49 protein-coding genes (2 of these 49 cut by a window edge) are annotated in these 56,717 nt (G+C 61.8%); 33 read left to right on the top strand and 16 right to left on the bottom strand.

The window, feature by feature from the left end:
• A protein-coding gene (locus MUN80_RS10005; RefSeq protein ID WP_244723065.1) for a TrmH family RNA methyltransferase crosses the window boundary here: on the bottom strand, nucleotides 1–403 show its 5' end (the start). The gene continues 404 nt to the left of window position 1, outside the view; 403 of the gene's 807 nt are visible here — the first part of the coding sequence; the start codon lies at nucleotides 401–403; its stop codon lies off the left edge, out of view.
• Nucleotides 404–515: 112 nt separating this feature from the next.
• Between MUN80_RS10005 and MUN80_RS10000 the strand changes: the two genes are divergently transcribed.
• From MUN80_RS10000 to MUN80_RS09975, 6 genes are all read left to right on the top strand, one after another.
• Complete coding sequence (locus MUN80_RS10000) at nucleotides 516–2,030, top strand: sensor histidine kinase (protein WP_244723062.1); 1,515 nt, start codon at nucleotides 516–518, stop codon at nucleotides 2,028–2,030.
• Nucleotides 2,031–2,109: 79 nt separating this feature from the next.
• The gene (locus tag MUN80_RS09995) at nucleotides 2,110–2,520 is read left to right on the top strand and encodes a response regulator (protein ID WP_244723059.1); all 411 of its coding nucleotides are present in this window, start codon (nucleotides 2,110–2,112) and stop codon (nucleotides 2,518–2,520) included.
• Nucleotides 2,521–2,767: 247 nt separating this feature from the next.
• A complete protein-coding gene (locus MUN80_RS09990) occupies nucleotides 2,768–3,679 on the top strand; it encodes a hypothetical protein (RefSeq protein WP_244723056.1) in 912 nt (303 codons plus the stop codon).
• A gap of 49 nt (nucleotides 3,680–3,728) precedes the next feature.
• Nucleotides 3,729–4,475 (top strand): endonuclease III domain-containing protein, encoded by a 747-nt coding sequence (locus MUN80_RS09985; protein ID WP_244723054.1) that lies wholly within the window; start codon nucleotides 3,729–3,731, stop codon nucleotides 4,473–4,475.
• Between the two features lie 27 nt (nucleotides 4,476–4,502).
• Nucleotides 4,503–4,775, top strand: coding sequence for a DUF167 domain-containing protein (locus tag MUN80_RS09980; RefSeq protein WP_244723051.1), 273 nt, complete (start codon nucleotides 4,503–4,505; stop codon nucleotides 4,773–4,775).
• A 98-nt stretch (nucleotides 4,776–4,873) separates the two neighbouring features.
• Complete coding sequence (locus MUN80_RS09975) at nucleotides 4,874–5,668, top strand: ZIP family metal transporter (protein WP_244723048.1); 795 nt, start codon at nucleotides 4,874–4,876, stop codon at nucleotides 5,666–5,668.
• 100 nt (nucleotides 5,669–5,768) lie between these two features.
• Here MUN80_RS09975 and MUN80_RS09970 read toward each other — a convergent pair whose 3' ends face one another.
• Nucleotides 5,769–7,160, bottom strand: coding sequence for an ammonium transporter (locus MUN80_RS09970; protein ID WP_244723045.1), 1,392 nt, complete (start codon nucleotides 7,158–7,160; stop codon nucleotides 5,769–5,771).
• A 289-nt stretch (nucleotides 7,161–7,449) separates the two neighbouring features.
• Nucleotides 7,450–9,288, bottom strand: coding sequence for a polysaccharide deacetylase family protein (locus tag MUN80_RS09965; RefSeq protein WP_244723031.1), 1,839 nt, complete (start codon nucleotides 9,286–9,288; stop codon nucleotides 7,450–7,452).
• A 116-nt stretch (nucleotides 9,289–9,404) separates the two neighbouring features.
• On the opposite strand from MUN80_RS09965, the gene MUN80_RS09960 reads away from it, so the two are divergent.
• The 3 genes from MUN80_RS09960 (at nucleotide 9,405) to MUN80_RS09950 (ending at nucleotide 13,322) form a co-directional block, all read left to right on the top strand.
• The gene (locus tag MUN80_RS09960) at nucleotides 9,405–10,781 is read left to right on the top strand and encodes an ATP-binding protein (protein WP_244723029.1); all 1,377 of its coding nucleotides are present in this window, start codon (nucleotides 9,405–9,407) and stop codon (nucleotides 10,779–10,781) included.
• An 11-nt stretch (nucleotides 10,782–10,792) separates the two neighbouring features.
• Complete coding sequence (locus tag MUN80_RS09955; RefSeq protein ID WP_244723024.1) at nucleotides 10,793–12,058, top strand: tetratricopeptide repeat protein; 1,266 nt, start codon at nucleotides 10,793–10,795, stop codon at nucleotides 12,056–12,058.
• 61 nt (nucleotides 12,059–12,119) lie between these two features.
• Entirely contained in the window at nucleotides 12,120–13,322 is a 1,203-nt protein-coding gene (locus tag MUN80_RS09950; protein WP_244723023.1) for a tetratricopeptide repeat protein, read from the top strand.
• A gap of 8 nt (nucleotides 13,323–13,330) precedes the next feature.
• On the opposite strand, the gene MUN80_RS09945 is transcribed toward MUN80_RS09950, so the two are convergent.
• From MUN80_RS09945 to MUN80_RS09930, 4 genes are all read right to left on the bottom strand, one after another.
• Nucleotides 13,331–14,302, bottom strand: a complete 972-nt coding sequence (locus MUN80_RS09945; RefSeq protein WP_244723021.1) for a M28 family peptidase — start codon at nucleotides 14,300–14,302, stop codon at nucleotides 13,331–13,333.
• Nucleotides 14,303–14,322: 20 nt separating this feature from the next.
• Nucleotides 14,323–15,405, bottom strand: coding sequence for a PH domain-containing protein (locus tag MUN80_RS09940; RefSeq protein ID WP_244723019.1), 1,083 nt, complete (start codon nucleotides 15,403–15,405; stop codon nucleotides 14,323–14,325).
• Nucleotides 15,406–15,464: 59 nt separating this feature from the next.
• The gene (locus MUN80_RS09935; protein WP_244723017.1) at nucleotides 15,465–16,658 is read right to left on the bottom strand and encodes a threonine synthase; all 1,194 of its coding nucleotides are present in this window, start codon (nucleotides 16,656–16,658) and stop codon (nucleotides 15,465–15,467) included.
• 81 nt (nucleotides 16,659–16,739) lie between these two features.
• Nucleotides 16,740–17,645: a LysR family transcriptional regulator gene (locus tag MUN80_RS09930; RefSeq protein ID WP_244723015.1), complete on the bottom strand. Its 906-nt coding sequence runs from the start codon at nucleotides 17,643–17,645 to the stop codon at nucleotides 16,740–16,742.
• A gap of 260 nt (nucleotides 17,646–17,905) precedes the next feature.
• Here MUN80_RS09930 and MUN80_RS09925 point away from each other — a divergent pair, with 260 nt between their 5' ends.
• The gene (locus MUN80_RS09925; protein ID WP_244723013.1) at nucleotides 17,906–22,999 is read left to right on the top strand and encodes a DUF2339 domain-containing protein; all 5,094 of its coding nucleotides are present in this window, start codon (nucleotides 17,906–17,908) and stop codon (nucleotides 22,997–22,999) included.
• Between the two features lie 85 nt (nucleotides 23,000–23,084).
• Here the strand turns inward: MUN80_RS09925 and MUN80_RS09920 are convergent, their stop codons facing one another.
• From MUN80_RS09920 to MUN80_RS09910, 3 genes are all read right to left on the bottom strand, one after another.
• The gene (locus MUN80_RS09920) at nucleotides 23,085–23,621 is read right to left on the bottom strand and encodes an RBBP9/YdeN family alpha/beta hydrolase (RefSeq protein WP_244723011.1); all 537 of its coding nucleotides are present in this window, start codon (nucleotides 23,619–23,621) and stop codon (nucleotides 23,085–23,087) included.
• Nucleotides 23,622–23,631: 10 nt separating this feature from the next.
• The gene (blaOXA, locus tag MUN80_RS09915) at nucleotides 23,632–24,474 is read right to left on the bottom strand and encodes a class D beta-lactamase (RefSeq protein WP_244723009.1); all 843 of its coding nucleotides are present in this window, start codon (nucleotides 24,472–24,474) and stop codon (nucleotides 23,632–23,634) included.
• Nucleotides 24,475–24,568: 94 nt separating this feature from the next.
• The gene (locus MUN80_RS09910; protein WP_244723006.1) at nucleotides 24,569–24,940 is read right to left on the bottom strand and encodes a hypothetical protein; all 372 of its coding nucleotides are present in this window, start codon (nucleotides 24,938–24,940) and stop codon (nucleotides 24,569–24,571) included.
• A gap of 321 nt (nucleotides 24,941–25,261) precedes the next feature.
• Between MUN80_RS09910 and MUN80_RS09905 the strand changes: the two genes are divergently transcribed.
• The 5 genes from MUN80_RS09905 (at nucleotide 25,262) to MUN80_RS09885 (ending at nucleotide 30,030) form a co-directional block, all read left to right on the top strand.
• On the top strand, nucleotides 25,262–25,402 hold the full coding sequence (locus tag MUN80_RS09905) for a hypothetical protein (protein ID WP_244723004.1): 141 nt from the start codon (nucleotides 25,262–25,264) through the stop codon (nucleotides 25,400–25,402).
• Between the two features lie 517 nt (nucleotides 25,403–25,919).
• Complete coding sequence (locus tag MUN80_RS09900) at nucleotides 25,920–28,538, top strand: S8/S53 family peptidase (RefSeq protein ID WP_244723001.1); 2,619 nt, start codon at nucleotides 25,920–25,922, stop codon at nucleotides 28,536–28,538.
• Between the two features lie 114 nt (nucleotides 28,539–28,652).
• On the top strand, nucleotides 28,653–29,099 hold the full coding sequence (locus MUN80_RS09895) for a hypothetical protein (protein WP_244722998.1): 447 nt from the start codon (nucleotides 28,653–28,655) through the stop codon (nucleotides 29,097–29,099).
• Between the two features lie 36 nt (nucleotides 29,100–29,135).
• A complete protein-coding gene (locus tag MUN80_RS09890; RefSeq protein ID WP_244722995.1) occupies nucleotides 29,136–29,513 on the top strand; it encodes a hypothetical protein in 378 nt (125 codons plus the stop codon).
• Nucleotides 29,514–29,670: 157 nt separating this feature from the next.
• Nucleotides 29,671–30,030: a hypothetical protein gene (locus tag MUN80_RS09885; protein ID WP_244722993.1), complete on the top strand. Its 360-nt coding sequence runs from the start codon at nucleotides 29,671–29,673 to the stop codon at nucleotides 30,028–30,030.
• Between the two features lie 72 nt (nucleotides 30,031–30,102).
• On the opposite strand, the gene MUN80_RS09880 is transcribed toward MUN80_RS09885, so the two are convergent.
• Nucleotides 30,103–30,372: a hypothetical protein gene (locus MUN80_RS09880; RefSeq protein WP_244722990.1), complete on the bottom strand. Its 270-nt coding sequence runs from the start codon at nucleotides 30,370–30,372 to the stop codon at nucleotides 30,103–30,105.
• A 232-nt stretch (nucleotides 30,373–30,604) separates the two neighbouring features.
• On the opposite strand from MUN80_RS09880, the gene MUN80_RS09875 reads away from it, so the two are divergent.
• The 7 genes from MUN80_RS09875 (at nucleotide 30,605) to MUN80_RS09845 (ending at nucleotide 38,673) form a co-directional block, all read left to right on the top strand.
• Nucleotides 30,605–31,945 (top strand): Gfo/Idh/MocA family protein, encoded by a 1,341-nt coding sequence (locus MUN80_RS09875; RefSeq protein WP_244722987.1) that lies wholly within the window; start codon nucleotides 30,605–30,607, stop codon nucleotides 31,943–31,945.
• Nucleotides 31,946–32,419: 474 nt separating this feature from the next.
• Entirely contained in the window at nucleotides 32,420–34,450 is a 2,031-nt protein-coding gene (locus MUN80_RS09870) for a T9SS type A sorting domain-containing protein (RefSeq protein ID WP_244722985.1), read from the top strand.
• A 279-nt stretch (nucleotides 34,451–34,729) separates the two neighbouring features.
• The gene (locus tag MUN80_RS09865; protein WP_244722982.1) at nucleotides 34,730–35,293 is read left to right on the top strand and encodes a Crp/Fnr family transcriptional regulator; all 564 of its coding nucleotides are present in this window, start codon (nucleotides 34,730–34,732) and stop codon (nucleotides 35,291–35,293) included.
• Nucleotides 35,294–35,439: 146 nt separating this feature from the next.
• Nucleotides 35,440–35,829 carry a RidA family protein gene (locus MUN80_RS09860; protein WP_244722978.1) on the top strand — a complete coding sequence of 130 codons (390 nt, stop codon included), beginning with the start codon at nucleotides 35,440–35,442 and terminating at the stop codon, nucleotides 35,827–35,829.
• A gap of 1,142 nt (nucleotides 35,830–36,971) precedes the next feature.
• Entirely contained in the window at nucleotides 36,972–37,481 is a 510-nt protein-coding gene (locus MUN80_RS09855; RefSeq protein ID WP_244722975.1) for a hypothetical protein, read from the top strand.
• A gap of 80 nt (nucleotides 37,482–37,561) precedes the next feature.
• A complete protein-coding gene (locus MUN80_RS09850) occupies nucleotides 37,562–37,990 on the top strand; it encodes a hypothetical protein (protein WP_244722972.1) in 429 nt (142 codons plus the stop codon).
• A gap of 77 nt (nucleotides 37,991–38,067) precedes the next feature.
• Complete coding sequence (locus tag MUN80_RS09845) at nucleotides 38,068–38,673, top strand: hypothetical protein (protein WP_244722969.1); 606 nt, start codon at nucleotides 38,068–38,070, stop codon at nucleotides 38,671–38,673.
• Nucleotides 38,674–38,730: 57 nt separating this feature from the next.
• On the opposite strand, the gene MUN80_RS09840 is transcribed toward MUN80_RS09845, so the two are convergent.
• The gene (locus MUN80_RS09840; RefSeq protein WP_244722966.1) at nucleotides 38,731–39,285 is read right to left on the bottom strand and encodes a helix-turn-helix domain-containing protein; all 555 of its coding nucleotides are present in this window, start codon (nucleotides 39,283–39,285) and stop codon (nucleotides 38,731–38,733) included.
• A 479-nt stretch (nucleotides 39,286–39,764) separates the two neighbouring features.
• Here MUN80_RS09840 and MUN80_RS09835 point away from each other — a divergent pair, with 479 nt between their 5' ends.
• The 10 genes from MUN80_RS09835 (at nucleotide 39,765) to MUN80_RS09790 (ending at nucleotide 52,441) form a co-directional block, all read left to right on the top strand.
• The gene (locus MUN80_RS09835; RefSeq protein ID WP_244722963.1) at nucleotides 39,765–40,439 is read left to right on the top strand and encodes a response regulator transcription factor; all 675 of its coding nucleotides are present in this window, start codon (nucleotides 39,765–39,767) and stop codon (nucleotides 40,437–40,439) included.
• Nucleotides 40,440–40,455: 16 nt separating this feature from the next.
• Nucleotides 40,456–41,838: an ATP-binding protein gene (locus MUN80_RS09830; protein WP_244722960.1), complete on the top strand. Its 1,383-nt coding sequence runs from the start codon at nucleotides 40,456–40,458 to the stop codon at nucleotides 41,836–41,838.
• 158 nt (nucleotides 41,839–41,996) lie between these two features.
• A complete protein-coding gene (locus MUN80_RS09825; protein WP_244722951.1) occupies nucleotides 41,997–42,263 on the top strand; it encodes a hypothetical protein in 267 nt (88 codons plus the stop codon).
• A 48-nt stretch (nucleotides 42,264–42,311) separates the two neighbouring features.
• Entirely contained in the window at nucleotides 42,312–43,478 is a 1,167-nt protein-coding gene (locus tag MUN80_RS09820; protein WP_244722948.1) for an efflux RND transporter periplasmic adaptor subunit, read from the top strand.
• A 200-nt stretch (nucleotides 43,479–43,678) separates the two neighbouring features.
• Nucleotides 43,679–46,864, top strand: coding sequence for an efflux RND transporter permease subunit (locus tag MUN80_RS09815; protein WP_244722945.1), 3,186 nt, complete (start codon nucleotides 43,679–43,681; stop codon nucleotides 46,862–46,864).
• A 54-nt stretch (nucleotides 46,865–46,918) separates the two neighbouring features.
• On the top strand, nucleotides 46,919–48,358 hold the full coding sequence (locus tag MUN80_RS09810) for an efflux transporter outer membrane subunit (protein ID WP_244722942.1): 1,440 nt from the start codon (nucleotides 46,919–46,921) through the stop codon (nucleotides 48,356–48,358).
• Nucleotides 48,359–48,423: 65 nt separating this feature from the next.
• Complete coding sequence (locus tag MUN80_RS09805; RefSeq protein WP_244722940.1) at nucleotides 48,424–48,843, top strand: GreA/GreB family elongation factor; 420 nt, start codon at nucleotides 48,424–48,426, stop codon at nucleotides 48,841–48,843.
• A gap of 449 nt (nucleotides 48,844–49,292) precedes the next feature.
• Nucleotides 49,293–49,955, top strand: coding sequence for a hypothetical protein (locus MUN80_RS09800; RefSeq protein WP_244722938.1), 663 nt, complete (start codon nucleotides 49,293–49,295; stop codon nucleotides 49,953–49,955).
• Between the two features lie 143 nt (nucleotides 49,956–50,098).
• Nucleotides 50,099–51,121: an Atg14 domain-containing protein gene (locus MUN80_RS09795; RefSeq protein WP_244722936.1), complete on the top strand. Its 1,023-nt coding sequence runs from the start codon at nucleotides 50,099–50,101 to the stop codon at nucleotides 51,119–51,121.
• Nucleotides 51,122–51,400: 279 nt separating this feature from the next.
• Nucleotides 51,401–52,441, top strand: a complete 1,041-nt coding sequence (locus tag MUN80_RS09790; protein WP_244722934.1) for a hypothetical protein — start codon at nucleotides 51,401–51,403, stop codon at nucleotides 52,439–52,441.
• A 118-nt stretch (nucleotides 52,442–52,559) separates the two neighbouring features.
• Here the strand turns inward: MUN80_RS09790 and MUN80_RS09785 are convergent, their stop codons facing one another.
• From MUN80_RS09785 to MUN80_RS09775, 3 genes are all read right to left on the bottom strand, one after another.
• A complete protein-coding gene (locus tag MUN80_RS09785; RefSeq protein ID WP_244722932.1) occupies nucleotides 52,560–53,009 on the bottom strand; it encodes a hypothetical protein in 450 nt (149 codons plus the stop codon).
• Nucleotides 53,010–53,183: 174 nt separating this feature from the next.
• Entirely contained in the window at nucleotides 53,184–53,921 is a 738-nt protein-coding gene (locus tag MUN80_RS09780; RefSeq protein WP_244722929.1) for a LytR/AlgR family response regulator transcription factor, read from the bottom strand.
• Nucleotides 53,921–54,943, bottom strand: coding sequence for a sensor histidine kinase (locus MUN80_RS09775; RefSeq protein ID WP_244722926.1), 1,023 nt, complete (start codon nucleotides 54,941–54,943; stop codon nucleotides 53,921–53,923). Before MUN80_RS09775 ends, MUN80_RS09780 begins: the two co-directional genes overlap by 1 nt.
• Nucleotides 54,944–55,201: 258 nt before the next feature.
• Between MUN80_RS09775 and MUN80_RS09770 the strand changes: the two genes are divergently transcribed.
• Nucleotides 55,202–55,948, top strand: coding sequence for a DUF3108 domain-containing protein (locus tag MUN80_RS09770; RefSeq protein WP_244722923.1), 747 nt, complete (start codon nucleotides 55,202–55,204; stop codon nucleotides 55,946–55,948).
• Between the two features lie 97 nt (nucleotides 55,949–56,045).
• Here MUN80_RS09770 and MUN80_RS09765 read toward each other — a convergent pair whose 3' ends face one another.
• Nucleotides 56,046–56,717 carry the 3' portion of a RagB/SusD family nutrient uptake outer membrane protein gene (locus MUN80_RS09765; RefSeq protein WP_244722921.1) on the bottom strand. Its footprint extends 816 nt past the window's final position, so the window shows 672 of its 1,488 coding nt (coding positions 817–1,488); its start codon lies beyond the right edge, outside the window; the stop codon is at nucleotides 56,046–56,048.

Genomic DNA, 56,717 nt, shown 5'->3' with positions numbered 1-56,717 from the left:
CCAGGTTGCCGGGTTTCTCCACGGCTTCCAGAATCAGCAACAACGGGTTGGCGGGCAGTTCCAGGGTAGCCAGGCGGCGCTGCGGGGGGCGGGCCAGGGCCAGAATCCCGTCGGAGCCCTCGCGGTACGCCACCCGCTCGAATACAGCCTTCGACACCGGAAACCACTCGACCTGGGCCCCTAGCAGGGCCTGCAGTTCCTGTTGCCGGGCATCGCCGGCCAGCTCGGGGCACACAAAAAGGCTGCGAATCTCGATGCCAGCCTGGTGGGCAATGGTCAGCTCGCGGTGCCCTTCGATGATGGTAAGCTGCTGCTCGCGCCGCTCAGAAGCTTTTTGCTGCAGGCGCAGCAGGTTTTTGATGCGCGGATTTTGAGGACTGGTAATCGGGTCGAGAGCAGGCATAGGTAGTAGCAGACAAAGACAGACGCGAAGGTACGCAGTGGGCGGCGGTGTGAGTGGGGCAGGTGGTGGTTTTGCTAGGGCATGTGCGCCGAAGCCCGTAGGTTTGTAGCCTATGCAACTCAACCTGAACACCAAAATCCTGCTGGGCTTTGCCGTGGCGGCCGGCGTGCTGCTACTCACGGCAATAGCCTCTTTTCTGAGCATCCGGCAGCTGGCCGTGCACACCCAGCAGGTGGAGCACACCTACCGCGTGATTCAGGAAGCCGAGCAGCTCACCTCGCGCGTGCGCGACGCCGAGTCGCGGGTGCGGGGCTTTCTGCTGACGGCCGACACGTCGTACCTGCAAACCTACGAAACCTCCCAGAGCGAGGTAGAGCACAGTTTTGAGCGGCTTTCCCGCATGATGACCGACAACCCGCGCCAAGCGGTGCGCGTGGACTCGATGCGGCAGCTGGTAGACCAGAAGTTTAGCAACATGCGCTTGCTGCTCAACCAGGACCGGGCTATTACCAGCTCTTCCACTCAAACGATTCTGGACACCGGCCGGCAAACCATGCGGGCTATTTACGGCCTGTTTGAGGACATCAAAAACAGTGAACTGGAACTGCTGGCCGAACGCAGCCGCCAGCAGACCGTGTACGAAACCATTACCCCCATCACCATCATCGTATCGGCCACTATTGCCATTCTGATGACGCTGTGGCTGTTTCGGAAGATTTCGCAGGAAATTGCGGCCAACGAAAAGCTGCAGCAGGAGCTTGCCACGGTGCATCAGGCCACCACCCAGCGTATCCAGATTATCGAGAACCTGGCCAACCAAGTAGTGCAGGGCGACTACAAGGTCAAGATTAAGGACAAGGAAAAGGACAGTCTGGGTAACCTGGCCAACTCGCTTAACCGCATGACCCAGACCCTGGACGACACCTTTGGCTCGTTGCAGAACCGCAACCGGGAGCTCGACCAGTTTGCCTACGTAACCTCCCACGACCTGAAGGCGCCCCTGCGCGGGGTGATGACGGTGGTAAAGTGGATTGAAGACGAGCTCAAAGCCGAGCTTTCCGACCAGATGCGGCAGTACCTGGGCATGATGAAAGGCCGTCTGACGCGCCTGGAAGACCTGATTAACGGTCTGCTGGCCTATGCCCGCATCGGGCGTACCGAGCAGAAACTGGAAGAAGTAGCCGTGCGGGAGCTGGTGGAGGAAGTTCGGGAGCTGGTGGTGCCGCCCACGTTCCAAGTGGACGTCACAAGTGAGCTGCCGGTACTTATAACCGACCGGCTCAGCCTGCAGCAGGTGTTCACCAACCTGTTTAGCAACGCGGTAAAGTACCATCACCAGGGCCAGGGCACCATCACGGTGAGCTGCATCGAGGCTAAAAAGGAATATGAATTTACCGTAGCCGACGACGGACCGGGCATTGCCCCCGAGTACCACGAGAAAATCTTCCTGATTTTCCAGACCCTGCGGGACCGGAACACGGCCGAAAGCACCGGCATCGGGCTGAGCATTGTGAAGAAGATTCTGGACGAGCAGAAGGGCCGTATCCGGGTTAGCTCGGAGCCGGGCCAGGGCACGGCGTTTATTTTCACCTGGCCCAAGATTTCCGTTACCGAAAAAGTAATCTAGGTGCTAGCTTGCACCGTTTTTCGGCGAATTCCTCACTTAATCCGGCCAACGGGGCTACCCTCTTTTTATCGTTTTTTTTATGCGCTCGGTACTACTGGTTGAGGATGACTTTTTTGACACGATGACCGTGCAAAAGGCCTTCGAGAAATTCAGCATTCAGCACAAGCTGTACACGGCCTTTAATGGCCTGGAGGCCCTGGACTTGCTGCTGGGCCACAACGGAGCCGAACCGATTCAGCCCCTGCCGGAAGTAATTCTGCTGGATTTGAACATGCCCAAGATGAACGGACACGAGTTTTTGGTAGAGCTGCGCAGCCACCCGGAATTCAGCGAAATTCCCGTGTTTATTACCACCACCTCGGCCATGGATATTGACCGGGCCCGGGCCCAGAACCTGGGCGTAAGCGGCTACATCCTTAAGCCCCTGGACTTCGAAACCGGCAACGACATGGTGGACAGCATTAGTCTGCTGGAGCAGTTGCTAAAGTAGGCTTCTTGTGCCATAACCCTTTATCTTCAAGGCCAATACTGTTGCTTTCGGGCACCGCAGTATTGGCCTTGCTCGTGGTAGATACGCCCAAAAAGCGTAGGCTCTGCAACTAATTAGCCCGGCCGTGGCATCTTTGGGAATGGATGAGACTCTGGCCGTATTCTGGCAGCCCGGCGGCTGACCTGTTTTTCGCGCCCAGGCTCCTTACAATCTTCCCGGCGTTATACCGGAATAACCTCTGTTTCTCATGACGTTCCGTTTCTGCCTTTTCCTGCTGGCGCTGGGCGCGGCCACTCCCACTGCGGTGCTGGCCCAGAATGCACCGCGGGAGCTCAACACCCTGCCCACTTTCCCCGATTCGGCGCGCCGCCAGCCCCGGCAGCAACCGCAGCTTTCCCAGCAGCCCCAGCCCGGTGCCCAGCCTGCCCGGCCCGCAGCTCCAGCCGCTGCGCCGGCACCCTCTGCTATTCCTTCAGAGAACAGCCGGTTTGCCGTAGGCCTCAAAAACGGCACCGTGTACCGGGCCTACGACGTGGAAACCAAGCAGCCCATTTTCGGGCGCTCCTACCTGCTGCTCGACGACCAGCGGCGAATCGACCTGAGTGAAATCAGCTTCTACGAGGATGAAACCGGCCATTACGTGCGTACCACCCTGCCCAAATCGTCGCGCGAGACCACGCTGCGCCGCGACCGGGTGGGCCGCCTAAGCCTGTACTCCCAGACCAGCACCCAGTACGCGGGCAGCGGCTACAGTCCGTTCGGCTACGGCCGTTACGGGGGCTATGGCTACGGCGGTTATGGCTATGGCGGCCCGATGTACCGCACCGTGAAAACCGAGTATTTCAGCAAGGATAACGGTCCGATTCAGAGCCTGAACGTACGCAACCTTAGCATCGCCACCGCCGACAACCCCGGCAGTACCGCTCTGCTGATGCAGGCCCGCAAGTACCAGACGTATACCACACTGAGCTACGTGGCGGCCGCGGGCGTCGTAGCCGCCGGGCTGTTTTCGACCCTGTCTCCCAACCAGTCGGGCATTTCCCCGCTGATTTACGCTGGTATACCGCTAGCCATCGTGCCCATCGTGTTGGGCAGCAAGCAGCAGCAGAGCGTTAAGCAGGCCATTTCACTCTACAACCGCGGCACGGGCACGGAGTAAGGCAGCCTTCCGGGGCAACCCCATGCGCCCCCGGGCGTAAGGCTTGAGGGTGGAACCTACCTCAGCCGTTTGTACCGATTTTGCTTCCTGCCAGGCGCGGGCCCTGCGGGCGCACGAACGGCTGTGCGCCGAGTACGGCGCCCCGTTCCGGTTTTTCAGCACCAAGGACCCGCTCAGTGAGCTGATTAGCGCCCTGCTCTCGCACCGCACCCGCAACCAGGAGTCGCACCGGGCTTACCAGCAACTGCGGGCTGAGTTTCCGACCTGGGAAGAAGTGCGCGATGCGCCCACTGCCGCCGTAGAGCAGGCCATCAGCGCCTGCACCTGGCCCGAGCAGAAAGCCCCACGGATTCAGGCCGTGCTGCGCGAAATCAGCGAACGGTGCGGCGGCCCCTGCGACCTTACCTTTCTGGCCGAAAAGCCGATTCCCGAGGCCCGGGCGTGGTTGGAATCCATTTCCGGAGTGGGACCCAAAACCAGCGCCGCTACCCTGCTCTTCAGTTCTCTGCGCCTGCCGGCCATGCCCGTCGATAGTCACCACCACCGCGTGGCGCAGCGCCTGGGCCTGATTGGTCCCAAAGTAGGCGAAGGACCTGCCCACAAGGTACTGGCCGCCCTGCTCCCACCCGACTGGGACGCCCAGCAGGTGTACGACCACCACGAGGCCCTCATGTTTCACGGGCAGAAGTGCTGCTATTTTCACTCTCCGGCCTGCGCACGGTGCGTGGTCCTGGATCAGTGCCCGTTCGGGCAGGCGCGCCTAGGCAAACCCGCCCCGACGCCACCGGCGGCGTAGTATCTTCGGGCTCCGTTTTACCTTCGTATGCCCGTTACGCTCCACCTCAAAGCCAAACCCAACAGCCGCCAGAACCAGCTCCTCGTGGCAGCCGACGGCAGCCTGACCGTGCGGCTCAAGGCGCCAGCCCAGGACGGCAAGGCCAATGCCTGCCTACTGGCGTATCTGGCTGAAGTGTTTGGCGTGAATAAATCCAGCGTGGAACTGCTGAGCGGGCATACGGCCCCGTTCAAGAAAGTGCGATTGGCTACTGTGGAAGAAGCAAAGCTGCCGGCCGTTCTGGCGCAGTACAAGGAATAAGCAGGCGAGAATCAGACCGTAGCAGGCGGACTGGGCCAAGGGCTGCACCACTAAGCCCAACCGTGCGTATACGGGTCGAGCTTTCTTATCCGCCACACATGACTTTTCCGACCTGGGCCGTAGCCGGCTTCTGGGGCCTGGTTTCCGGCTCCGCCCTAGTTATTGGGGCCGCCATTGGCTACTACGCCAACATTGCCCCCCGCGTAATTGCCGCCGTTATGGCCTTTGGCAGCGGCGTGCTGATTTCGACCTTATCCCTGGAGTTAATGGAAGACGCCTACGCCAAAGGCGGCCTCGACTCTACGGCGTTGGGCTTTGTGGGCGGGGCCGCGGTTTACACGCTGGCCAACTGTCTACTGGCCCGGCAGGGTGCTAAGCACCGCAAACGCTCGGGGCATCATCAGAAAGTAGAGCGCGAAAAAGTGCAAACCGGCCAGAAAGAAGCCACCGAGCCCGGCGACGACAACGGCATGGCCTTGGCTATCGGCGCCCTGCTCGACGGGATTCCCGAAAGCATCGTCATTGGCCTGAGCTTGCTGGCCGGCGGAGCGGTAAGCGTGGTGGCGGTAGTGGCCATTTTTCTGTCGAACCTGCCGGAGGGACTTTCCAGCGCGGCGGGCATGAAGAAGGCGGGCCGCTCGGCGCGCTACATCTTTCTACTGTGGTTGGGTATTGCCCTGATTTCGGGTCTGGCGTCGTTGGCGGGCTACACGATTTTTAGCCACTTTTCCCAGGAAGTGGTAGCGGCCACCACGGCCGTGGCGGCCGGGGCCGTGCTGGCCATGATTGCCGATACAATGATACCCGAAGCCTTCGAAACAGCCCATAACTTCACCGGCCTGATAACGGTGCTGGGCTTTCTGACGGCCTTTTTCCTGAGCAAGATGGAGTAATAATAGCCGGCAACGGTCCAACCCAAAAGCAGCGGCCACCGGAGTTTCCGGTGGCCGCTGCTTTTTACACTCTTCAACGGCCTTGCTGCCGCGGCGGGAATCAGACCTGCTGCTCTACTGCTTCGCGCACCTGCTCCTTGCGGTAGGTTTGCTCGAATTCCTCGTCGATGTGGTAGGTAGATTCCTCGTGCTGGCTCAAATCGAGGCCTAACTCTTCCTGAGCAGGTTTCACACGCAGACCGAAAATGAGGTCCGTTACTTTCAGCAGCACCCAGGCGCCGATGAAGGTAAAGCCGATGACGATGACCAGGCCCAGCACGTGGTAGCCAAACGTGGTGGCCGAGCCGTGAACAAGGCCGACTTTATCGGCAAACACACCGGTGAGCAGCATGCCCACGATACCGCCCAGGCCGTGGCAGGGAAATACGTCGAGCGTGTCGTCAATTGAAGTACGGCTGTTTTGCCAGTGTACGGCCGCCTGGCTGATCAGGGCGGCCAGCACACCAATCAGCACACTTTGGCCGTAGGTCACGTAGCCGGCGGCGGGCGTAATGGCCACCAGCCCGACTACAGCCCCGATGCAAGCGCCCATGGCCGTGGGCTTGCCACCCCGCACTACTTCAATCAGCAGCCAAGCCACCAGGGCGGCGGCCGAGGCCATGTTAGTATTCACGAATGAGAGGGCAGCCAGCTCATTGGCCCCCAGGGCCGAGCCGGCATTGAAGCCAAACCAGCCAAACCATAGCAGGCCGGTACCCAGGATAACGTAGGGCACGTTGGGCGTCACGAAGGAGGTTTTGCGGCCGTGAATACTGCGCGGACCCAACACTATGGCAGCCGCCAGGGAAGCAATACCGGCCGAAATATGCACTACCGTTCCCCCGGCAAAGTCGAGCACGCCCCATTTGCGCAGAAAGCCCTCAGGGTGCCAGGTCCAGTGGGCCAGGGGGCAGTAAATGAAGATGCAGAACAGCACCATAAAGGCCAGGTACGCCTTGAAGCGTACCCGCTCGGCGAAGGAGCCGGTAATCAGAGCCGGGGTGATGATGGCAAACTTGAGCTGAAAGGCAAAAAACAGCACGAAGGGAATGTTGGGCGACAACACCGGGTGCGGGGCCGTACCCACGTTGCGCAGCATTACAAACGTGAGCGGGTTGCCGATCAGGCCGTGCCAGGAGTCGCCGTAGGCTAAGGAAAAGCCCACAAAGTACCACACCAGGGAAATGACGCCCAGGGCCACGAAGCTCTGCAGCATGGTGGAAATGACGTTTTTGGGTCGCACCATGCCCCCGTAGAAAAACGACAAACCCGGCGTCATGATCAGCACGAAAGCTGTGGCGGTCAGCATCCAGGCCATGTCGGCCGCGTTGAGGCTGCCGGCTACGGCGGCCGGGTGGGGCAGGTCGACGAAGGCGGCGACAGTGCTCAGGATGATGAGCCCGGCCAACGTAAGTAAACTATAGCTCGGGCGAAGGACTGCAGAACGACTCATATACTGGATTGAAGTTGGCTACCTTTCTATTCGAAGGTCAATTTACGCCAACAACCATAAAAACGTATACAAGTACCCCTAAATATTTAGGGCATTCACTCAAAATACCTATCATAATACCAAAACCTCTGCTTTTTGAAAGGCATTTCCGAAAATAACTATCATTTGTTAGTCAAACACCCTCCTCCATCGGGCACACTCCGCCAATGTCACTCAGCAGTGGCTGCAACGAACTTCTCGACAAGTGGGCAGTAACACTTGTGCAGATAGGCTACACTAGGTCAGCAGGCTACTTTTTGCGCTTGAACCGGTAATATTTCCGGTACCAGGGCGCAGTTTTCTTGAACAGGGAGCTGGCAGTTTCCTCGGGAAACATATTGATGCGAAAAATCTGGAACCGGTCGTCTTCCAGGTGCATCCCACCCGTGTCGGTAGCTACGCCGAAGGCAAACCCGGCCTCGCGCACCAGCTGCTTGACCTGCTCATTGAGCCCGCCATAGGGGTAGGCAAAGGACACGACCGGGGTTTCGAGTTCCTGCTCTAGCTGCTGCTTGCTCTGGGTTATTTCCCGCGCGGCTTGCTCAGCGGGTAGCGTGGTCAGGTTGGGATGCTGCAGCGTATGGGCCCCGATTTCCCAGCCCGCGGCCACGAAAGCCCGCTTTTGCTCCAGATTCATAATCTCACAGCGCGGCTCAGTGGGGTCGGTGTCCACGTCCCAGAAGTTGTAGCGCACCGCGTCGTCGCCGAGCAGGTAGAGCACGCCGCGGTAGTTGTAGCGCTGCATCAGGGGCAGCAGGTTGGTGAAGTTATCCGTGTAGCCGTCGTCGAAGGTGAGGATGATGGGCCGGGCCGGAAACTCCTGCAGGTCTGTTTCGCCGTTGGCAAAAGCCAGATAGTCGAGAAACGTGATGGGTGTAAAATTTTTGCGCCGAAAAAACTGCAGGTGCTGCTCGAAGTTGCGTTGGGTGACGAAGATGCGGTGCTTGGTTTGCAGCGGCTCGGTCGGGATTTTGTGGTACATCAAAATCGGAATGAAGCCAGGCACCCGCTTTTTCATCACGGCGGCGCGGTATACGTCCAGCACCTGCCCGGCAATAACCGGCAGGCTGTAGTCGCGCTGCACCCGGGCCTGCAGGGCCGCCCCCACCGGGTGGGGCGCGGCCAGAAACGTGCGGGCGTCCTGGAGCAACTGTCCGTAGTCGACTGTGGTATCCTGCAGATGGGCCGAAATGTCGCCGAAGTTGGAGGCCGCAGCCTGCTCGTAGGTAGCTTCCGTGACTAGGCCGGCGTAGGCAGCCTCGCCCAGGGCCAGCACGCTGCAGCCCGCGCCCAGGCCCTCGATGGCGACGCGCCCCGCTCCCACCACCAGTGCCGACTGCTGCAGCCATCCGGGCACATCCTTGGTAAAACCTACCACTTCGACCCGCTCGCCAAACTGCGCCTGCAGCTGCGCCAAAGCCGCTTTGCCGGCGGCGGGCAGGTGTTCCAGCTCCGCTCCTACCATAGCCACGCGCAGCACCGCAAACTCCCGGAGCAAAGCCGGGAATACGTGTTGTAGCAATTGGGCTGCCCGCTCACCCTTGCCCCCATTGAAGCGCCCGATAAAGGACAGGCGCAGCGGCCGGACCTGGGTAGCCAGCTCGGGTGCCTGGTCGGCAAAATTGACACCGTTGGGCAGCAGCACAATTTTCTCGGGCTGCATCTTTACTTCCTCCACTAAGTGCGTTTTCAGGTTGGCGCAAATGGCAATGACCCGGTCGCCGTAGATGTCGAAGAGGCTGGTGGAGGTGTGCAGGTGCTGGCGGCCGTGCACCGTGGAAACCAGCGGCACGCCGGTGCCCTTCACGGCAAAGTAAGCCACCCAGCTGGCCGCCCGGGAGTGAGCGTGTACCACCTCAATCCGGTGCTCGCGCAAGAGGCGACGCAGCAGCAGAATGTTGCGCAGGCGCTGCGGATGACGCCGGTTGGTAATGGGGGCCTGCACGCATAACGCCCCGGTGGGCAGCTGGTCCATGTCCGACACCATGATTACCTCGTGGCCCTGGGCCCGGTGCGCCTCGGCCAGGTGCACGGCGTAGCTGACGGAACCGGCAAAGAAATCGGCGGACAAGACGTGGAGAATGCGCATAGACTGAAGAAACGGAAATGGCGGCCAAAGGTACGAAAGCCGCGAAGCGGGCCGCCCACCACTGGTCTTGTGGAGGCAAAACCCGTAGCTTGCAGTTTCAATTTTAGGCGTGTGTTATGGCTGCTCTGCCCAATCCATCTGACTTACAACCCCTGCTCGACGCCCTGGCGTTTTCACCCGAAAATGTACCGCTGCGGCGTCATGTAGCCACATTATTGCGGCAAGCCGGCCGCCTCGCCGAGGCCGAGGAGCACTACCGTACCGGTTTGCGCCAGGCCCCCGACGATGTGGAGCTACAGCTGGGCCTGGCCGAAACGTACGCCGCACTGCAGAAAACCTCGGCCGCGCTGGTCGTGCTGGAAGAATTGCTGCGCGACCACCCAGACCAGGCCCGCGCCCACCTGCTGCACGCCCGGCTCCTAGCCCGGGCCGGCGGCCCACCCGACGAAGCCCGGGTTGCCTACCAACAGGCCTTACAATTCGACAGCAGCCTGCGCGACCCGGCTTTGGATGAGCAGCTGGGGTTGCGCCCGGCCGCCCAGCCCGCCGGGGGTGGCGCCCCGGCCGACTACTCGGCCAGCGTATCGGCCGACTATGGCCTTGATGAGCGGGCCTTATTTGCGGGTTTGGAAAAGCCCAAAATCACCTTCAACGACGTGGGTGGTATGGAGGCGGTGAAAGAGGAAATCCGTCTCAAAATCATTCACCCGCTGCAGTTCCCCGACTTGTACAAAGCCTACGGCAAGGCTGCCGGGGGCGGACTGCTGCTCTACGGCCCACCTGGCTGTGGCAAAACCCATTTGGCCCGGGCCACGGCCGGTGAGGTGAAAGCCTCGTTTATCCACGTCGGCATCAACGACATTCTGGATATGTGGATGGGGCAGAGCGAGAAAAAGCTCCACGACCTGTTTGAACTGGCCCGGGTGCAGGCTCCGTGCGTGCTGTTCTTCGACGAAGTAGATGCCCTAGCCGCCAACCGCCACGACCTACGCCAGAGCGCCGGCCGCACCCTTATCAACCAGTTTCTGGAGGAACTCGACGGGGCCCGGCACTCCAACGACGGAGTGTTGATTCTGGCCGCCACTAACGCGCCCTGGCACCTGGACCCAGCCTTCCGCCGCCCCGGCCGCTTCGACCGGATTGTGCTGGTAACCCCACCTGATGAGCCCGCCCGCGTGGCCATTCTGGAAGTGCTGCTGCGCGGCAAGCCCGTGGCGCCCGGCCTGAACCTGAATGCCCTGGCTGCCCAAACAGCCGGCCTTTCCGGCGCCGATTTGCAGGCGGTGGTGGATGTGGCCGTGGAAGCCTGCCTACGCGAGTCGATGAAGGCAGGAAAGCCACTGCCGGTGCAGCAAACCAACCTACTGGCTGCCGCCAAGCAGGTAAAGCCCAGCACGAAGGAGTGGTTTGCCACGGCCAAAAACTACGCTTTGTACTCGAACGAAGGTGGCAACTACGACGACATTCTGACTTACCTGGGCATCAAAAAGTAGTCGGATCAGCCATGTCTTTTCCCTCGGATAGCCGCTGGCAGGAAGCGGTGCAGCACCTGCTGGCAGTGCACCGGCCGCAGCAAGCCGAAACCCTGCTGCGCCAGCAGCTCGTGCGCCATCCGCGGGAAATATATGCTCATGTGCTTTTGGCCGCCGCGCTTTACCAGCAGGCCCGCTACCCGGAGGCCCGCACGGCCGCCCAGGACGCGCTGGCCCTGGACCCGGCTACCAGTGAGGCCCACTACCTGCTGTGCCTGATTTGCTCCCAGCTGAACCTGGTACCGGCCATGGTGGAGGCCATCGACGAGGCACTGCGCCTGCAGCCCTGGAACCCGAAGTACCTGGGAGCCCGGGCTCAGGTGTACCTGGGCTTCAATCAGCCAGCCGAAGCCCAGCGAGTGGCGGAACTGGGGCTGGCCTACGATCCTACGCACGCCGGCTGCCGGCTGCAAAGGGCCGAAGCCTTGCAGCAGCAAAGCAAGTGGGACGACTTGGCCGTTGCTCTGGGGCAGTTGCGCCAAGCCCATCCTACGCTACCTGCCGCCTATCGGATGCTGGGCCGGGAAGCCTTGCGCCGGGAGCAGTTTGCGCAGGCGCAACTGCATTACCAGGAAGTGCTGCGACTCGCGCCCAACGACCCGGAAGCTTTGGCGGGCGCCAGCCAGGCCATTCGGCGGCAGCTGGGCATTGGGCGCGTGGCCTTGCGCCTCGACCGGTATTTGACTTTTATTTCGGAGGGCACTAAGCGCAGGCAACTCAAAGCCTGGGGCCACTTCCTACTGATTCTGGTGCCGCTAAGTATGCTGTGCATTCCCTTGCTGCTGTTCCTGGGCTTTGAGGCGGTGTACTGGCGGCTGCACCCCGAGGTGCGGCGGCTGCGCAACCGGCCCGACCACGCCATGCCCTACGCCCAGCAGACCCTGTACCGCTATGGGGCTCCAGCGGCAGTAGCCTTGCTTATCCTGGCCTGGACGACGGGCCTGATCTGGTTGCTGCTCTGGCTGGGTCTGCCGGAAAGCAGCCTGGGCCCGGGCCTGACCGGGGGCCTGACGACGATAGTTATCAGCATCGGGGCCCTGCTGAAAGAGGCAGCCCACCGCCCCCTGCCCACGGCGTCGCCAATGGGCCGCCTGCTACTGGCGGGGCTAACGCTGGCCGGCAGCATCCTTGTCGCTCTGCACGAGGCTACCTGGCCATACGGTCCGCTTCTACTCCTACTTTTTACCACCGGGCTCCTGTACTGGCAATTTCGCCGACTGGTGCAGGCGCCCCGCTAACTTGGTTTCGGCACTGCGCCTTGGCGCCTTGTCTTTCTCTTTTGCTCCCCTTGATTGCCTTATGAATTCGTACTCGAATATTGGCCGCGTTCAGCTCTTACTCCAGCACCAGCGCCCCGCCGAGGCCGAGCAGGAAGCCCGCCGCCAGCTGCGCGACGACCCCGACAACAGTCCGCTGCTGTGCCTGCTGGCCCTGGCTCAAATGGCTCAGGAGCAGCTGCCCGCCGCTCAAGGCTCAGTGGAGCAGGCCATTCACCTTGACCCGGAAAACGCTTTTGCTTTTTACGTGCTCAGCGCCGTGCAGCTGCGGCAGCAAAATATTCCGGCCGCACTAACGGCCATTGAGGAAGCCTTGAGCCTCAACCCCGAGGATGCCGACTACCAGCACGTGCTGGGCCAGATTCGCTTTCAGCAGGGCCAGCTACACGCCGCGCTGCGGGCGGCCGAAGCCGGCCTGGCTGCCGACCCTACGCACGTAGATTGTCTGGGGCTGCGGGCCCGCTGCCTGGCCCGCCTCGGCCGCGGCGACGAAGCCTCGGCCAACTTCGACGAAGCCCTGCGCCACGACCCTACCGACGCCGGCACCCACGCCGACCTGGGCTGGGTAGCCCTGGAGCGGGGCCGGGCCAAGGAAGCTGCCAAGCATTTCCAGGAAGCCCTGCGCCTAAACCCCACTTCCGATTACGCCCGGGAAGGGCTGGTAGCGGCCCTGAAGTCGCGCTTCTGGCTTTACAACTGGTTTTACCGCTACACCGTTTGGACCCAGACCATGAGCCCAAACATGCGCCAGGGCATGTTTATCGGCCTGTTTGTGCTCTCCCGGCTAGTGCCCATGCTGCTGCCGCTGTACCTAGTGCTGGTGTATATGAGCTGGTTTGCCGAGCCGCTCTTTAACTCCCTGCTGCGTTTTAACCGCTACGGCCGCTACGCCCTCAGCGAGGAGGATACCCGCTACTCCAATCAGTTCTTAGGCGTGCTGCTGGGCGGCTTGGCGCTGCTGGGCGCGGGTCATTTGGCGGGCGTTGCGCCGTTGGTTACGGCCGGCATTATAGCCCTGGCTCTGCTCTTTCCGCTAGTGGGCACCCAGCGGCAGTGGCAGCCGAAGCGCCGGCAACAGTCGCGCTGGTTTGGCTGGGGCCTGGCCGCCCTGGGCGGGGTGGCCGTGCTGGCCCAGGTACTGGCGCTGCCCTTTGAGGGCGGCATTTTCCTGGCCTTTCTGGGCGGCACGCTGGTGTATATCTGGCTGATGGCTTTGCGCAGCTAACCCCCTTATTACAACCCCAGAACGGCCCCCAGCACACCATTGACGACTTCGGCCATGCGCCGGAAGTCGAGCGTGTCGATGGTATCGGTGGGTTGGTGGTAATTGGCGTTGCGCAGAAAAGAAGTGTCGTTAATCATCAGGGCCTGGTAGCCGTAGCGCCAGTAGTTGCGGTGGTCGGAAAGGCCGGCCAGGCCCACGGCGCTGGGCAGGTTGATGCGCTGCACGTCGATGTCGGCGTGGGCCTGCATGAGCTGCTGGACTTGGCTTACAATGGCCTCCTGCCCTTCTTTGCCCACTACCGTAATGAAGTTGCCGGTGTTGGGAAAAAGCTTGGCCAGCTGCTCGTTCGGGAAGCGCTGGGAGCCGGGTTCGTCGCTGAAGTAGCCAATCATTTCGTAGCAGATCATGGCCCGGACGGCTACGTTCTGGTGGTGCAGGGACTTGGCGTGCACGGCGCTGCCCATGTCGTCGGTCCCGAAAAACGGCGGCTCTTCGAGCGAATACGCTACAAAGTCGATGCGGCGGGTGAGCTGGGGCTTTTGGGCGTGGAGCAGGCGGGCCGTTTCGAGCAGGCCGGCCACGGCGCTGGCGTTGTCGTCGGCCCCGGGCTGGTCGCCGCACACGTCGTAGTGGGCCCCCACAATGATGCGCTCCGCTTCGGCCGGGCCAAAGGAGGCAATGATGTTGCGGTACTGCTGCCCATCGGCCCGAAAAGGCTGCTCCTGGACCCGGCAATCCAGCTTGTCGAACTCGGCCTTGATGTAGTCGGCCGCTTTGTTGAGCGAAGTCAGGTTGCGGTAGTTGCGAGCCGGGCGCAGCTCGGTCAGAAACTCGACATCGGCGTACAGACGGTCCTGATTGGCTTTCATAGCGTTAACTTGCGTGGGTAGCGGTACGGGCTGCTCGCGCTTCTTCCAGCCGGCAAACGCCAGCACCCCAACGACCAAGGCTACGGCAGCAAGGAGCAGAAGCTTCGACATGTTGCTAGTGTACCGTAAAATCAGCGGTTGGTTATGGTCCGGCTTAGAAGCAGCTGCTCGGCCGCCGCTACGGCGTGGCTGGCGTAACGCTCCGGGCCGTGCACTATTGCCTCTAGCTGCGCCGAGCTATACCCGCTAAAACGCTCCCGGAACTCGACGATGCGCCGCTGATGGTCCGCCGCGGCCGCGGCCAGCTCCTGCTCCGACAGGTGCCGGTGCTGAATGGAAGGAAAGCCGGCTACCGATTGGTAATGTACGCCCAACAGCCGGGCAATTTCTTCGGGCGGACCAGTTTCGTGGGTTATAACGCACACCTGCCGGTTTTTCAGCTGAAAAACGATGTGGGCGTACTCCCGGGTAGAGTACCGGTCGGCTACGCCCCGCACCACGCTACACTCGCGCACCTGCTCCCGGTCAAATTCCAATACGCCCCAGCGGTCCTGCACCCGTAGCCGATGCTCCACCGGGTTTATGGATACTTGCTGCCCCTCACTGACGCGGGCATACTGCCATTTCAGCCAGGCTTCCGGCCCCAATAGCAGCAGGGCCCACAAACCGCCCATCGACGGCGCCCACCAAGGCAGAGAGGTAAAAAGCAACACCAGTACGCCAACTACCCCGGCCCCAAGCAGCGGCCACCACACCCGCCAGGAAGCGCGGCTGACCGACACAAAGCGTACTAACTCCGGGGCGGCAGCTGTAGCCCGGTCCAGGTAAGGGTCGGGGTCGGCATTGTGCCAGCCAGGCCACTGACTTAGGCTGCCCGCGAAAAACATTTGAATCAGATCTTCCGGGGCGAGGGTATGGGCCCACCAGCTCTCGGAAAGCTCGTAAAAGTACGCCGCCTGCACTAGCTGATAATCGGCCAGTACGGCCCATTCGTTGGCTCTGGTAAGGGTCAGGGTTTCGGAGCCGCGCCGAAACCAGACGCCGGGCGGCACGCTGGTTGTGCCGGCCCGGTATCGTTCATTGAGCTGATCGAGCTGAGCTTGCCAGGGAAAATCGGTGTAAGCAGCCAGCGCCTCGGCTTCGGTAATCGGATCCTGCTCCCGGCGCTCATCGGGGTAAAAGTTAACGTGCTGCCAGCCCCAGGTTACGTCCATTAGTTCCGCCTTTGGTAGAGCAGCAAGCTACTGAAAGCCGGTGTTTTTACCCTACCGGCTTAGTACTGGCCTTCCACGTTGTCGAGGTATTTCTGGCCGGCACCAGTGTTGAGCAGCAGAATTTTCTCGTCGGCCCGCAGCCAGCCGGTGCTGAGCAGGTGGCGGGCAGCCATCCAGACGGCGGCACCTTCGGGGGCTACAAACAGGCCTTCAAGGCGGCCCAGTTCCCGCATGCCTTCCACCATCTGCTCGTCGGTGATGCTCACGACCGTGCCCTGCGACTCGCGCAGCACGTCCAGCATGAGAGGTTCACCCAAGGGGCGCGGCACGGCCAGTCCGTTGGCAATGGTGGGTTTGCCAACGTAGTGGTGGGCATTGGCCTGCCGGCCCGTATAGGTTTCAATCAGGGGGCAGCAGTTGGCAGCCTGCACGGCCACCATGCGCGGCAGCTGCACGTCGGGAGCCAGCCAGCCCAGGGCTTTCATTTCCTGGAAGGCCTTCCAGATGCCAATCAGGCCGGTGCCGCCGCCGGCGGGGTACAATATCACGTCGGGCAGGGTCCAGTTTAGCTGCTCGGCAATTTCGTAGCCCATGGTTTTTTTGCCCTCAATACGGTAGGGCTCCTTCAGCGTCGAAACGTCGAGCAGGGCCCCGCTGGCGTTGGTTTGGCGCACCCAGGCGGCGCAGTCGTTGATGAGGCCGTCAATCAGCTCCACTTCGGCCCCGTACCAGTAGCACTCTTCCCGGAAGGCCTTAGGCGTGTGCCGGGGCATGGCCACTACGGCCCGCATACCGGCCTTGGCACAGTAGGCGGCCATGGCCACGCCCGCGTTGCCAGCGGTGGGCACAATGCAGCCCTCAATACCCAGCTCCTTGGCCTTGGAAATAGCCATGCTCAGGCCCCGGGCCTTAAATGAGCCCGTTGGGTTTTTGCCTTCATCCTTGAGCACCAATGAGTGCAGGTCGTAGCGGCTGCCCAGGCGCTTCAGGTCCAGAATGGGGGTAAATCCTTCGCCCAGGCTGACGCGGTTTTCATCATGGAGCAAAGGCAGCACTTCGCGGTAGCGCCACATCGAGCCCTCAGTCTGGCAGATGCTGGCTTTGCTTAGGGGCTCGTGCAGGTCGTAAACAGCCAGCAGCGGCATCTGGCAGCACTCCGATACCCGCTGCAAGGTGAAGGCCGAGTGGGGCCGGCCACAGGCGGAGCATTCCAGGATCTGGATTCGAGAGGTAAGGGCGGTGCAGGTTTCCATGGGGCGGGGCTAAACAGTTGCGCTTTAGAACGGCAAGTAGCCCCGGCGGTATGCGAAAACAAAATAGGGATTCGGAATAGCCTATTCCCTTTTCGAATAGTGCCGCTTCATGAACTGCACGAAATCTTTGTAGGGCAAGTTGTTTTCGGTGCCCCGGCGTTGGATGAAGTTGAACTGCCGCCGCATGGCCAGTCCCTGAATCGGGACTTCGAGCAGCTCCCCCGACTCCAGCTCCTTGACTACCGCCTGCCGGGGCAGAAACGCCAGGCAGGTATCGACGCGCACGAAGTTTTTGAGGGCTTCCGTACCGCCCAGCCGCACTTTTACCGGCAAGTCGGGCAGTTTGAGGTGGTGTTCAGCCAGCGCTTCTTCCAGCACGGCCAGGGTGCCCGAGCCGACTTCGCGCACGGCCAGCGGCACGTTGTGCAAGTCCTGCACCGTGAGGTTTTGCCGGTTGAGCGGGTTTTTGGCCGAGCACACGGCAATGACATCGTCGGTCAGGAACGGGGTGTAAGTCACGTTGCTGACTTTGTTGATGCCCTCGATGATGCCCAGGTCAATTTCGTGGTCGAGTAGGGCTTTGAGGATGTTCTCGCTGTTGCGGTTTTTGAGCGTGAGCTGAATGTTGGGGTTCTTGTTGAGGTAGGCCGACAGCACCGGGGGCAGCACGTAGAGCGAAATGGTGGTACTGGCCCCAATCATCATCCGAAAGCGCGGGGAATAGTCGGCGCTCAGGGCTGTGAACTCCTGGTGGAGCTCGTGCTGGAGCTGCTTGGCAACCAGCAGCTTTTGGTAGAGCAACTGCCCGGCGGGCGTGAGCTTGACGGTGTTGCCGAGCCGCTCGAACAGTCCGATTTTGTACTCTTCTTCCAGGGCCTTTACGTGCTTGCTCACGGCCGACTGGCTCACGAACAGGTTTTGGCTGGCCTTGGTGAAGCTCAGCAGGCGGGCCACTTCCAGGAATATTTCGTGCTTGTAGGAGAGCATAACGGCGGCAAGCTACAACTCTTGGGCAGGTGCCGCAACGCGCCGGGGCTACTGCCGCTACCTCCTCCGCGCCCGGCCATCGAAAGCAGCTGCCACGCTTCAGCTCCGGACTTTGGCAGCGTACGCCGAAACGATTGGAATAAATCAGTAAGTTTCAGCTTCCAAGTCCGGGCCTACGCGGCCGGCAGCTCGGCCCGAGCCTTTCACCCAGCTTTGGCGGCGGCCAAGATTCTCCGATTTTCATCCAGCAATAGTAGCGTATGGAGGCTTTGCTAGTCATAGTTGTGACGGTAGTAGTGGCCCTGGTTTACCACGGCTTCAGGGACCGACTCAAACGACTGGAGCAGCGCCTGACCGAGCGCGAAACCGGCCACGCCCAGTTGCTAACCCAGGTAGAGCAGCTGCGCAGAGAGCTCCAGGAACTCCGCGACGCCCCACCCATACGGACTGCCCCACCGCGCCCCGCCGCGCCGGTAGCTGCTGCGCCGGCTACCGCAGCTTCAGCCACTACCACGGCTCCCGCCGTAGTACCTGCCCGGCCGGTAGCCATTCCGGCTACTCCAGCCACCCCGGTAGAGCCCAAAGTAATAGCTCCGCTGCCAGCCGCACCGGCAATTTCAGTCACGTCTACGCCGGTCGTTCCACCGGTTGTACCCACGCCGCCGGTACCCGTAGCTTCGCCGGTGGCAGCTCCCGAGCCGGTTGCGCCAGTTGTGCCGCCGGTTGCCACCCCGGCTGCTGAGCCCGCCATTTCCACTCCGACAGTACCACCGGCTCCGGTGCCAACTCCGCCAACTGCTGAGCCGGTTCTGCCACCCGTTGGTTCTCCAGCCGCACCGGTAGCGCCGCCCGTTGTTCCAACCCCTTCCCCGGCTCCTGCCCAGCCCAAGCCGGCGCCAAGTACGGAGCCCCGGCCTGCACCGCGCCCGGAACCCAAACCGGAATCCAAGCCCGAACCGGTTTTTACGCCCCCGGCCCCACCGCGGCCGGCGCCCCGGCCCGTTCCCACGGAGCCCGCCGAGCCTACGTGGTGGGAACGAACCGAACAGGTGTTGCTCGACAACTGGACCGGTATTCTGGGCGCCGTGGTGCTGGTTATCGGCGTCGGGTTTCTGGGAATTTACACGGCCGTGCAGGTCAAGCCGCCGGTGCGCTTCGCCATGATTTCGGGGTTTGCCGGGGCCCTGCTGGGCTTGAATTATTACCTGCGTACCAAGCCCTTTGCTCAGCGCCTGCACGTGTGGCTACAAAGCAGTGCAGCGGCTATTTTCCTGTTTGCCTGCGTGGGGGCTACCAGCGTACCGGGCCTGCAGTGGGCCGCGCCGCCGCTGAGCTACGGGCTGCTGCTGACGGGCGTAGCGGCCAACCTCTGGCTGGCCTGGACCAGCAGCCGGGAGTCGGTGGCGACGCTGCACGGGGTGCTGAGCCTGGTGGCCCTGGCCGTTATTCCGCCCGATTTAATTACGCTGGGCACGGCCACGGCGGTTACGGCCTTCTGCATTGCCATTACCTACCGGCAGCAGTGGAAATACCAGCTGCTGCTGAGCATTCTGAGCTTTTTTGTCTTTCATCAATACTGGCACTTCCACCTGGCCCAGCCCCTGACGGGTGTGGCCCGCGTAACGGCTATGAGCCTGGTGGTGCTGGTGGGCGTGGCGGCGGCCGTGGTACAGTACCGCCGCGTGTACGCCGATTCCCGCTTTGATGCCCTGCTTTTTGCCGCCCACGTGCTCAACTGGACCACGCTGGGCTTCAACCTCTACCAATACAGCACCGGCTCGCCCTGGAAAACTATTCCGCTGGCCCTGGGCGCGGTGCTGACCTTCTTCGTAGCCCGCCGGGCCCGGCAGCTGGGCATTCAGTGGCTGTTTCAGACCGACACCATCATTTCCCTGATTTTGGCCCTGGCTACGGCCTTTTCGCTGCAGGGCTGGCACGCTACAGGGCCGGTCGTGGGCCTATTTATGCTGCTCGAAGCCCTGCTGATTGCCTTTATTATGGCCCGGGAGCGGGAAGCCCTGGTGTTCCGGGTGGCCAGTGTGGGCGCTTTGCTGGCTGGCGCAGGCCTGCTGGTAATGATAACCGCCCAGCTCACCAGCTACTCGCCGGCCGAGCTGCAACGCAACGCCCTGATTGTGTTTTTGGCCGCCAGCCTGGGCGCGGGCTACTTCCGCCTGACCTTTTCCCAACCCCTACTTGAACCCGACGCTCAGGATTCTCCCACCAACCGGGCGTTGCACCAGGGTTTTGGCGGCCTCGTCGGGGCCTTATACCTGAGCGCGGCGGCACTGGTCCTACAGGCGTTGTTCGGCATACGAAATCCGTCTGTGGGCCTGCTGATTGGCGAGGCCCTGGCCGCCGCCGGGGTGGTATTTGCCCTGGCCCGGCAGCTGCGTGGGGAGCCGGCCTGGTTCCGCACCCTGCACTTTGCCGCCGGGCAGGTATTGCTGACCGTGGCCATTCTGGGGCTGCACAAGCTGGGACTGGTGTGGCCCGCCACGGCGGCCGTGCTTTACCTCGAAGTTCTGGCCCTGACCTGGCTATTAGGCCGGGCCACGGAAGTCCATGCATTCCGCATGTACCTTGGGGCGGCGCTGCTGGCGGGTCTGTGGCTACTGCTGGCCGGCACCGGGCCTGGGCAGCAGTTGCCAGCGGCCAGCTTGCACCGCAATGCGCTGCTGCTGCTCGGGGCGGGCCTGTTAAGCGCCGTCTTTTTCCGCCAGCTTTCCCGTCCGCTCTGGCTGAGTGCTCAGGCCAGTGCCTCGCCCGAGCGAAGCTTGCACCAGGGTTTGGGCGGCCTGACGGGGGTCCTGTATCTGGCCGGGGCGGGGGTGCTTTTGCAGGCATTGTTTGGCCCGCCGCAACCGCCGGCACTGGCCTTGATAAGTGGGGCGGCAGTGGCGGCCGGACTAGTCTTTGGCCTAAGCCGCTGGCTGCGCGGCAGCACCGAGTGGTTCCGGATTCTGCACCTGTTAGCGGGGCAGATGCTGCTGACTGTGGCTATTCTGGGTCTGCACAAGCTGGGATTGGTGTGGCCCGCCACGGCAGCCGTGCTCTACCTGGAAACCCTGGCCCTGACCTGGCTGCTGAGCCGGGCTACAGAAGTGGTAGCGTTTCGCATGTACCTCGGCGCGGCGCTGCTGGCTGGGTTCTGGCTACTGCTGGCCGCCGGCCTGCACTGGTCTGTGCTGCCCCCAGCCGCGCTGCACCGCAACACAGTGTTGCTACTCGCCGCGGGCTTGGCCAGCGCCGTGTTTTTCCAGCTTTTTGCCCGCCAGCTCTGGCTGAGCGCCCAGGTCAGCACGTCGCCCGACCGGAGCCTGTACCAGGGTCTGGGCGGCCTGACGGGGGTCCTGTATCTGGCTGGGGCAGGTCTGCTTTTGCAGGCATTGTTTGGCCCGCCTCAGCCCCCGGCGGCAGCGCTGGTGAGCGGGGCGGTAGTGGCGGCGGGCTTGGTTTTTGGGCTGAGTCGGTGGCTGCACGGCGGTGTTGAGTGGTTTCGGATCCTGCACCTGCTGGTAGGTCAGCTTCTGCTGAGCATAGCCGTGCTGGGCTTGCACAAACTAGGCCTAAGCTGGCCGCTGACCACGGTGCTGCTCTACGCCGAGTTTCTGCTGATGCTGGGGCTGCTGGCCGGGCGCCGCGAGTGGTGGGTATACCGCGTGCAGCTTTACGCTACGCTGCTGCTGGCTACGCTGCTGCCCGTAGTAGTGTACGGCACGGGTCAGCTGAGTCCAGAACAACGGGCGTTGCTACTGACCCTGGCCGCCCTGGCTACGGCAGCAGCCCAGGCTACACTGGTGCGCCTGGCGGCCCCGGAGTACGATTTGCTGCCGTTCTCCTACAATCCGGCTTACCGCCTGCGGGTGCTGGGCACGGTAGCGGGCTTGCTGCTGCTGGCCGCCGCCGGACTAATTTACCACCATACCTGGGCGGGCTGGGTAGCCGTGGGCATTGCTGGGGCGTTGCTGGCATTGCGGCGCTCGGTGCGGGTGCCCGGCTTGTGGGTAGGCCTGCTGCTGGCCGCGGCCGGGTATCATCTGCTGCAATGGCACCATGTTTTGGTGGCGGAGCCGGGGCTGAATTCCGGCGCCGCCCTGCTGTATTTGCTGCCCCTGGTGCTACTGGCCGCACCGGGCCTGGCCTTTTCCTGGTGGCAGGCGCAGGCTCGCCACGTTCGGTGGCCCTGGCTGTATTTGCTGGGCCTGCACGTGTTGGTTCTGGGCTGGGCTACGGCTCCGGTCCGGTTCGAGGCGCTTGCCGTGCTGGTATGGTGCGGGGCAATTGCGCTGGCGGCCGGAGCAGCTCAATGGCTACGTCGCCGCTTCTCCGACCCCGCCGCGCTAACCCGCCAGGGCAGCCCCGACCGGCACCTGCTGCACGTGGCCTACGGCTTGCTGGCGTGGGCTCTGCTTTGGCATTTTTACCATGAAGTGCCGGGCACCGCCGAGCTATGGCACGTACCTACCCGTCGCCTCACGGCAGCAGCCTTGGTGCTGGTACTGGCGGGCCTGGCCTGGCGCCGGCCGCCGGCTACCGCTCCCGTTTACCGCAGCTGGCAGCTACTGCACCCGTATCTGCCCGAGCTGACGCTGCTGTTCCTGGGCTTTACGCTCGGGTATGAAGTGCGGCTCACCTGGTTGGCGCTGTCGTGGCTGGCCCTGGCTTTTGCCCTCACCCTGGGTGGAGGCCGCCTACCCGAACAACTGCACCGGGTGCAGCTCTACGGCGTGCTGTTTTTCTGGCTATCGACTATCTGGGCGACGTACGTGGCTCTGCGCTACCTGGCACCCGGCCAGCTGCTGAGCGTCCGGTGGCTGACTACGGCCGGAGCGGTGGCTTTACAGTTTGCGTACGCCGCGGTAGCTCTACAATCTCACGCTACGGCCAAACCACTTTACTGGCCCGCGGGCCTAAGTGGCCTGGCCCGCCTGGGGCAGCTTAGTCCCCGGCAGTTGGTGGCGGCACTGCTCTACCCGGCCTTCGTGGCTCTTACCGTGCTCCTCGTGCAGTCCTTCGACCGCTCGGTGCTTACGGTGCTGCTGATGCTGGAAGTCGTGGCTCTGTTCGTGAGTAGCCTGCTGCTGCGCCGCCAGGATTTCCGCTACGCCTCCCTGGCCGGCGTGGCCGTCTGCCTGGTGCGCCTGGTGTTCTTCGATCTGAGTCAGCGCGGCACCGTCACCCGGGCGGTAGTCTTTATCCTGATGGGCCTGCTGCTGCTGGGCATGAATGCCCTGTATGCCCGCTTCAAGGACCGCTTCGCTCCCACCCCGGCCGCGGATGAGTCAGCCGAGGACTTTTCTCCTACCACTGACCCCGATGAGCCCCAACCGGCTGCCACCCCGACGGAGTAGACGGCTGTATCAGGAGGCCGGGCCGCTCCGGTAGTATCCTGAGCTAACATAGGCCGGCTGCTGAGGCGGCGCTTCGCTGCTAGGTTCAGCGGCCGGCCACCAGTTCCTGCAGCAGCGCGTGCCCTGCCGGCCACTGACCCAGTCCGGAGGTGGAGTTCAGGTGGCCCAGGGCCCCGGCATTAACCAGCCGGCTGCCCCAGGCCCGGGCAAATTCGGTAGCCCGCGCCAGCGTCACGTACTCGTCGTTGGTAGAAGCCACTACGATGCTGGGAAACGGCAGCTCCCGCAAGGGCATGGGAGCAAAATCGACGGCCTCGGCAGGAAAGTCAGCTTGCTCAGTGTCGGCAGGCGCGACGAGCAGGGCTCCGTGCACCTTGCTGGCCGCGTGTTGCCAGGCCCAGTACGCAATGGTGCTGCACGCCAAACTATGACCCACCAGCACTACCGGGCCAGGGGCGGCTTGCACGGCCTGGGCCAGCGTGGCCACCCAATCGGGGCGGCGGGGCGCATCCCATTCGCGCTGCTCTACGCGCTGGTAGCCATACAGGTGTTCCCACAGGCTCTGCCAGTGCTCCGGGCCGGAGCTGCCCAGGCCAGGCACGGTTAAAATGAGGGTTGACATAGGCTGCAAATTACGGTTTACCCGGACCAGCCAGCAGTCCGAACTCTTGCTGTAAGATTCGCTCCGTGACGGCGCGTCGGCCTTGGATGAAGGCACTCGTGGCCGGTTTTCCGTCGGCTGGCTCTACGTTCAGGGCAAAGAAATGAGCCTTGCCTTTCTGCTCTACCCAGCCCACAAACCAGCCGTTGTCCTGACCTTGCCGCATGGCCCAGCCGGTTTTGCCGCGCAACACCCAACCGGGGCCGCGGCTTAACACCAGCAGGTCTTTGGTTAACTCCTGAGTGCGCTTGCTCACGGGCAGCTTGCCTTGTTGGAGGCGCTGCAAAAAGTCGATTTGCTCGAATTGCGTGATGCGCGAAGGGCCGACCACCCAGAACGAGTCGACCGTGGCCGGCGTCACCTGCATCCGGCCGAAGCGCAGCTTGGGCAGCCACTGCTGGTAGCGCTCGGCCCCCACACGCCGGGCAATCTGCTGGTAGCACGGCAGGCACGACACCCGCAGGGCCCGTCCGAAGCTCATGTCCTGGTTCCACTGCGGAAAGCTGCGCTTCACTCCGTCCCACCGGAATACTTCAGCCGTGTCGCGCACAGCCCCGGTTTCGAGGCCGATAAGTGAGTTAGGAATCTTGAAGGTAGAAGCCGGCAAAAAGCCCTGCCGGCACCGGTCCAGGTCGTAGGCTGTGTACTGCCGGGTGTCGGCATTCAGCACCAGAAAGGAGCCCCGCAACCCGTAGGCGGCGAAGTAGGACTGAAAATCACGCGTTTGCACGGCCGGGTCGGGCGTGGCCGAGCCAGTGAGCAGAGCCAGCCCGAGCAACAGGCCGGTAAAACGCAACAAGCGGGGGTGTCGCACAGGGAACTGACTGCAGAGCCCGCCCGGCACCGGGCAGGCAGTGAATACTAAACCAGACCCAATACTAGCGTTTTTTGACGGACGACCTTGTTCCTTATTCGCCCTTTATGGCTTCCAGGCGGGACAAGCTCAGGTAGTAATATTCCTGGCTGGCCACCGGCGGCGAGTACTTGTTAAACTGAGTATAGGTCCCCGTGAAGCTGACCAGCAAGGAGTCTTGGCGAAACGCCTCGGGCAATACGCCGCAAACAAAGCCCACAATTTGCCCATCCGGGGTGCCCGGTACGCTGGTCTGAATGGTATACACCCGCTCCCGGACATCGTACAAAACCAGGCCACGGCCGTCCACATTTTCCTTGACGATAAGGGAGCTGCACCCCTCGGGCGCAATGACCCCGGCTTTGTCTTCGGAACAGGAGGTAGTCAACAGAGCCGTCAGAGCCAGCAGCGGTAGAATAGCTTTCATCGTTCTTTCTTTTTGAACTGAATATGTCGGTAGAAGAGCCGGCTGCAAGCTACAACGTTGCACGCGCCCCGGCCCGCTCTTTCCCAGACAAAAAGGCTGGCCGGCTGGTTTCGGCCCAGTCAAATTCTCCGACCCGACTGCCAGCACTACGACCCAGCGGCCCGTTTGGCCAGTCCTTTGCGGCCGGCTGGCCGCAAAGGACTGGCAGAATAAGCGTACCTTGGCCCGGCTCCCGCAAAGCTACGGCCGGGCTAAACCCGGCGAGCCGGTCGGGGGTATACGGCTTCTATCACCCAATTTTCTGCTTAATCATTTCTCATCATGGCGACTACCAATCAGACCGCTGCAACCAACCAGACGGGCGAGGCCCGCACCGAAACCGCCCAGGAGGCCCTCTACCGCCGCGTAAAGCAGGCTCAGGAGCGTCGTCGTCAGAAGCGCAAGCGCATCCACGCTCACTAAGCTTCCTTGCTCCGCTGAAAAGCCCTGATTGCCTTTGCGGCAGTCGGGGCTTTTCTTTTTATTTCAATTTTGCACTTTTAGCATGTAGCTACATAAATCATTCCTTCTTCACTTAACAAGTATATTACAATTATTGTATAAATACTGATAAATAAATCTTTAGCATTTGAAGAGCACCACAGAGCCATAGACAGCAATTCTATGGCCATTTTTTTGCCAAAAATTTAATTTATCTACGTAAAACCGATTGGAAAACACAGTCGTATGGGTGTTTTGTTGCCATAGTCCTACTTAGCAGAACCCTGGATTTCGCTACTCATCCGGTCAAATCACAGAAGTAGGATTACTGGCACAGTCCCATTTCTTCTTTTCCACTCTTTCCTTTCCACCATTCTTCGTTTATGAGAAAACAGCTATTCACCCTCGCCTTTGCCTGCCTGGCAAGCCGAGCCCTGTTTGCCCAGGCTGTCGTCGACCCCGAGCTCAGGAACGTACTGCGCACCTCCCCCTGGCCCAGGTGGTGGTAACCTTTCAGGGCGACGGTGCCCCAAAGCCTCTGCAGCTTAATCTGCTGCGCGAGCTGGGTATCAGCAAGGGCCTCACCTTTCAGGCCCTGCCCATTGCCGGCGTGCTGGCTACAGCGGCTCAGGTAGAAGCCCTGGCCCAGAACCCGCAGGTCAAATCCATTTACTACAACAAACGCCTGACTTACTACAACTTCGACGACACCAACCTGACCGGGGTGAAGCGCCTGCGCGCCGACAAGGACCTGACCGCCCGCAACAATGGCTTGCCGGTGTCGGGTAAGGGCATTGGGGTACTCATCAACGACAGCGGCGTGGATGGCACCCACGACGACATCAAACTGGGCACTCACTTGGTGCAAAACACGCTGGGCAGCACCAACCTGAACGCCTACGACGCCATGCTGCCCGTGACCTACGTGGAAGGCGTGCCTAACACCGATACCAACTCGGGCCACGGCACCCACTGCGCCGGCACCGTGGGCGGCAACGGCACCCGCTCGGGCGGCAAGTACGAAGGCGTGGCTCCGGGCGCTTCGCTGCTGGGCTACGGCTCGGGCGGGGCCCTGCTCGTGCTCGACGCCATCGGGGGCTTCGACTACGCCCTGACCCACCAGTACCAGTACAACATCCGGGTTATCAGCAACTCGTTCGGCACCAGCGGCGACTTCGACCCGGCCGCGCCCATCAACCTGGTAACCAAAAAGTGCTATGACCGGGGCATGGTGGTGGTATTTGCCGCCGGCAACGACGGCCCCGGTGCCGACACGCACAACCCCTACGCCATTGCACCCTGGACTATTTCGGTGGGTGCCGGCGACCGGTTTGGCCGCCTGGCCGACTTTTCCTCGCGCGGTGTGAAAGGCGAAGGCGGCACGTTCGTGGCCGACGGCGAAACCTGGACCTATGCCAATCAGCCGGTCATCGTGGCCCCCGGCGTCGACGTGGTTTCGACCCGGGCCGTAGCGCCGGTTTCGACGCTGGGCGCCCAGATGGACGCCGAGCTGCTGGCCCCGGCCCACGTGCCCTTTTATACCCACATGAGCGGCACCTCCATGGCCACGCCCCATGTGGCGGGTGTAGTGGCCCTGCTGCTGGAAGCCAAGCCTTCGTTGTCGCCGGCCCAGGTGCGGGAGCTGCTGGAGCAAACCGCCACCAACATGCCCGGCCGCGAAACCTGGGAAGTGGGTGCCGGCTACGTAAACGCCTACGCCGCCGTAGACAAAGCCTTTCGGGGCACCAACTTCGGGGCTACCGTCAACGCGAAGCGCACGTTCAACAGCAGCGTTAATTTCCTGACCAATACTCAGGACTTTAGCCTCGACTACAGCCCGCTGCCGACTTCAGCCAATCAGTTCACGTTCTCGGTAGCGCCGGGCACCAACAGCCTGGAAGCCAAGGTAAGCGCCGCAGGCCTGCTGGGCCAGACCGGCAACCCCGTCAACCTGATTCTGCTCGACCCCAATGGGGTGGAATACCGCTCGGGCATTCCGGCACTGTTTGCCCAAACCTACGACCGTAGCGTGGCCGTGGCCGCGCCCGCGCCCGGCACCTGGACGCTGAAAGCCGAGGGCCTGCAAGGCCTGGCCCTGCCCGAAACCCTGACCGGCAAGATTTCCCAGGTGGTAGCCAACGGTACCAGCGGCCTGAGCGACATCGTGGGCCACCCGGCCGAAGCTGCCATCAAGATGGCCGTAGCGGCTCGTCTCACTGATGGCGTGAGCGGTGGCTACCGCCCCAACGACTTGCTACGCCGCATTCAGCTGGCCGACTACCTGATGATGGGTCAGGCGGGCCGCCAGTACTTGCCGACTACCGGCACCCCGAACTTCACCGACGTGACGGGCAGCCAAGTGCTGCTGGCCGAAGCTGTGACGGCCAAGGGCGCCGCCCTGCGCGACCGGTTTCAGCAGTACAACGGCATGATGCGCCCCACCGCGCCGGGTCAATTCTCGGCCAATGGCACCGTGGACCGCACCACGCTGGCGTACGCTCTGGTGCAGGCCCTGGGCTTGCAGGAAGCCGCTCTGGCCCGCACGGGCAAACCCGTGACGGTAAAAGCGGATGGCAAAGACATTGCCGTAGATGACGCCGCTAAGATTCCGGCCGGAATGGAAGGCTACGTGAGCGTGGCCCTGGAGCTGAACCTGATTAACGCTTACTACTCCCTGAGTCAGGGCCCGTTTGACTTGCAGCCCAAGCTGCACGCCACCTTCAAGCCCACCCAGAATGTGACCCGCGCCGATTTTGCCGTGATTGTGACCCGAACGTTCCCGCAGTGGGAGGCCCTGACCCAGCCCGTGGCCGGCGCTTCGCAAACCAGCACGACGAGCGACGCAGTAGCTACGCGGGCAACCCAGGAAGCCCTTAGCGCTTACCCCAACCCTTTCTCGGGCAGCACCACGCTCAGCTATAGCCTGCCCCAGGCCGGCTTCGTGTCGGTCGACATCTACAACCTGATGGGCAAGAAAGTGAAGTCGGTGGTGGCTGAGCAGATGGGCGCCGGCTACCACGAGGTGAAAGTGGATGGCAGCAGCCTGTCGCGCGGCACCTACCTGTTCACGGTGAAAGCCGGCGGCCAGACTTCGTCCCAGCGCCTGGTTGTGCACTAAACCTCTCACCCATAGTCGTAGTTTTTCAGTATCCAAACAGCCCGTTTCCGTTGGAGCCGGGCTGTTTTACGTTGTACAACGTACATCGAGCCTGCTTTACCCGGTCATCTTTCCATGCCTCAACGGCCTCTATCATCAATCCTGCTGCTGCTCTTGGCCAGCTGCGACCCGGCCCCGCCGGTGCAGCTGCTAGTTACCAACGACAGTCAGGTTCCGCAGGTGGGCATTCGGGTGGAGTGCGACGGGCAGCTGGTGCTCGATACGGTGGTGAGCAAGTACCGCAGCCGCGCCGACCAGCTGCGGCGTGAACTGCGCCTGCGCCCGGGGCCGCACCGCGTGGTGGCCGAGGCCCGTGGGCAGCGTACCCGCCTCGACACGCTCATCAGCACAGCCGAAACCAACGTGCTGGGCCTCACCTTCCGCTTTGATTCGCTGGCGCCCCGGTCGCGCAAAACCTACTTCGCCGACGGAGCCGAGGGCGAAATCACCTTTCCCGCCTTTTACCAGCCCCGCTCCTTCCGGCTCTACCAGTTCCAGGCGGCCGAGCCGCTGCGCCCCTGATGCGGTCAGCAGCAATTTGCAGTGTTACTTTACCGCATGAGAAAAGCCCTTTACTTGCTGCTGCTGGGCGCCCTGAGTGCTGCAGGCTGCCAACCGACGTCTGAACCGGCCACCCCGCCGGCCGCCGCCGCAACGACAACCTCGGCTCCGACCGCCGCAGCGTCCCCGGATACAACCGCTACCATAACCACGCAAGCCCAGGCTCTTGAGGCCGTGGATTTCTACCTGCACGAGATGCCCGAAGGCGGACAGTACAACTTTGACTCAGCCAAGGCCCAACAGGTCGAGGGGCATTGGTTGGTACTGGTGCCCAGCATTCCTGGCGAGGGCCGCAAGCCCAACACAGCGGTCTTTGATGTCGGTAAGCAGAGCGACGACATTCGGGTTCGGTTTGTACCCAGGACTGGGGAATAGCGGCTTAATGGGCGCATTCACAGGAATTCAAGCAGCTCTGAACCGGAGCTATCTACCCGTTTCCGGTGCCTGGGGCGGCCCGATTACGGTATTGTTAAACGACCTCGGGCCGCGGCGACTACCGGCCCAATAGAAATTGCTGCCGTACTTTACGCCCATGAAACACGTCCTTCCTTTCCTGTTGCTCGGGGTGGCTGGCCTGCTGCTCGGCAGCTGCCAACAGAAGCCCGCCGCCGATTCGGCCACGCCGCCTACTGCCGATACGATTGCGCCACCGGCTCCCGCCACCGGCACGGCCGTATCGACGGAGGCCGAAGCCCGCACCGCTATTGGCCGCTACGTGCAGAGCCTGCCCAACGCCAAGCTTTTCGTGGTCGACTCGGCCACGGCTATTGAGGTAGATGACCACTGGCAGGTGCTGGTGCCCCGCACCGACTGGGCCGGGCGTATGCCCAACAAGGCCGCCTTCGAGGTAAACAAATCGACGGGCGCGGTGAAGACTCTGATGGTCAAGTAAACCCGCGACTTAGTCGCACAAAAAAGCCCGAGACATTATGGTTCGGGCTTTTTTATTCCGGTCAGATGCCGGCTACTGCTTGTTGAGCTGGTCGCGGTGCTCCTGCTCGGTGTCGGGCTGGTTGCGGCGGTCGGCGTGGTCGTCGGTGCCGTTGATGAAGTCCTCGTCGCCCTTGGCCAGGCTGTGCAGGTGGCGGATTCCGTCGCCCATCGTAACGCCGGCTTCCGTGTCGATGGTGGGCGACGTGGTGGCCGGGTCAATCGGGTTGGCGGCCGTAGCGCCGATAGCGCCGGGGGTGTTGTCTTGCTGTTTCTTATCGGTTTTCTTGGAGGTATCAGCCATGATTTCTAGTGGTAAGCTGCCCGGGGGCAGCGGTTCGGAACTGGGAAAGATCAGCCGAAGCTGGCCTTGTCTATACGCGCGGACGTAGCCACGGTTTTTGGTCGGCGGCTGAGCTGCGTATGCCCGGATGGCCCGGCGGCTTTCGGCAGGTAGTTTACAACCCGGTAGTTCCGGGGGCGTAGGCTAGAGGAACAAACGCTCCATCCGACCAGCCTACATCTCGCTATTCTTTATGAACAACCTCGAACCGCAACCCGCGGCAACCCCGGCCTGTGACCCGTCGCGCCGCCACTTCCTGACCCAAACCGGCCGGGGCCTGCTGGCCGTGGGCGTAGCCGGCACCCTGGGCGCTCTGCCTGAGGCCGCCGCAGCTGCCTCCGACCAGGCCGCCCAGCAAGTGCTCCAATCGGGCCCGACCGACGTGAAGCTGCCCGAAATCAACGCCAAGACCGAACCCAAGGGCACCAGCATTCCCAATCCCCAGCCCGTGGATCAGCGTGTGGGCTACGCCGTGGTGGGTCTGGGCCACCTCACGCTGGAAGAGCTGCTGCCCGCCTTGTCGCAGTGCAAGAAGTCGAAGCTGGTGGCCCTGGTCAGCGGCGACGCCGACAAGATGAGCAAAGTGGCCCGGCAGTACGGCATTTCACCCCAGAACTGCTACAGCTACCAGACCTACGACAACCTCAAGGACAATCCCGCCGTCGACGTCATCTACATCGTGCTGCCCAACTCCATGCACGCCGAGTACACCATTCGTGGGGCCCGGGCCGGCAAGCACATTCTCTGCGAAAAGCCCATGGCCAACTCGGCCAAAGAGTGTGAGCAGATGATTGAGGCCTGTCAGAAAGCCGGCAAAAAGCTCATGATTGCCTACCGCATTCAGTACGAGCCCATGAACCGCAAGGTGCAGGAGATGGTGCGCAGCAACACCTTCGGCAAAACCAAAATCATTGAGGCCACCAACACCCAGAACCAAGGCCCTCCGGACCAGTGGCGGCACAAGAAAGCCCTGGCCGGCGGCGGCTCCCTGCCCGATATCGGCCTGTACTGCCTGAACACGGTGCGCTTCCTGCTCGGCGAGGAGCCTACCGAGGTGGCGGCTCACATGTACAGCACCCCCAATGACCCACGCTTCAAGGAAATCGAGGAAAACATGCTCTTTACCCTGCGCTTCCCCAGTGGCGTGCTGGCCAACTGCGTCACGGGCTACGGAAGCTACACCTCCAAGCGCTACCGGGTACAGGCCGAAACCGGCTGGATTCAGATGGACCCGGCCTTCAGCTACCACGGCCTCAAGCTGGAGCAGGCCCACGCCCCCGACGGCAACGAGCAGAAAGCGCAGATCAACCTAGGTGAGAAAAACCAGTTTGCCCTGGAAATGGACCACTTCTCCGACTGCGTGCGCAACAACAAGCCGCCCTACACGCCCGGCGAGGAAGGCTTGCAGGACCAGCGCATTATGGAGGCCCTCTACCAGTCGGCCCGCAACGGCGGCAAGCCCGTCAAGCTCAAGCAGGACACAGCCAAGCTTGACGCCTTCCGTGGCACCCCACCCACCGAGCACCAGAGCTAGACCCGGCGTGCAGTGCGCACAAAAAAAGCCCCGACCAACGTTGGTCGGGGCTTTTTTGTGGCTAGCAACCGTTTATTGCTTCACCACTCTGTTTTCAAGGATGAGGAGAAACAGGTACCCATAAGACAACTAGAGTTGAATGGATATTGGGTTAGAAAGCGGGTACTGTTGGATGAATCTATCGGCCTGCGCAATAGTAAAGAATACTTATACATTATTAATATTTTACATATACAAATATTGGCTCTTACGCCCAGCTACGAGTCTTTTCCCGTTGTCCAACACCCACTCGCGCAGTACGTGGTTGGTACAGCAGCGGGCAGAACAGCCCGGATCCGGTCGCGCGCCGGTAACCAGGCAGGCAAGGTGTAACAACAAAACCTCAATAAATTATACTTTACCTATATATATGATCTTTATATTTACCGGCGCGGCCTAGTGCGTTCAACCAATCCGACCTCTTATCACACCTTTATGCAATTACAACGACACCTATTCTCCCTGGCTCTGGCCGGGGCGCTCAGCCTAGCCCTTAGCCCACGAGCCTGGGCTCAGGCTGGCAAAGACGGGGCCCTGACCGTAGGCACTGCCAACGTAGTGCTGAACCGCTACTCAGCGCTGACGGCTGATGCCCCGGCTGGAGCCACCACCCTAACTGTAGCCAGCACCAGCGGCCTGAGTACCGGCGACTTGGTATTACTTATCCAGATGCAGGGCGCCAGCGTCAATCCGGCCAATACCAGCAGCTACGGGGCCATAACGGCCTACAACAACGCCGGCAACTACGAGCTGGCCGTGGTGCAGGGCGTTATCAGTGCTACCTCGTTTGCCTTGGGCAACGCCCTGAGCCGTAGCTACACCGCTGCCGGCAAGGCCCAGATTGTCCGGATTCCGCGCTACACCGCTCTCACCGTCAACGCCGGGGCCTCCATCACGGGCGCAGCCTGGGATGGGGCGACGGGCGGCGTGGTAGCCCTGGAGGCTACGGGCACTACCACCATCAGCGGCAGCATCGTGGCTACGGGCCTGGGCTTCCGCGGGGGAGCCTTTGCCAACACTACGGCCACGAACAACGGCAACTATGCCGGCAACGGCAACACCGGAGGCGAGAAGGGGGAAAGCATTGCCGGCTATGGCACGACTTACCCCACTGGCAGCCGCGGCCGGGGTGCCGTGGCCAACGGCGGCGGAGGCGGCAACTCCGTGAATGCCGGCGGGGGCGGCGGGGCCAACGCTGGCACCGTAGCCAACTGGACTGGCAAGGGCAACCCCAACCGAAATGCGGCCTGGAGCGCGGCCTGGAACCTGGAGGGCGCTGGCTTCGCTACGGCCGCTTCTTCGGGCGGCGGCCGGGGTGGCTACGGCGTATCCGACGTAGACCTGGATGCCCTAACCGTGGGCCCTGACCAAGCCAGCTGGGGCGAATACAGCCGGCCCAACACCGGGGGCCTCGGCGGCCGGCCCCTCGACTACAGCACCAACCGGCTCTACCTGGGCGGCGGCGGCGGAACCGGCGACGGCAATACCGGCGTGGCCGGCGTGGGAGGCCGGGGCGGCGGGCTCATCTACCTCATCGGCTCTACCTTCAATGGAGGTGGTACTGTGGTGGCTGATGGCACAGCCGGGGGCATTTCTCAGGCCAATAATCCCTTCGCCGACGGGGCCGGGGGCGGCGGGGGTGGCGGTACGATCATTCTTGATGTCCGCACTGCCATTGGGCCCCTGAGACTGCAAGCCAATGGCGGCGCGGGCGGCAACACCGAGAATACCGTGACCAAAGCCTACGGGCCCGGCGGGGGCGGCGGGGCGGGCTACGTGGGCTTTTCGTCCGCCACGTTTAATGGGTTATCCATTAGCCAACTTGGCGGGGCCAATGGGGTTTCTACTTCCCCGGGCCTCACCGAGTTTCCGCCCAATGGCGCCACGCTGGGCGGCAGCGCCAGCTTTGCCTTCCGCACCTTTGGGGCCACTCCCCTACCCGTGACGTGGAAAGGCTTCACCGCTACCTGGGACGGCAGCCGCACCCGTCTGGTCTGGGCCACAGCCTCCGAGTTGAGCACCCAAAGCTTCGTTACGGAGCGCAGCACCGATGGCCGCACCTTCACCGCGTTTGGGCAGCCCATTGCCGCGGCCGGCAGCAGCTTCACCGAGCGCCGCTACACCGCCTTCGACCCCGCGCCCCCGGCCCGGCAGGTATACTACCGCATCCGCCAGGTAGATACCGACGGGGCGACCAGCTACACGCCCGTGGTAGTGGTGCAAACCCAGCTTATGAGCACCCTAGGGGCTTACCCGAACCCCGTGCGCCGCGGCCAGCGTCTGCGCACAGGCTTACCCACCGGCGCCACTCCCCTGCTCCTCGACTTGCTGGGCCGCTCGGTGCCGCTGGTTACGGGCGTAGCTCCCGATGGCACCCTGGACATCAACACCCAAAGCGTGGCGGCCGGGGTTTACTTCCTCACCTTACCCGGCGGCGTGGCCCAGCGTCTGGTCGTGCAGGAGTAGCGGTTGGACCAAGCATTCTTAGACAATGCCCTCGGGTACTATGGCTCCAGAGCTGTACTACCCCGGGGCATTGTTTAGTTACGCCCACCCTCTTGGGAACAAGCCTAGCGCCCGGGGGAATGCCCATTACCGGAACGGTGCCGGCAGCAGTTTTACCTTTGGGCCGGGCGCCGAACAGCGCAGCATTGCGGGCTTGCTACATCCAGGCTTTTTATTTGCCGGCAGCTCCGAGGCAGGTCTTCCGCTTGGGGCGCTGCCCTTGTATCCTTTATAGCGACTATGACCGACCCGCTAAGAACCCACATCGAGAAGATAGTTCCGCTTACAGACGCGGAATTTGAGTTTGTCCGCTCTCATTTTATCTCCAAGCGGTACAAGAAGCACCAGTTTCTGATTCAGGACGGGGAGCCGGTGCCGTATGCCTTCTTCATCGTTTCGGGGCTGGTAAAGCTGGGGTATGCCGATGCGGCGGGGAAGCAGCACATTATTTCCTTTGCCATGGAAGACTGGTGGGAAAGCGACTTTCAGGCCTTCTATACCCAGACCCGCGCAACGCTGACGCTGGATTGCCTGGAAGACACCGAAGTGCTCTGCCTTCCGTTTGCTAACTACCAGCAGCTGCGCACCGACCTGCGCAAGATGGAGCACTTCTTTCTGGAGAAATCAAACGGGGGCCACATTGCCGCCCAGCGGCGCATCCTGTCCCTGCTCACCACGAATGCCAAGGAGCGGTACGAGCAGGTAGTACAGCAATTCCCCACGCTTATGCAGCGAGTTCCGAAAACCTTGCTGGCGGCCTATCTGGGCGTGTCGCGCGAAACCCTCAGCCGCTTCACTTCTTAAGCTGCGCGGGCAGTAACCGACTCCGAAGTCGGCCTGCTTATGTGACTTACCGCACACGGTATTCGTGCGGTAGGTCACGCGCATTTGCTATGGCTGCTGGGGAGCTTTGCAACGTGCAATTCACCCCTCATAACAAGCAAAGCAACATGGAAAAACGCATCATCAACCCCTGGCAGTGGCAGAACGCCCGCGGCTACGCGCAGGCCGTGGAAGTAACCCAGGTAGCCGGCACGCTCTACTGTGCCGGCCAGGCCGCAGTGCATGCCGATGGCCAATCCAGTACCGCCGATATGAGAACCCAGCTACTGCTGGCCATCGAGAACCTGGAGCAGGTGATTAGCGCGGCCGGCTACGACTGCCAGGGCATCGTGCGGCTCAATGTCTACACGACTTCCTCCACCGAGCTTTTTACTTGCTTCGACGTTTTTCAGGATTGGATAGCCAAGCACGGCATTCAGCAGGCCAGCACTCTGTTTGAAGTCCCGAGCCTGTTCGAAACCCTAAAAGTGGAGCTGGAGGCTACGGTAGTCAGATAACCCGTTGCCTCTGTTCTTGCTCTCTTCCGTCTATCATTCGATAGGCCTGCACCAATGCTTATTAACCCCAAAGCCCCTCGGGCCTCGTCCTCCACGACGAGTTCCCGAAGGGCTTTGCCTTTATAGCTTATCTCTATCTATGGTTTACAGCTCGGCACGCTCTTCGGCGGCCTCGGCCAGCACCAGGTCGCCGTCGGCCACGGTGGTCAATAATTCAGTGGGGTAAGCCATGATAACAATAGGTAAATAAGTGGATAGAGACGCTGCACTGTGGGGCTCCAGCAGTAGCTATAAAACACTGCATACCAGGGCGAATTATATCCTTATCGGCAAGTACTTCTCAGTTTTTCCCAAGTCATTCAGGGTCCTTCTGAAAACGAAAAAGTATCGAATGGTACGGCGTAGCAAGGTGGTTGATAAGACTTCGCTCTAATCGTGGTTCATTTGCCACCACAACCCATGTATTGCACCCTGTTCTCTTCCATGGCCTGGCTTCAGCGATGCGCAATGGTCCTCCTTCTTGGCTTGCTAAGTACTCCTACCCTGTCCCAGCACGCTTCCAGCTACGGAAACCCTACGGGCGGGACGGCCCCGCTGTCTTCCGGGGCTTGTCCCGCTTTCCTGACGCTTCACCAGAAGTCCCGCGGGCCGGGAGCAATGGAAGAAGGTATCAAGGTGGGCCACACCTTCGTGCCCTGCCGCGTCGAGTGTACCGATAGCACGTACACTCTGCGGTTGGGCCGGCGGGGCTCCGCCCACTTTCCCGTGCTGCGAGCGGCCCGACCCGCTGCGGGCCTGAATCCTTTCAATCAACGGAGCTCCCAGGGGCGGATCGGTATCTGGTTTGAGCGCTACCCTTGGGGCAGCCTGCGAAAAGCTATCTGGTACCGCCAGGGCCAAGTAGTACGGGTTGTATATTACCGGCCCAACGGCCATTTACGACGTTATCTAACTGTGAGCCCACACGGAACGACGCTTTCGGAATACGACAAAGCAGGACGGCTCCTACACGCCCTACCCCACTTTTAAGTTGCAGCCTTGTTCATCAGCCAGCGGGCGGACTGAGGCCCCCGGCAAGCGTTTTCCCGATACAGTACCCGCTCTTTTCTGCACGCCAGCTCCCGACAGGCCTTCTTCCGCTTATGCAGTATACTTTTCCCCTGGGCCTAGTAGTGCTGCTCAGCGCGTGTGAAACGCCCTTGACCAGGCAGGGCGCTTCGGGCGCACAGTCCAACGCCGTGGAAACAGGTGCCCATTCCCTCGTTCAAAAGCGCAGTGACCGGCTAAGCGTTGGCCGGTACGACCCTGCTTCGGGCCGCTTTTATACCACCACGACGTTGCAGCATGACTACATACTACAGATTGAGTACGAAGATGAAATATGCATTATAGACCCCTTGACGGAAGAATCCGTGCTCTGCGATACCATCCAGTACCTAGTAGCTCAAGACGACGCGTACTGGCTCAAACGCTACACATCCAACGCAAGCTGCCCCCGCAACCCGTGGCTCGCAGCCACTCAGCCATTGGCCTATGCGTGGGACAACCGGCAGAACAAGGTGCTCATGTGGGTTACGGCTGAGGCCAATAAGCCGCCGAAGCGCGCCCAGACAAGTACCTACGCGGCCGTATGCTTTTACTTAGTCGACTAGCTCTACCGACAAACCATTCACCACAGGCCAGCAAGCACTACTGCGAGCCGCTACCCGGTGCTGTGCCATTCCGCTCCGCAATGAAACAGGATACGTCGTCCGCGTTGGCAAAAATCTACCGCTGGAACCGGGCTACCCTGTGGCTTACGCTAAGCAGCCTGTACCTATATGCCTTGGTTACGTGCCTGCTCAACCGGCACTACTTGTTTGACAACCTGGCGCAGAAGCTGGCGGCTTCCGTTACGATGACTCTAGTTTTGCTTTTCCGCTATTTCCCGCTGTGGGGCGGCATGGCACTGGCAATTGCAGCATTGGATTACGCCGCTTTGCATAAGGCCACGCTCCGCGAAGCCCCTGCCAAACGGGCCGAACTATTCTTGTGCGTAGTGCTGCCGGTGATAGTACTTACCACCGGCCCTCGGTGGGAAGCAGCAGTATTATACGCGGCGCTGGTCGGGCCGCTATGCGCGGGAGTCGCGGTAAAGTTTCGGCCCCGGCAGCACTTGTAACAAAAAGCCAGTGGACCAGGGTGCAAAGCCTCACGGTGCAACTCTTCGCTTCCGCACCACTCCAACACTAAAGTATCATGGCAGACTTCCTGTACCTAAGCCGATTTGATGAGAACCTACAGGCCGAGCTACCGATACCCAGCGCCGACTGGGAAACGTGCACGGAGACAGTGCCGGACGTGCGGCTGGGAGGCGCAGAAACGCCCGGGCAGGTGCAGGTATACGATGAAGACAGCCAACAATGGGAACTGCTGTTTTGGCTGAATGCCGACGGCTCGGCCTACACCCACGCCAGATCATTTTTCGGGCAGGAGGCGGGAATAGGTACTCGTTACAGCGTGGCCATGCAACTTGCCCACTGCCTCGGAGCCTGCCTACATGGTCAGGAAGACGACTTTTATTACGTGCCCGAGTGGCACCGCTTTTTCTGGGATGAGTCCGACGAGCTAGAATCGGTTACCTTGGAAGAAGTGCGGGAATACCGTAGGCAATACGGTTATGACACCGCCCACCTGCGCCCGCGGCTGGAAGCTATTCGGGCCCAGTACCGAACGCAGGAGCAACTGCTTCCGCCGGCTACGCAACGCCCAGCGGCTGCGGCCAAAACCTTCTGGCAACGGTATACCTGGTTGGTGTGGCTGGGGCTGTGCGCGCTATTTTATCTGATTACGCGGTTGTGGTGAGTGATGCTACCACCAGGAGCCCCGCATAGGATGTCTTAGCCACTACTTCACCGCGCCCTATCCCACCGGCTCCTTCAGATACCCGGCCAGCACGGCCGCCTCGGCCCGTAGCCCGGCCAGGCGTGCTTCCAGCAGCCGGTGCAGCGCCGGGCTCCCTTCCCCTTCCAGGGCTTGCTCGGCCTCGGCTGTGGTGGCGGCTATCCAGAGTTGATGTCGCTCTTTGTTTTCGGCGGGCAAGGTGGCTAGCAACTGGGGGGCGGCACGCAGCCAGTCGAGGGCGCGGCGGGCCCGGGCCTGCCCCCGCTCCAGACGCCGCAGCAGCTGCTGGGTTTCGTAGGCCACGGCCGAGGCGCGGGTGTGCAGCGGCGTGGCTTGCTCCGCGCTTAGGGGTGGCAATGGTGCGGGCGGACCGGGCGGCGGCAAGGCTTGCGTAAGCCACGCCAAAATTATTCCGGCCGCAGGCGGCAATACCCGCTGCCCGGCTTCTATCTTCGTGACCAAGTGGCGCGACACGCCTAACGCGCCGGCCAGCTGCTCCTGGGTCAGGCCCAGCCCACTACGAATGAGTGCCAGATAATGCGGGGCAGGTGCGGGGGTCGAATAACGGGGCATGGATGCAGTTGTCTCCTTAGTTAGCCGTTTTGGTTTTTTGGAGACAAGCAGCTTGTCTCCTTATTTGCTCATTACGATTTTTAGGAGACAACGCTCATCCGTCGCTTATCTTTTAGCTGTGAAAAGATGTAGAACTGGCTTCGTGGCTTCAACCCCGTGAAAAGCAAGCTACATGAATGCCATGCTTGGCTAAGCACCTCTCCTGCTTTGTTTGGCTCCTCAAAGAATGCTTGATGCACATTCCTTTTTCGAAAAGGAGCCGGGAGGCGCAATGCCAGAACGAAGCGGTAGAGATGCTTCGACTCTGCTGCGCTCAGCATGACGGCCTGGAAAGCATCAAGACAACATCTATGATTCTAGTCCACAGATCCTAGGCCGGTGGCGTAGCGGGGACTCGGTGGCTTCTCTGGCTAGTTCGGCAACAGTTGGGTCGGCTGGTTGCGTACTTTTGCCCGAGCCCCCGCATAGTCACGCTGCTTATGAAAGTACTACTGGTTGAAGATGAGCCGCAATTGGCTTCCTTTATCAAAAAAGGGTTTGAGCACGAAGGCTACGAGCTGACCGTGGCCTACGACGGGCGCACGGGCTGGTCGATGTATCAGCAGCAACCCTACGATTTGGTTATTCTCGACATCAACCTGCCCTACCTCAACGGGGTAGAGCTGTGCCGCTTTATCCGGGCGGGCCGGCACCGGATACCGGTGCTGATGCTGACGGCCCTCGACAGCCTGGCCGACAAGGAAGCGGGTTTCGAGGCCGGGGCCGACGACTACCTGGCCAAACCCTTCGCGTTTCGGGAGCTGCTGCTGCGGGCCCGGGCCCTGACCAAACGCTACGCCGAAACCGGGGTGCCCCAGCTGCTGCGCATGGCCGACCTGGAACTCAACCTGGAGTCGAAGACCGTGACCCGGGCCGGGCAGCGCATCGACCTGACCACCCGCGAGTACTCCTTGCTGGAGCACCTGCTGCGCCACCAGGGCCACATCGTGTCGCGGGTAGATATTGCCGAGCGGGTCTGGGAGCTGGACTTCGATACTACCACCAACGTCATCGACGTGTACGTGAGCTACCTGCGCAAAAAGATTGACCGCGACTTCTCGCCCAAGCTGATTCACACCGTTGTGGGCATGGGCTACGTCATGCGCGAGCAGTAACCTTTCCGTTGCCTATATGCTGATTCGCAACAAGCTGATGCTGCGCTTTACGCTGCTGGTGCTGGGCATCCAGGTCAGCTTTTCGGCGTTTATCTACTATTTCAACGCCACTATGCGGGCCCAGCGCTTCGAGCAGCGCCTGACCAACAGCGGTCTGCTGGCCGGCCGCCTGCTGGTGCGCACCCACAAGCTCGAAACCGGCATCCTGGGCAGCCTACGCCGCGGCGACCTGCTGACCCTGCCCCAGGAAGAAATCAGCATCTACGGCCCCGACAACTCCTTACGCTACAGCAGCGCCGACCACATTAGCCAGCACGTGAACCGGGCCCGGCTGGCGGGCCTGCAGCCCGGCAAAGTGGTGGTGTATCCGGCCGTCGGGCACCGCGAGTCCGTTGGGCTGGTTTTCTCGCAGGAACCTGGGACGGGGCCCTACCGCATCTTTGTGTCGGCTGAAGACCGGGTGGGCTGGGCGCAGTTGCGGCAGCTGGGGCTGCTGCTGCTGCTGGGCAACGTGGGCGCGCTGGTGCTCACCATTCTGGCCGGCTGGTTTTTTGCCGGCTCGGCCCTGCAACCCGTGGCCCGCATCACGCGGCAGGCCGGGCGCATCTCGGCCACCAACCTGGGCCGCCGCCTCGCGGAAGGCAATGGGCGCGACGAGCTGGCCCAACTGGCCCACGCCTTTAATACGATGCTGGCCGGCCTGGAAAAGGCGTTTGAGGGCCAGAAGAGCTTTCTGGCCCACGCCTCCCACGAGCTCCGCACTCCGCTCACCACCCTTACCGGCACCCTCGAAACGGCCCTCGAATACGACACCACCCTGCCCGAGGCCCGCCAGAGCCTGGCCCAGGGCCTGGAGGCAGCCCGCCACCTGAGTGCCCTGACTACCGGCCTGCTGAACCTGGCCAAAGCCGATGGCGCGCTGCCTGCCTTTGCCCCCGTGCGCCTGGATGAGTGCCTGAACCAAGCCCTGGAGTTTGCCCGCGCCAAGTACCCCGGCCGGGAGTGGCGCCTCACCTTCGGCGACTTCCCGACCGAAACCGACGCCGACTTGTTTATGCTGCCTGGCAACGCCGAGCTGCTGGTTACGGCCCTGCTCAACCTGCTCGACAACGCCGGCAAGTACTCCAGCGGCCCCGTACGCACCGAGCTGGCCTACGCCGATGTGGCCACTTTGCGCGTGCGCGTCACCGATGCCGGGCCCGGCTTGTCGGCCGATGAGCTGCGCCAGATCTACGAGCCCCTGTACCGGGCCTCGGCGGCCCTGGGCCGCCCCGGCTACGGCCTGGGCCTGCCCCTGACCCAGCGCGTGGTGCAGCGTCACGGGGGACGCTTGGAAATTACCTCGGCCCCCGGCCAGGGCACCACGGCCACAGTGCTGCTGCCGGCAGCTCCGCTTTAAGCCAAACCTACTTAGCAATGCCGGTAAAACGGGCTTCCACCACTCTTCACAGGGTGCAGGAAGCCCGTTTTCATGTTTTCTAATACCGTTCTCATCTCGTTCTAATGTCGGGGCGGCTCCTTTGTGCCACGTTTCACCTGGCCTCCTGCCCGACTCCGATGACTCTTCCTTCTCCCCGGCCTACTAACCTGCTGGCCCTGCTGCTGGGCGGGGCGCTGGTGCTGTCGTTGGGCCTGAACGGGTTGCTGCTGACGGCCCGGCCCGAACCCTGGCCCGCCGAAGACGACGAGCTGACTGCCACCACCGCCGACTTGCACCTGACCCAGCGCCTGCTGGCCCAGTGCCAGCAGCAGCAACAGCGGCAGGACAGCCTGCTGGTGCAGCTGCAAACCGGGCCGGCTGGTCCGGCCCTGGCCGAACACTAACCTGCTTTTCCTTTCTCTATAATGAGCTCAACCCGTTTGCTACCGCGCATGTATTCAGGACTGAACAATCCGGCGAAGCCGCGCCCCCGGGGGCCGTGGACCAGTATCCTGGCCGTGGTGCTGGCCGCCGGCCTGAGCGGCTGCTCGGCGGATGGCAAGAACCCGGAAAAGGCTGATGCGCCGGAAGTGCTGCCCGTCGTGACGCTGAAAACCACGGAGCAGGAACTGTTTCACGACTACGTGGCCGACGTGCAGGCCGTGCGTAACGTGGAAGTGCGGGCCCAGGTGGCGGGCTTCCTGGAGCAGATTTACGTGGACGAAGGCCGGTCGGTAACGAAAGGCCAGCCCCTGTTCCGGCTTAATGCCAGTGCCTACCAGAGCAAACTCAGCCAGGCCCAGGCCGCGCTGGCCAGTGCCCAGGCTCAGGCTCAGGCGGCCCGCGTGGAGCTAACCCGGGTGCAGTTGCTGGTCGAGAAGAACATCATTGCCAAAACCGAGCTGGCTCTGGCTTCAAGCAAGGTGAAAGACGCTGAAGCCCGTGTGGCTGAGGCCCGGGCCGGGGAAGCCGCCGCCCGCCTGCACCTGAGCTACACCCTTATCCGCGCGCCCTTCAACGGCATCATCGACCGGATTCCGCTTAAGATGGGCAGCGTAGTGGAAGAAGGCACCCTACTCACCACCGTGTCCGATTTGCGGGAGGTGTACGCCTACTTCAACGTGGGCGAGGGCGAGTACCTGCGCTACACCAAGGCCCGCCAACTGCACCCCGACCGCCACTCCGACTCGGTACGCCTCACCCTGGCCGACGGCTCGGCGTATCCGCTGGCCGGCCGCATCGAAACCACCGAGAGTGAATTCAACCCTAACACCGGCTCCCTGGCGTTCCGGGCGCGCTTCCCCAACCCCAAACGCCTACTCAAGCACGGCGCTTCGGGCCGCATCCGCCTGACCACCAACCTGCCCGCGGCCCTGCTCTTGCCGCAGAAGTCGGTGTTCGAAATCCAGGACAAAAACTACGTGTACGTGGTGGACAAGGCCGGCGCGGTGCACATGCGCAACTTCACTCCCCAGACCCGCACCGGCGACTTCTACGTGGTCAAAGAAGGCCTCAAACCCGGTGAGCAGGTAGTATACGAAGGCGTGCAGAGCCTGCGCAACGGGCAGCGCATCAGCCCCCGCCCCGTGGTGCTGGATTCCCTGCTGGCCGCACGGTAGTAGCACCGGGCGGTCCGCCACTTCTGGTAACGGGCTGTCATGCCGAGCATTTTCCGCAGCAAGCAGACGCCCGAGGCACCTGGCGGGCTCCGTTTGGTTCCCCAAGAATGCTTGATGCGCCTTCCCTTTCCGGAGGGGGCCGGGGGTGAGGCGCCCCGCCGCATGCCATTCCGTTTTCGCGTGCTTTAACAACGACATTCATGTTCAATATCTTCATCCGCCGGCCGATTCTCTCGCTGGTCATTTCGGTGTTTCTGGTGCTGCTGGGCGCGCTGGCGCTGTTTACGCTGCCCATCACGCAGTTTCCCGACATCGTGCCGCCGTCGGTGACCGTGACGGCCAAGTACACCGGGGCCAACGCCGAGGTGTGCGCCAAGGCCGTGGCTACCCCGCTGGAGCGCGCCATCAACGGCGTGCCGGGCATGACCTACATGAACTCGGTGAGTTCCAACAACGGGGTGACGCTCATTACGGTGTTTTTCAAGGTGGGCACCGACCCTGACCTGGCCGCCGTGGGCGTACAGAACCGCGTGACGACCATTCTCGACGAGCTACCCGAGGAAGTCATCAAGGCCGGGGTAACGACGGAGAAGGAGGTAAACTCCATGCTGCTCTACCTCAACATCACCAGCGACGACAAGGCGGCCGGCGAGAAGTTCATTTACAACTTCGCCGACATCAACGTGTTGCAGGAGCTCAAGCGCATCGATGGCGTGGGCTTTGCCGAAATCATGGGCTCCCGCGAGTACTCGATGCGGGTGTGGCTCAAGCCCGACCGTATGGCGGCCTACAATGTGGGCACCGACGAGGTGGTGGCCGCTATCCGGGCCCAGAACGTGGAAGCCGCGCCGGGCAAATCGGGGGAAAGCTCGGGAGCCGACAAGTCCCAGTCGATGCAGTACGTGCTGCGCTACACGGGCAAGCTGTTTGAACCCGACCAGTACCGCAACATCGTGGTGCGGGCCAACGCCGACGGCTCGGTGCTGCGCCTACGCGAGGTAGCCGACGTGGAATTTGGCTCCCTGACCTACGGCATGGCTTCCAAAACCGACGGCAAGCCCTCGGCGGCCATCATGCTCAAGCAGCGCCCCGGCTCCAACGCGTCCGACGTTATTGCCAACGTGAAAACCCGCATGGCCGAGCTGCAGGAAACCTCCTTTCCGCCCGGCATGAAGTACAGCATTGCCTACGACGTGTCGCGCTTTCTTGACGCGAGTATTCACGAAGTACTGCGCACCCTCGTCGAAGCCTTTTTGCTGGTGTTCATCATCGTGTACCTGTTTTTGCAGGACTGGCGCTCCACGCTGATTCCGGCGCTGGCGGTGCCGGTGGCGCTGGTGGGTACCCTGTTCTTTATGCAGACGCTGGGCTTTAGCATCAACCTGCTCACGCTATTTGCCCTGGTACTGGCCATCGGCATCGTGGTCGACAATGCCATTGTGGTGGTCGAGGCCGTGCACGCCAAGATGCAGGAAAAGCACCTGCCCGCTCGCGAGGCCACCTTCGAGGCCATGGGCGAAATCAGTTCTTCCCTCATTGCCATTACCCTGGTGATGTCGGCCGTATTCATCCCGGTTTCCTTTATGGACGGGCCGGTGGGCGTGTTCTACCGGCAATTCTCGCTTACCCTGGCCATTGCCATTGTCATTTCGGGCATCAATGCCGTGACGTTGACGCCGGCCCTGTGCGCGTTGCTGCTCAAGCACACGCCGGTAGCGGCAGGCAGGGAGCCCAAGGGACTGATAAACCGCTTCTTTGCGGGTTTCAACCAACGCTACGATGCTTTGTCGGGCCGCTACCAGGGCCTGCTGCGTGCCATTGCTGGCCGGCGGCTGGTGACGCTGCTCGTGCTGCTGGGCTTCTGCGCGGCTACCTGGGGCATAAACAAGGTTCTGCCCGCGGGCTTTATCCCGACCGAAGACCAGGGCATGGTATACGTGAACGTGACCACGCCCGCCGGCGCCACCGTGGAGCGCACCGAGGCCGTGCTCGACGAGGTGCAACGCATTGCTAGTAAGCTGGGCCCGGTAGAGTCGGTGTCGACGCTGGCGGGCTACAGCTTGGTAAACGAAGTGGCCGGCTCCAGCTACGGCATGGGCATGATTAACCTCAAGCCCTGGGACGAGCGGGAGCAGTCGGTAGCCGAGTTCATTGCCGAGCTGGAAGAAAAAACCAAGGGCATCAGCGACGCCGACATTCAGTTTCTGCCCCCGCCTACGGTGCCGGGCTTCGGCAACAGCAGCGGCTTCGAACTACGCCTGCTCGACAAGTCGGGTACCGGTGACTTGCAGAAAACCGCTTCCGTGTCGCAGACCTTCCTTACCGCCCTGCGCCAGGACCCGGCCATTGGCGGGGCCTTTACCTCTTTCGACCCCAACTTCCCGCAGTACCTGATTCACGTCGACCAGGACATGGCCGCTAAGAAGGGCGTAACCATCGATGCGGCCATGAGCACCCTGCAGACGCTGATGGGCAGCTACTACGCCTCCAACTTCATCCGCTTCGGGCAGATGTACAAGGTAATGGTGCAGGCCGGGCCCGACTACCGCACCAAGCCCGAAGACCTGCTGGCTTTGCACGTGAAAAACGACCGGGGCGAGATGGTGCCCTTCTCCACCTTCGTCAGGCTGGAGCGCGTCTTCGGCCCCGACCAGCTCACGCGCTACAACATGTATACCTCGGCCATGCTCAACGGCGACGCGGCCCCCGGCTTCTCGTCGGGCGACGCCATTACGGCTATTGAACGCGTGGCCGCCAAGGAGCTGCCCCGGGGCTACGCCTACGAGTGGAGTGGCATGACGCGGGAGCAAATCCTGAGCGGCGACCAGGCCCTGTACGTGTTCGGGGTGGTGCTCATCTTCGTGTACTTGCTGCTGGCGGCTCAGTACGAAAGCCTGCTGTTGCCCCTGCCCGTGCTGCTGAGTTTGCCCACCGGCATCTTCGGGGCCTTCCTTAGTCTGAAGCTACTGGGCCTGGAAAACAACATCTACGCCCAGGTGGCTCTGGTAATGCTCGTGGGCTTGCTTGGCAAAAACGCCATTCTCATCATCGAGTTTGCCGAGCAGCGGCGCCGGGCTGGAGCTGCAGTGCTGGATGCCGCTGTGGAAGGCGCCGTGTCCCGCCTGCGCCCCATTCTGATGACCTCCTTTGCCTTCATTGCCGGCCTGATTCCGCTGGTTATTGCCAGTGGGGCCGGGGCTTTGGGTAACCGCTCCATCGGCACGGCCGCGGCGGGCGGTATGCTCATCGGCACACTCTTCGGCATGGTGCTCATCCCCGGGCTCTACGTGCTGTTTGCTTCGCTGGAAAAGGTGAAAAACCTGGAGGACGATGAACCGGCGGAGGTAGAGAAAGCGCGGGAAAAACGGGAGTTGGTGGCGCATTGATCTAACTCAGCCCGCGCCCACTGCCCTATTTGCCAACGATAGTCAACCTTGCTCATGCGCCTGCCTTTTGCCTTTTTATTCGGGGCCACCCTTCTGCTGAGTAGCGGCTGCCGCGTGGCCGCGCCCACCGAACCCACCAGCGCCCCAGCCGTGCCGACCGCCTTTGTCCAGTCCGCCGCCGATACGCTGCACGCCGGCCACCAGCCCTGGCGGCAGTTCTTCCAGGACCCGGCCCTGACGGCCCTCATCGATACGGCCCTGCGTCAGAACCTGGACCTGCGGTTGGCCTTGCAGCGCGTGGAAAGCGCCCGGGCCCAGTACCTGGCCCGCCGTGGGGCCTTGCTACCGACCGTGTCGGCGGCGGCCTCGGCCAGCGGCGACCGGTACGGGCGCTACACCCTGAACGGGGTGGGTAACTTCGACACCAACCTTTCGCCCAATATCGACGGGCAACAGCGCATACCCGGACCCGTGACGCCGGAGTTTTTCGGGGGCCTGCGCAGCTCCTGGGAAATCGACCTGTGGGGCAAATTGAAGCAGCGTCGCCAGGCCGCCTACCTGCGCGTGCTGGCCTCGGAGCAGGGTCGTCACCTCGTCACGACCAATGTAGTAGCCGAAGTGGCCCGCCTCTACTACGAGTTGCTCACGGCCGACAACCAACTAGCAGTGTTGGAGCGCAATATCGGCCTGCAGCGCGAGGCCCTGAAGCTGATGCGCGTGCAGAAGCAGGCCGGGCGGGCCACCGAGTTGGCCGTGCAGCAGTTTGCCGCCCAGGTGGCCCGCACCGAAAGCCTGGCTCACGAAGCCCGGCAGCGCGTGACCGAAGCCGAAACCAGCCTCAACCGGCTGCTGGGGCGCTACCCCCGGCGCATTACGCGCGGGCAGCCCCTGCCCGGACAGGTGCTGCCCGAACGCCTCGGTGCCGGCGTACCGGCCACGGCCCTGCTCCGTCGGCCCGATGTGCGCCAGGCCGAACTGGAGCTGCAAGCAGCCCGCGCTGACGTGGCCGCCGCCCGGGCTGCCTTTCTACCTTCGCTCACTCTCACGCCCTACGTAGGCTTCAACTCCTACCGGGCCGCCACCCTGCTTGACCCGGCCTCGCTGGCGTACGGGGCCCTGGCCGGCCTGACCGGCCCCCTGCTCAACCGTGCCCAGTTTAAGGCCGACTTCCGGCTGGCCACGGCGGGCAGCTATGAGGCCTACTACCGCTACCAGCAGTCGTTGCAAGCTGGGTTTCGGGAAGTGGTAAACGGCCTGCAAGGGCTGGAAAACCACCGGGCCGCCTCCGCCGCCCGGCAGCAGGAAGTGGAGCTGCTCACCAAAGCGGTAGCCACCTCCAACGAGCTGTTTGTGGCAGGCTACGCTTCTTACCTCGAAGTAATTACGGCTCAGCGTAGCGTGCTCGAAGCCGAGTTGAGCCTGGCCGAGTCGCGCCACAGTCAGCTGCAGCAAAGTGTGAGTTTGTACCGCGCCCTGGGCGGCGGCTGGCAATAAGCGCCCGGTCTGCTTACTCCTACTCATCGGCGGCCTTGTTCCGCTACTCTATACCTCGAATCCCTATGCCCCTCTGGCACTCGCCCTCCGATATCTACGTAACCAAGCCCGATTATGCCCGGCTAACGCAGCTGGTGCAGCAAGAGCCGCCGCCGACGGCTGCCGTAGCCGTTGCGGCGTTGCGGCGGGCGCTAACCCAGGCCCACCTTATTAATTCCTACGACATTGTACCCGGCGTGGCGACCATGAACTGCTGCCTTACGCTGCGCAGCCTGACCAGCTCCGAAGAGCAGCAGCTTACCCTGGTATACCCGCCGGCCGCGGACCCGGTTCACGGCCGTATTTCCATCCTAAGCGCGGAGGGCCTGGCCATACTAGGCGTGCGGCTGGGCGACAAGGTCAGGTGGCTGACCCCACAAGGCGCGGTTGGCTACCGGGTAGAAGCCATTCTGCCTCAGCCGGAGGCGACGGGCATCCTGTCCTGACTGGTACCGGGCGCCAAGGACCGTTGTAGCTTTCTGCAACGGCTGCCCGGTTTTCCTTGGTGCTTCCTCCCCGGCCGGCGGGTGCGTAAAAGCGCCGCCGGGCCAGGCAGTACCGGCTGCCCGGTTTTCAGGTTCGTAGCCAAGTACCGCGTGATGCCCAGCACGAATAAGGGAAAGGAAACGTGGCGCGGGAGCTGTAGTCGGACGGCGGGGCCAGACCCGCGTTACTTTCTTGTTTCGACGTTTCAAGGTTTTGGCGCTAGCACCTACTCCGCTTGCTTCTCGGGCAGGTGGCTGGCAAGGCAACTCTACCCAAAAGCCTGGCCCCGAACACCGGCGCTACTTATCTATTTCAGGTGGGCGGCCTTCGACCCGCAGTTCTGGCATAGCCGACGCAGAATATTAGCGCCAACCTCGTAACATTGCAGGTGCTACCTTCTAATAATGCCATGCCTGAACCGGACAACCTCGGCCGTAAGATTCTGAGCTTCTTCATCACCGATGCCGAGCCCGCCCGCCCCGGCGCAGCCCCCGGCACCGCGGCACCCTTGGGTGCGGGCACGCCGGCCCCCGCGCCCCAGCCTACCGGGCAGCACGACAGCAAGTTTGCCGAGCACCTTGCCGGGGTGCTGGCCAAGAACAACCCGCCCGGCCCCGACTACTTCGAGTTTCGCGAAACCCTACGCAGCCTCACCAGCCTGGGTCTGAGTGAGGAGAAACAGTTTCAGGCGGCCTGGGCTAGCTTCAAGGCCATGGGCGGGTCGGCCAACGTGACGGCACTGACCTCCACTGGGCAGCACTACCTCACGGTGCTGGGCGCCGACCGCGACGCCTTCACCAAAAGCGTGGACGAGGCCATCAACGAGCGGGTGGGCGGGCTACAGAAAGAGCAGCAGCAGCTCCAGGCCGACAACGAAGCCCTGGCCCGGCAGCTGGCTGAGATTCAGCAGAAGCAGGCCGCCAACAACGCCCGCCTGGCGGCCATCGGCGGGGAAATCACTGAGCAGAGTGGCCGCCTCAACCAGAACCGCCAGAACTACGAAGTAACCTACGCCCAGTTCACCCAGCAGATCGAGCAAGACCTGCAGAAAATCGGGCAGTACCTACGGTAGGTGAGATGGTGAGATGGTGAGTTGACGTTCTAGTGGCGCGACTTGCACGACTTGCGCAGAAAGAACATCAAACTCACCATCTCACCACCCTACTATCTCACCACTCCAGCACTCACCATCTCACCATTTCACAATTTCACCGCATGGCAACTCCTGACTTTACGCAGCTTGGCGGCTCTACGGAAGCCGAGCGACGCTCCTTCTGGTCGCGCCCCGAGGGCGTGCTGGGCCTGGTAGTGCTGGCCGGCCTGGTCGGCACGGGCCTGTTTTACTTTAATGAGGTGGTCAAGTTTCTCATTGAGGTGGCACAGAACACGCTGCACCTGGCTTTTTTGCTAGGCGCGCTCGGGGTCCTCATCTTTCTGGTGACCAGCCGCGACATTCGCACCGGCCTGTTCTTTTTGTTTAAGACGCTGATGCGCAAAATTACCGGTCTTATCATTCAGCTCGACCCCATTGCCATCCTCAAGATCTACATCGAAGACCTCAAGCAGAAGCGCCAGAAGATGCAGGGCCAGATTGATACCCTGGCCGGGCAGCTGGCCAAGCTCAATAAGAAGATCAACGAGAACAACGAGGAAATCAAGCAGAAATTCGCCGAGGCCAACAAAGCGACCAGCATGGCCGCCAAGCCCGGCATGAAGGAAGCCGCCCAGCTGGCTACCATCGAAGGTGCGGGCCTGCAGCAGATGAACGAGAAGCTGCTGCCCTTGCAGCGCAACATCAAGATGGTGCTGGCCTTCATGGAAAAGGTAAACCAGAGTGCCGACTATATCATCAAGGAAACCGAAATCAAGGTCCGCCTCAAGGAAGTGGAGTACAAGATTGTAAAGGAAAGCTCCAACGCCCTGCGCACCGCCGTGAGCATCTTCAAGGGCGACCCCGACAAGAAGTTCTACTTCGACGAGTCGATGGAGTACATCCAGGACGACATGAGCCAGAAGCTGGGCGAAATGAAGCGGGCCATGGATATGTCGATGGACTTTATCAACTCTGTGGACGTGCAAAACGGCATCCTCTCCGACAAGGGCGAGGCCATGCTGCAGGCCTACAACCAGGGCGAGTTCAAGCTCGTGACCCTCGACGCCAAGCCCGAAGTGCCGGCCCCCAGCAGCTCCGAGCCCTACCCCGCCAAAGACGCCGGCTACCGCGACCTGCTCAACTAAGCGCGGTCAGCATCCTGGCAAGAGCGTCGTGTGCTAACGTTGTTTGTCCTGTCATCCTGAGCAAAGCGAAGGACCTTCCTCGCCTACCTCACTAAGCCTGATGCCAACGCCCAAAAGCCCTTGACCACGCAGTTGCCATAGAGCTTCTCACGTTGAAGAACACTTTTCACTGAGGCGAGGAAGGTCCTTCGCTCCACTGCGTTTCGCTCAGGATGACAGATAGCAAAAGAGTGTCGTCTTGAATATTTCTACATTCCCAACTCCCTAATTCCTTTCTTCATGCAGCGTATTACTCTTGCCGGCCGGCTGATTATCACCCTCGTCGTGGTGGCCGCCGTCTATTTCGGCTTCCGCTACTTCGTGGGCAACAAGGCCGCCGCTCCCGTCACCGCGACTACCGCGCCGGTTTCGCCGGGTGCGGCCCCGGGCACCGAAGCCAGCGGCGACTACTCCACGACTGAGTCCGGCAGTTCTACTTCTACTCAGACTTCCTCGTCGGCTACGGCAGCGGCACCGGCGTTTACCTACGAAGCCCCGGCTCCGGTTAATGGCAAGCTCAAGGGCGTGGTGGAACTGGGCGCCAGCGGCTTCAACTCCTTTATCGTGCGCATCGACAAGAGCCGCAATTGGAAGCTGGAGAAGGCCGAATTCGGCAACAGCCTGGTGATGGAAAACATGTCGTCGGATGATGACGTGCGCAAGGGCCTGAAGGCCTACATCGGCCAGATGCTGGACTACGGCGTGAGCGGCCGTGACATTCACTTCGTAGTAAGCTCCGGCGCTATTAAGGCTTCGGGCACGGCCAAGATCATCAAGGCCCTGAAGGATCTGAACTACGTGGTCAACACCGTAACGCCCGAAAAGGAAGGCGTGCTGGGCCTACGCTCGGTGCTGCCGGCTTCGTTTGCCGATAAGTCGTTCGTGACGGACATCGGCTCGGGCAACACCAAGATTACGTGGATGAGCGGCGGCGCGCCCAAGTCGGTGGAAACCTACGGGGCCAAGTACTTCCAGGACAACGTAGACGACGCCACTGTAGCCGCCGACGTGAAAGCCAAAGCCAACCAAGTGCCCCAGAACCTGCGGCAGACCTGCTTTATCATTGGCGGGGTGCCGTTTGAAATGGCCAAGAAGGTGCGCAACGGCAAGGAGCGCTACACCGTGCTGCAAGCCGCCGACGCCTACCAGCTCGACAACGCAAAGTCGAAAGCCGGCCTCAACATCTACAAGTCTATTGCCGAAGCCACCGGCTGCAAGCAGTTCGTCTTCGACTGGGACGCCAATTTTACTATTGGCTACCTGCTGACGCTGCCGCAGTAAAGGCGGGCTACCTAAGAGCATAAAAAAGGCGGGGCGCAGGCTCCGCCTTTTTTATGCTGTGACACCGTCCAATAATGGTGTTGAGGCGCTACGTGGCCTGCTCCAAGCCTTAAGGCCTTTACTCCTGCTGTTGCCCTTCCCAAATAGCGTATCCACCACCGTCCAATGCTATGACCGAGCTACCACCTTCCGCAACTGGAATATCATTTGATAATTGCCAAGGCTCATATCTATCCTTAGAGCTACCGCTGATCTTTAGCCATGCACCACCTTCAAAATAAATTTCCAGATCAGCGGCATCATTGCATTGAGCTTTCGTCACTTTCTTCAGATTCAAGCTGTTCATGCCTATCAGCATTCTATCTTCATCACTAACTTCTCCCTGATACGTGGGGCTAAACAGCACCTTAGAGTCAAATGTCAGATGCATATCGCTGCCGTGTTCATTCCTAAATTCTATGAAGGGCATTTGATGTAAAATACCGAAGCTCTCGACATTGGTATTCAACAGAAGATTCTGAATGATACGATTTGCGGCAGCTGTGACTTTATCAGAATGACTTTGCATAGTAGGCTTGTAGAGCACTCACAAGACTATAAACTAAATACCATAATCCCTCCTACTGCTACCGTATATCACCTTCTTTCCAGATCATCCCTGCGTCCATTTCTCTATCTCGCCGCTGGTTTCGCCTGCCTTCGCTGGTGCTTTCTCCGCATGATGGTTTAGTTCTATTAGTCGCTACTGGGAACTGGGGTCGATGAAGCTGCGGAAGGCTTTGCGGTAGGACTCGCTCACGGGCAGAAACCGGCTGCCGATCTGCACCTTGTCTTTGAACACGGCGTCGATACCCTCCAGGCTTACGATGTAGGAGTGGTGAATGCGGACGAAGTGGGTGGCGGGCAGCTGCTGCTCCAGGGTCTTGAGCCGCTGCAGGCTCACGATGCGCTGCTGCCGGGTGTGAATGGCCACGTAGTCCTTGAGGCCTTCCACAAACAGGATGTCGGTCTGCCGGATCTTGACGAGGCGGGTGCCATCCTTCACGAACAGAAACGGCGAGGACTCGGCAGCGGCCGGAGCGGCGGGAAGGGGCGCCACCGGGCCGGCTGCTACTGCGGCGCCGGGCAGCAGCCGGGCCTGGGCCTTGTGCACGGCCCGCAGAAACCGCTCCAGCGTGATGGGCTTGAGCAAGTAGTCGACCACGTCGAGGTCGTAGCTTTCCAGAGCGTATTCGGAGTAGGCCGTGGTCAGAATCACCAGGGGCTGGCGGGGCAGAATCTTGAGCAGGGCCAGACCGGTCAGCTCGGGCATTTGCACGTCGAGCAGCAGCAGGTCGATGGGGTGGCTGCTGAGCTCCTGCAGAGCCGCCAGCGGGCTGGCGCAGGCCGCGTGCAGGGTCAGAAACGGCACTTTCTCCACGTAATCGGCGAGCAGCTTCCGGGCCATCGGCTCATCGTCCACAATCAGGCAGCGCAGCATCAGGTCAGGGTTAGGGTGAGGTGGACGCGGTATTCCGTAGGGCTGTCGTCTACGCGCAGCGCGTACCGGCCGGGGTAGTGCAGGGCCAGGCGGCGGTGCAGGTTTTGCAGGCCCGTACCGGCGGTGGTCGGGGCCGGAGCCGGGTGCGGCGGACGGCCGTTGGCCACGGTGCAGCTGCACTCTGCGCCGTGCAAATGAATAAGCACCGTGACCCAGGCCTGGGGGTCGGTGGTGCTTACGCCGTGCTTGAAGGCATTTTCCAGAAAGGTAATCAGCAGCAGCGGGGCAATGCGCACCCCGTCGGTGGGGCCCTCCACATCAAACCGCACCGGTATGGGGGCGTTGAGCCGCAGCTTTTCCAGGCTGATGTAGTTCTGCATGTATTCGATTTCCTGGCTGAGGGCCACGGTGGCGTGGTTCGACTCGTAAATCATGTAGCGCATCATCTGGGCCAGCTTGGCTACCACCTCCGGCGTGTTGGGCGACTGGGTATAGGCCAGGTAGTAGAGGTTGTTGAGCGTGTTAAAGAGAAAGTGCGGGTTGATCTGGGCCTTGAGCAGCTTAAGCTCGGCCGTCAGCTGCTCGTTTTCCAGGGCCTTGGTGCGGGCGTCGAGGGCAAACCAGCCCACCACAAAGTGCAGCATGCTCAGGAAAGCCACGATGAACAAGCTGCCCACCACCACCGACAGCACGAAGGCCCCCGACTCCATGTAGCTCTGCTGCATCTGCCCCACTGCCAGCTGCCGCTGTACCCACACCCGCAGCGCTACCACCAGGGTAAAGGGAGCGGCCAGCTCCAGCAAGTAGCGCCCCAGCTGCTGCCGCCGCAGCCCCCGGGGCAGCAGGTAAAAGAAGTTGAGGTAGCCGATCAGGGCGTTGCTCGCCAGCGGCACCAGCGAATTGGCCAAGGCCAGCCGCCAGCCTGCCTCCCGGCTGATCTGGTAGAAGTAAAACGAAAAGTAGACGCCCCAGAACGAGAGGTGCAGCAGCAGCACCCGGTGGCGGCGAAGAAGCCCGAGCATGGCGGTAATGGCAGATAAGGCCCCAAGATACCCGCCACGCTGCGGTCAACCGGCACGCCCCACCGGATTTTCGACCGTTGCGGCCTTTCCCTCGACCCTTGGCTCAGTAGCCGCCGCTAGTTCAGTAGCAGGTCAACGGTTGAGCAAGGTCTGGCAATGGCCGAGTAAGCCGCCACAATGGTCGAATACTGGCAGCAAGCCGACGACGCGGGGCGTACTTGGCGGCTGGTTCTTTTCCCTCACCTTACGCTTTACGCCATGAAACTTCCCGGCTTACTGCTGGCCTTGGCCCTGACGGGTACCGCCCACGCCCAAGCGACGGCGCCCTCCGCCACCGACACGCTGCTGCTCAACCCGCGCCGCAGTGTGGATGGGCAGCTCATCCGGCCCTTCTCTGCCCGCTACACCATGCTCATGCGCCAAGCGGGACAGGAAAAGCCTGTCGGCAGCGTGGCTACCTCCTACGAGTACCTCTCCCGGCCGGGGCAAGAGTTGGCCCTCAAGCGCTCCGTCATTTCCTTTCCTACCGGCGTTATCGTCGACAGCGGCACCGTGGACCGCCGCACCCTCTACCCCCAGGCCCACCGCTCCCACCAACCCAACGGCCGCACCCTGGCCCTGGACTTTGCCGGTGCCCGCGTCACGGGCTTCAACCAGGTGGGCACCCAACGCACCGCCGTCGACCTGACGACCCCGGCCGCTCTGTTCGACTCCTTTTCCGCCGACTTGGTGGTGCAGGCCCTGCCGCTGCGGGCCGGGCAGGCCTTTAAGTTTGCCCAGTACGTGTACGAAAAAGGCGGGCAAGACTGGGTGCAGGGCCGTATCATCGGAGCTCGGACCCTGCCCTCCCCCGACGGCAGGACCAGCCAGCCGGCCTGGGTGGTGCAAACCTTTGGCAAGGACCAAAGCACCGTCACCTACTGGCTCGACGCCTCCACCCGCCGGCTGCTCCAGGTCGAGTTCGTGCAGGCTGGTCGGGAGCTGATTATGCGGCAGGCGGAATAAGCCAGTGTAAGCTACGTGCAACTCAGAACGCCAGGCACACAAAAAAGAGGCTCCCCATACTGGGAAGCCTCTTTTGCATGATAAAAATGAAGGAGCGCTAGTTGCGCGTCATCAGCTTGTTAGTTGCTAGTTCCGCCGCCGGGATGGGCCACACGTACAGCACGTCGGAAGGGGTGACAGCACTAACCGAGCCCTTGCCGGGAATCGGTGCGTTCAGGCGCATGATGTCGATGTTGCGGATACCTTCGCCCAAAAACTCGATGCGGCGCTCGATTAATACCGCATCAACCGCAGCTTCTGAAGTAGCAAAAGCCGTGTACAAGGTGCCATTGGAACGCTGCGACACAGCGTTAAGTAGAGCCAAAGCCTGCGGGTCGGCACCGCCGTTGGTACGGAAGCGGGCTTCGGCCAGGCTCAGCAATACCTCGGCGTAACGGATAACCGGGGCCTTATCGGTGTACGGAGCTCCGTTGGGGTACTTGCGCAGATACGACACATTATTAACCACCGTAACTAGGCTGGTGCGGCGCTCATCGGTGGCCTTAAAAGCCGGGTTAGCCAGGGTGCTGCCGGCTCCAGTGTTCAGACTGTACTCCCCATTACCCAGGGGAGCGGGCAGATAATAGTACGCCAACTGGTTTTGGGTGCCGGGCTGGTTTTGGGCTGAGAACGGGAAGCTCAGAATGCTTTCCAGCGTTTCCTGCGGAGCAGCAAATACGTTGGCTACCGAGGCTGTCAGCGTATGGCGCACGCCGGTTGGGGCCGTGAA

The organism is Hymenobacter cellulosivorans, assembly GCF_022919135.1.
Lineage (GTDB): Bacteria > Bacteroidota > Bacteroidia > Cytophagales > Hymenobacteraceae > Hymenobacter > Hymenobacter cellulosivorans.
This window is presented reverse-complemented; position numbering and strand designations above follow the sequence as displayed.

Excerpts from the sequence above, each read along its gene's own strand:
- MUN80_RS10000 (WP_244723062.1), top strand. The coding sequence starts at position 516 with ATGCAACTCAACCTGAACACCAAAATCCTGCTGGGCTTTGCCGTGGCG.
- MUN80_RS09995 (WP_244723059.1), top strand. The coding sequence starts at position 2,110 with ATGCGCTCGGTACTACTGGTTGAGGATGACTTTTTTGACACGATGACC.
- MUN80_RS09990 (WP_244723056.1), top strand. The coding sequence starts at position 2,768 with ATGACGTTCCGTTTCTGCCTTTTCCTGCTGGCGCTGGGCGCGGCCACT.
- MUN80_RS09980 (WP_244723051.1), top strand. The coding sequence starts at position 4,503 with ATGCCCGTTACGCTCCACCTCAAAGCCAAACCCAACAGCCGCCAGAAC.
- MUN80_RS09975 (WP_244723048.1), top strand. The coding sequence starts at position 4,874 with ATGACTTTTCCGACCTGGGCCGTAGCCGGCTTCTGGGGCCTGGTTTCC.
- MUN80_RS09970 (WP_244723045.1), bottom strand. The coding sequence starts at position 7,160 with ATGAGTCGTTCTGCAGTCCTTCGCCCGAGCTATAGTTTACTTACGTTG.
- MUN80_RS09965 (WP_244723031.1), bottom strand. The coding sequence starts at position 9,288 with ATGCGCATTCTCCACGTCTTGTCCGCCGATTTCTTTGCCGGTTCCGTC.
- MUN80_RS09960 (WP_244723029.1), top strand. The coding sequence starts at position 9,405 with ATGGCTGCTCTGCCCAATCCATCTGACTTACAACCCCTGCTCGACGCC.
- MUN80_RS09955 (WP_244723024.1), top strand. The coding sequence starts at position 10,793 with ATGTCTTTTCCCTCGGATAGCCGCTGGCAGGAAGCGGTGCAGCACCTG.
- MUN80_RS09950 (WP_244723023.1), top strand. The coding sequence starts at position 12,120 with ATGAATTCGTACTCGAATATTGGCCGCGTTCAGCTCTTACTCCAGCAC.
- MUN80_RS09945 (WP_244723021.1), bottom strand. The coding sequence starts at position 14,302 with ATGTCGAAGCTTCTGCTCCTTGCTGCCGTAGCCTTGGTCGTTGGGGTG.
- MUN80_RS09940 (WP_244723019.1), bottom strand. The coding sequence starts at position 15,405 with ATGGACGTAACCTGGGGCTGGCAGCACGTTAACTTTTACCCCGATGAG.
- MUN80_RS09935 (WP_244723017.1), bottom strand. The coding sequence starts at position 16,658 with ATGGAAACCTGCACCGCCCTTACCTCTCGAATCCAGATCCTGGAATGC.
- MUN80_RS09930 (WP_244723015.1), bottom strand. The coding sequence starts at position 17,645 with ATGCTCTCCTACAAGCACGAAATATTCCTGGAAGTGGCCCGCCTGCTG.
- MUN80_RS09925 (WP_244723013.1), top strand. The coding sequence starts at position 17,906 with ATGGAGGCTTTGCTAGTCATAGTTGTGACGGTAGTAGTGGCCCTGGTT.
- MUN80_RS09920 (WP_244723011.1), bottom strand. The coding sequence starts at position 23,621 with ATGTCAACCCTCATTTTAACCGTGCCTGGCCTGGGCAGCTCCGGCCCG.
- MUN80_RS09910 (WP_244723006.1), bottom strand. The coding sequence starts at position 24,940 with ATGAAAGCTATTCTACCGCTGCTGGCTCTGACGGCTCTGTTGACTACC.
- MUN80_RS09905 (WP_244723004.1), top strand. The coding sequence starts at position 25,262 with ATGGCGACTACCAATCAGACCGCTGCAACCAACCAGACGGGCGAGGCC.
- MUN80_RS09895 (WP_244722998.1), top strand. The coding sequence starts at position 28,653 with ATGCCTCAACGGCCTCTATCATCAATCCTGCTGCTGCTCTTGGCCAGC.
- MUN80_RS09890 (WP_244722995.1), top strand. The coding sequence starts at position 29,136 with ATGAGAAAAGCCCTTTACTTGCTGCTGCTGGGCGCCCTGAGTGCTGCA.
- MUN80_RS09885 (WP_244722993.1), top strand. The coding sequence starts at position 29,671 with ATGAAACACGTCCTTCCTTTCCTGTTGCTCGGGGTGGCTGGCCTGCTG.
- MUN80_RS09880 (WP_244722990.1), bottom strand. The coding sequence starts at position 30,372 with ATGGCTGATACCTCCAAGAAAACCGATAAGAAACAGCAAGACAACACC.
- MUN80_RS09875 (WP_244722987.1), top strand. The coding sequence starts at position 30,605 with ATGAACAACCTCGAACCGCAACCCGCGGCAACCCCGGCCTGTGACCCG.
- MUN80_RS09870 (WP_244722985.1), top strand. The coding sequence starts at position 32,420 with ATGCAATTACAACGACACCTATTCTCCCTGGCTCTGGCCGGGGCGCTC.
- MUN80_RS09865 (WP_244722982.1), top strand. The coding sequence starts at position 34,730 with ATGACCGACCCGCTAAGAACCCACATCGAGAAGATAGTTCCGCTTACA.
- MUN80_RS09860 (WP_244722978.1), top strand. The coding sequence starts at position 35,440 with ATGGAAAAACGCATCATCAACCCCTGGCAGTGGCAGAACGCCCGCGGC.
- MUN80_RS09855 (WP_244722975.1), top strand. The coding sequence starts at position 36,972 with ATGCAGTATACTTTTCCCCTGGGCCTAGTAGTGCTGCTCAGCGCGTGT.
- MUN80_RS09850 (WP_244722972.1), top strand. The coding sequence starts at position 37,562 with ATGAAACAGGATACGTCGTCCGCGTTGGCAAAAATCTACCGCTGGAAC.
- MUN80_RS09845 (WP_244722969.1), top strand. The coding sequence starts at position 38,068 with ATGGCAGACTTCCTGTACCTAAGCCGATTTGATGAGAACCTACAGGCC.
- MUN80_RS09840 (WP_244722966.1), bottom strand. The coding sequence starts at position 39,285 with ATGCCCCGTTATTCGACCCCCGCACCTGCCCCGCATTATCTGGCACTC.
- MUN80_RS09835 (WP_244722963.1), top strand. The coding sequence starts at position 39,765 with ATGAAAGTACTACTGGTTGAAGATGAGCCGCAATTGGCTTCCTTTATC.
- MUN80_RS09830 (WP_244722960.1), top strand. The coding sequence starts at position 40,456 with ATGCTGATTCGCAACAAGCTGATGCTGCGCTTTACGCTGCTGGTGCTG.
- MUN80_RS09825 (WP_244722951.1), top strand. The coding sequence starts at position 41,997 with ATGACTCTTCCTTCTCCCCGGCCTACTAACCTGCTGGCCCTGCTGCTG.
- MUN80_RS09820 (WP_244722948.1), top strand. The coding sequence starts at position 42,312 with ATGTATTCAGGACTGAACAATCCGGCGAAGCCGCGCCCCCGGGGGCCG.
- MUN80_RS09815 (WP_244722945.1), top strand. The coding sequence starts at position 43,679 with ATGTTCAATATCTTCATCCGCCGGCCGATTCTCTCGCTGGTCATTTCG.
- MUN80_RS09810 (WP_244722942.1), top strand. The coding sequence starts at position 46,919 with ATGCGCCTGCCTTTTGCCTTTTTATTCGGGGCCACCCTTCTGCTGAGT.
- MUN80_RS09805 (WP_244722940.1), top strand. The coding sequence starts at position 48,424 with ATGCCCCTCTGGCACTCGCCCTCCGATATCTACGTAACCAAGCCCGAT.
- MUN80_RS09800 (WP_244722938.1), top strand. The coding sequence starts at position 49,293 with ATGCCTGAACCGGACAACCTCGGCCGTAAGATTCTGAGCTTCTTCATC.
- MUN80_RS09795 (WP_244722936.1), top strand. The coding sequence starts at position 50,099 with ATGGCAACTCCTGACTTTACGCAGCTTGGCGGCTCTACGGAAGCCGAG.
- MUN80_RS09790 (WP_244722934.1), top strand. The coding sequence starts at position 51,401 with ATGCAGCGTATTACTCTTGCCGGCCGGCTGATTATCACCCTCGTCGTG.
- MUN80_RS09785 (WP_244722932.1), bottom strand. The coding sequence starts at position 53,009 with ATGCAAAGTCATTCTGATAAAGTCACAGCTGCCGCAAATCGTATCATT.
- MUN80_RS09780 (WP_244722929.1), bottom strand. The coding sequence starts at position 53,921 with ATGCTGCGCTGCCTGATTGTGGACGATGAGCCGATGGCCCGGAAGCTG.
- MUN80_RS09775 (WP_244722926.1), bottom strand. The coding sequence starts at position 54,943 with ATGCTCGGGCTTCTTCGCCGCCACCGGGTGCTGCTGCTGCACCTCTCG.
- MUN80_RS09770 (WP_244722923.1), top strand. The coding sequence starts at position 55,202 with ATGAAACTTCCCGGCTTACTGCTGGCCTTGGCCCTGACGGGTACCGCC.